A 57671-nucleotide genomic window follows, 5' to 3' on the forward strand; every position below is an offset into this window, starting at 1 on the left:
AATCTTCAATATCTTCCCAGCCCTCACAGCCTGCGATAACTGCACACAGCGTTAAAAACACCACGTCAAACAAGGGATAAACGACCTTAGATGCTTGCCTTGGGTCTTCTAATTCTGAAAAGTGCTCTGCAAAAATATCGATGTTCATAAACTGGCTCCGCGTAAAAGCCAGTATCTGATCACAACGGAAGATCGCGGTCAATCAGTTATGTTAAAGTGCGCGTTAAATGTTCGTGATCTTGCCCTGCCGTAAATACGGTGGTACAGGCTTAGGCTTGGCTATTTGCAAGCAACTCGTTGAACTCATGGGGGGCAATATTGGTGTCGAAAGTCAATTTGGTCATGGCAGCACCTTCTATTTCACTGTGAAGTTACAAATTTCCGAGGGCCAAAAATTAGTGCTTGAGCAAGAGCTTGAGGGCATGTCTGTGCTGGTGGTAGATGATAACGCGACCGCTAGGGACATAATGCGTACAACGCTCGAAAGTATGGGCTTTAGAGTCGATACGGTTCGTTCAGGTGAAGAAGCAATAAGCCGCTGCTTACTGCAGACCTATGAAGTGGCATTAATCGATTGGAAAATGCCCAATATGGACGGGTTAGAAACCGCCCGTCAGATCCAACTACAGGCTAAGTCTCAGCCTAAGATCTTGATGGTATCCGCCCATGCTAATCATGAATTTATCACTCAAATTGAGCAATTAGCACTGGCGGGGTACATCAGTAAACCCATCAGCGCCTCACGCATGCTCGATGGCATAATGAATGCGATTGGCCGTGAAGGCATATTACCAGTGAGACGCCGCACTGAAGAGCTGGCGCCGCAGTTATTATTGCCACTTCAAGGGAAACGTATCTTATTAGTGGAAGATAACGAGATGAACCTTGAAGTCGCCAGCGAGTTTTTAGAGCAAGTGGGGATTATTTTATCCATAGCGACCAATGGCCAAATCGCCTTAGATAAGCTATCCCAACAGCATTTCGATCTAGTGTTAATGGACTGCCAAATGCCGGTGATGGATGGTTATCAAGCCACTAAAGCGATAAGGAAAAGGCCTGAGTTGGCAAATTTACCTGTCGTTGCTATGACTGCGAATGCGATGGCCGGTGATAGAGATATGTGTCTTCGGGCTGGGATGAATGACCATATTGCCAAGCCCATAGAAGTGAATGTGCTTTATCAAACCCTATTGAAATACCTCGGATCTTCTTCTGGAATTTCTGCAGCGATAAGGGCAGAAGCCTCAACTCAGTTAACTTCGTCCAGCGCACAGGGTGAAGTCAGCAATGGTGCTGATAAAACGGTATTGCTCAAGTGGCCAGAACACCCTGAGTTGGATATCGATAGAGGTTTGCAACTGGTACAGCATTCGACGCGTCTTTATCAAAGAATCTTTGATCGTTTCGTGAGCAGTCAACGTAATGTCGTGGAGCAGGTTCGCAAAGCGATTGCGGCGAATCAAGTCGAAGATGCCGTGCGTATCGCCCACACCCTTAAAGGCTTAGCGGGTAATTTAAGTTCGGCAAAATTGGTGGAATTAGCGCGTTTGCTTGAGTTGCATTTAACAGAGAAAGCGCCCTATGAAGATGAGTTAGTTCAAATTCAACCGCTAGTGGCCTCTATCTGCGATGCGATTGAACAGGCTAAGCCTGTGATAGTGAATCAAGCCGAACCTCAAGCCGTTGATTTATTATCTGCTGAAGATTTAAGGGCGGCATTACAGGCCTTGCGGCAGAACTTAGATGATGCCGATGCCAGCGCAGTGGCAAAAATTGATGCGTTAAAGCCGCAGGTAAGTAGTGCAATGTGGCAAGCGTTAAGCCCTGCCTTGTCTATGATTAATCAGTATCAGTTTGATGAGGCAATCGACTTAATTGACGATGTAATTACACAGTTAGGATAGAAAGCGGTAGTACGAATTTATAATGCGTGACATTGAGTGGAGTTGTTAATGGAAAAAGCAACAATATTAGTCGTCGATGACACACCTGAGAATATTGATATTTTGATCGGTATTCTAGGTGATGATTACAAAGTCAAAGTGGCGATCGATGGGCCAAGGGCATTAGCGTTAGTGACAAAATCGCGGCCTGACTTGATTCTACTCGATGTCATGATGCCAGGTATGAATGGCTATGAAGTCTGCAAGCTGCTAAAGCAAGAGCCGCTGACCAGCCATATTCCGGTGATCTTCGTGACCGCCTTATCTGAAATTGCTGATGAAGCCCAAGGTTTTGCATTGGGTGCGGTGGATTACATTACTAAGCCTGTCAGTGCGCCTGTCGTTAAAGCGCGGGTTAAAACACATCTTGCGCTTTATGATCAAAAACGTCTACTCGAACAACAAGTTAAAGTTCGTACTCACGAATTAGAAGAAACCCGTTTCGAGATTATCCGTCGTCTTGGCCGTGCTGCTGAATACAAGGACAACGAGACGGGTCTACATGTTGTGCGTATGAGCCATTACGCCCGCATATTAGCGATAAAGCTCGGCTTACCGACGACCTTTTGTGACTTGATTTTTAATGCGGCGCCTATGCACGATATTGGTAAAATCGGTACGCCCGATGCAGTGCTGAAAAAGCCAGGGAAACTTGATGCGCAGGAATGGGAAATTATGCAGCAGCACGCCGCCATAGGTGCAGAAATTATTGGTGAACATAGCGATCCGTTATTGCAAATGGCCCGTCGTATCGCCTTAACTCACCATGAGAAGTGGGATGGTTCAGGTTACCCCAATGGCTTGGTAGGCGAAGAAATTCCCCTTGAAGGGCGTATCACCGCGATTGCGGATGTGTTCGATGCGCTGACTTCGCAACGGCCTTATAAGCAGGCTTGGACGATTGAAGCAACTATGGAGTTATTTGAAAATCAAGCGGGAAAACATTTCGATCCTAAGCTGGTGGAGGAGTTCAAGCAAATCCTGCCAGAAGCAATTGCCATTCGAGATACTTATTTAGAAAATTGATGCTCGAAGTGCATTGACTAAGATAAAGGCGCCATTGGCGCCTTTATTCTGCTTCAATATTTTATACTAATCATATTAAATCAAAGCATTACGCTTCATCTAATGAGTAGGGCAGGGCTTGGATCGTTAAATGTGATTGTTCATCGTCGGCAAAACGTAGTTGAGTATCATTAGCCGTGTCATTAGGAAGTACGGCGGTTAACAAGACTTGATTGCCACGCTGCACAAACTCAATGATTTGACCGCCACGGCGAAAACTGTCTTCCATCGCGATTTCAAGGCCTGATGCTAGGGTGATTTGAAGACTAGTGTGGCCGCGCAAAATATATAGGGCGCGTTTATTACCACCGCGATATTTCATTCGCGCTATGGTTTCTTGTCCCATGTAACAGCCCTTATTGAAGCTGATACCGTTAACCGCTTGTAGATTACACATCTGCGGTACGTACTGGCTGGCATGGCTGGCGGCAAGGTTGGAGTAACCTGCTGCAATCTCTAACGCTTGCCATGCACTGGCGTCAAATACACTCAGTTCCGATTGCGCAACTAAAGCTGCTGCGGCATCTGGTGTTAATACTAAAATAAAACGTTCAGCGTCTTTTAAAATCGCACCATTTTCAATGAGTGTGAGCTCTTGCTGAATGTCACCAAAATGTTTGTTCACGAATTGGCTTGCCTGTTCACCAGCAACGCCGAGCAGAGTCCACTCAGCGGATGCATTGCTTAAGGTGGCTTTACTAAACACGGCATATTTTTGTAACTGGGGTAAATCGACTTCGATGGCATCCTTTGGCATCAACATAAAGAGTGCATCTTGAATGGCAAAGGTTCTGAAACTGGCCAGCATTTTACCTTTAGGATCGCAATGGGCGCCCCAGCGCCATTGATCCGTGGCCAATGAGCTGATGTCTGTGGTCACTTGGCCATGGATAAAACTGCGGCCTTGTTCTCCAACGACTTTGATGAGGCCCAAATGAGATAAGTTGGCAAGCATAAGTGGAGGCAAGGTAGCGTCCAGATCCCAATGGGGCGTAGAAACTGAAATAGTCATAGCGAGATCCTGAAAATGAAGACGATGTGAGAGGCTAGATTGTAACGGAATTCCAGTTGGCTCAAAAGCATAAGGCGCACATATCTGTGAATGATCTGTGCGCCTTATTATGTGTGCTTTAGTCGATAGGCTTAAAGCGAGTGGAGTTTAAAGTTTAAAACAGCACGCGGGTACGTAATGTACCTTCAATGGCTTTGAGTTCAACTAAGGCTTCTTCCGCTTGAGTTGTGTCGACTTCCATCACGACATAACCAATTTCTGCAGTGGTCTGCAAATATTGGGCGGCAATGTTGATGCCTTTTTCCGAGAAGGCTTGGTTGATCTTGATCAACACGCCCGGACGGTTTTGGTGAATATGCAGCAAGCGCGAGGTGCCTTTATGTGTTGGTAATGACACTTCAGGGAAGTTAACCGCAGAAACGGTTGAGCCGTTGTCTGAGTATTTAGCGAGCTTACCCGCGACTTCAATACCAATGTTCTCTTGGGCTTCGGCCGTGCTACCGCCGACGTGCGGCGTGAGTAGAACATTGTCTAAACCGCGTAGAGGACTGATAAATTCATCGTCATTCGATTGTGGTTCAACGGGGAACACATCGATTGCGGCACCAGCGAGGTGACGTTCTTTTAACGCAACGGTTAAAGCTTCAATATCGACTACAGTACCGCGTGATGCGTTGATAAAGATGCTGCCCTTTTTCATCGCCGCAAACTCGGCAGCGCCTATCATGTCTTTTGTTTGTGGAGTTTCAGGGACATGTAAGCTAACTACATCAGCTTGTGCTAATAGGAGTTCTAACGAATGGACTTGTTGTGCGTTACCTAGTGGCAGTTTGTCTTCGATATCGAAGAACACGACACGCATACCTAAGGTTTCCGCCAGAATGCCAAGTTGAGTACCAATATGGCCGTAACCAATCACACCTAAGGTTTTACCACGCACTTCATAGCTGCCCGCTGCGGTTTTCATCCAGCCGCCACGGTGAGCGATAGCGTTGCGCTCAGGGATACCCCGCATCAACATAATGATTTCGCCAATTACGAGTTCTGCAACACTGCGAGTGTTTGAGAAGGGAGCGTTAAATACTGGGATACCAAGGGATTCGGCGGTGGCAAGGTCAACTTGGTTGGTTCCAATACAGAAACATCCTATCGCGATTAACTTCTCGGCACGTTTCAGCACCTCTGCAGTTAATTGGGTACGCGAACGAAGTCCCACAAAATGCGCATCTTTAATGGACTCAAGTAAGGCTTCATCGCTTAAGGAAGCTTTGTGGTATTCGATATTGGTGTATCCCGCACGTTCAAATACATCGACCGCAGATTGGTGGACGCCTTCCAACAGCAGGATCTTGATCTTATCCTTGTCCAGCGAATGTTTCGCCATGATATGGGTACCCTCTAATTAATAGAAATGTTTCTTATGATATGCTCACAACCTTCACCCACCAAAGTAGCACTTTTTTTGCTCAGTGTGGAGGGCTAGATGGCTAAAGTTAATATTCTAAATTTAGAACAATATCGCATAAGAGGAAGAAACATTGAATAACAAAATCGCATGGTGCGGTATTTACCTCTCAGTTTTGGTGTGGTCGGCGATAAAACCCGCAGATCCTTTCACGTGGTGGCTCGAAGCCTTGCCTGCATTGATTGCTGTACCGATTTTATTCTTTACTCGCAAACGTTTTCCACTGACACCTTTAGTGTATTTTCTCGTCTTAATACACTGCTGTGTGTTGTTTGTAGGCGCTCATTATACTTACGCTGAAGTGCCGTTATTCGACACGATTGCCGATTGGATGGGTTCAGAACGTAATAATTACGATAAAGTAGGTCATTTTGCGCAAGGTTTTATCCCAGCCATGCTCGCCCGTGAAATTATGTTGCGTAATCAAGCTGTCAAACCTGGGGCTTGGTGCGCGTTTCTTGCCACTTGTTTTGTGCTCGCTTTTTCGGCGTTTTATGAACTGATCGAATGGTGGGTTGCCGTGGCAACTGGCGAAGGGGCTGAAGCCTTTTTAGGTACTCAAGGCTATGTATGGGATACCCAATCTGACATGTTTCTTGCCCTCATTGGTGCAATTGTCGCGTTAGCTTTACTGTCTCGTTTTCAAGATAAACAAATCGCGAGACTCAAGCAGAGGATTTAGCGGCTAAAAGTGGGTGATGCTCTCTGTTCGAGTTGTAAGACTTTCTTCCCTGAAATGTATGGTGTGAGTGTGATGACATTGAGTTGTCATACTTTAGTGTTGTTATTGTGTTTTCTTTGTGTTGCAACTTTGGATTGATAACGTCATAGTTGGAAAGTATTAGGTGCTGGGCGTTGGCCAAGTAAAACGGTATTTTTGACTGTTATTCCATTTTATTGTGGTGAGTTAGTCGAACCTACTAGCATTAAACAGGGAATAGTACATTTGGGTGATGTTTTTCAATCGTTAACTAGTCAGAATTAACTAGGTTAATGGAATGTTGAGAAATCTAACTAAAAAGACGAGTCAAACATACCATTTTGCAATAGAGAATACTTTTCAGGGAGGAGAGTCATTGAGCACAATTAATGAATTGGTTTTTTTACACCAAATGGCCGCGCCATGTCATTTAGCGTTACTCGCTGAATCCATAGGTTTGAAAACGCGTATAGTAAAGCATGCGGCAGAACTGGATTTAGACAAGAGTCGCCGTAGTTTTTATCTGATCACCCAAAAAGGTTCTGCATTAGATAACAAAGGGATACCTCTGTTAGCTTCGCGATTAGTGTCACATTTTCCTGTGGCGCTGTATCAAGTTGAGCGAGACTCCTTAGACCAAGAATCTGCAATGTTACTCGGCATTCGAGGTATTTTATTTGCCGATCAACGTATGGATCTGATGTTAACGGGTTTACGTAAAATGGTGGCAGAGGAACTTTGGTACGATAGAACTTTGCTAAGCAAAATGTTTCGCCGTGTCGTACAAAAGTTAGAAGGTAATAATGAAATGCCCTCTGATACTGTGGCTATGCTGCAGATGCTGACATCCCGTGAACGCACTATCATTCAATTTGTATCGAGTGGTGCGAGAAATAAAGAAATCGCTCATAGGTTATGTATCAGCGAACATACAGTGAAGGCGCATATTTCCTCTATTTTCCGCAAGACCCAGTCTCGTAATCGGGTTGAGCTTTTACGTTGGGCGCAAACCTATCAAACTCACTTTGAGCTGTGCAGTTAGTCAGTTAAAGATATTGGTCGTTAGCTTTTCGTTTTGAGTGGTTAATGTTAATGATTACTAGCATATCAACATAGAAAAGCGGGAATGTTTATTTAAACATTCCCGCTTTTTGTTTAACACCCTTTTTATAAACCACCACCAAAGAGTTTAGCTGTGGTGGTTTAACAGTATTGACTAGTATTGCACTACAGTGGCAACGTTCATATTGCCTGATTGGTTCACGTTGATGCTGTTGTTAGTGCCTGCTTGAGAACCTAACACTAAGTTGTCATTACCCGTTTGAGTGATTGACAGGCTGTTATTGTCACCGCTAACGCCAAATGAATTTGAAGCAAATGAAGTGTCGTTATCGCCGCCTACCCAGTTACCGTTACCTGATTGAGTAATTTGCGCGGTGTTTTCATCACCTTCAATAATCAGGTCAATAACGTTAAGATCGCCACTTTGAAGTGCGCTGACATCGGCATTGTTGTTGCCAGCAACAGAAATCAATGTTTCGTTCTCAGCGCCATCTTGCTCAACATCAACTTCGTTATCGCTACCCACGGCATCTACATAAGCAAAGTTCTCTTCGCCTTCTTGGCTAACTTCAATACTGTTATCTTCACCATCAGCGAAGGCAATGATTTCGTTGTTATCGCCTTTAGAAGATAAATCGAAGTCATTATCTGTACCGTATGCACCAAAGGTTGCGAAGTTCGCATCGCCTTTTTGTTTCAAGTCAACGTCGTTGCTATCGCCCCATACTTGGAACTCTGCACCGTTGACATCGCCTTTTTGAGTGATAGTAATATCGTTATCATCACCTTGGATATCGGCCACTAAAGTATCACCGATAGTGTTGCCGCTGCCATTTTGGGTAATATCGACACTGTTGTCATCACCCGTAGTCATAGCAAGATAAGCCGTGTTGCCGGTACCTTTTTGATCCATTGAAATATCGTTTTTGCTGCCCGCCAGTGCGTAAACGAAGCCTACATGGTTATCACCCTTTTGGACCATGTCTACTTTGTTGTTGTCGCCTGCAATACCCTTAGCCGCGCCAAAGTTGTTGTTACCCGCTTGATTAACAGAAACGTCGTTGTTGTTACCCACGTTAGCGGTTAAATCAAGGGCAATTAAACCCGCTTGGTTGTTGTCACCGATTTGTGTGATTTTACCGTCGTTGTTGCTGCCTTCAACGCGAAAAACTGCAAAGTTTGCGTCGCCTTCTTGCTCAACAAACACGCTGTTTTCAGCGCCAGTGATTTCAACTTGGCTTTCGTTGACTTCGCCTAATTGGTTAACGAATACCGTGTTATCGTTGCCAGTAACATCGCTACTGCTTTGGTTAAAGAAACCGTCTTGCGACACATTTACATTGTTGTTGTCACCTACAACACTTGCACTTGCCACATGCCAGTCAACTTGTTGCGTTATTTGGACCTTGTTATCATCACCCGTTGAATTAATAGCCGCTTCATGCCACACACCGTCTTGGATGACAGTTGCGGTTTGATCTGTACCTGTTTGCACAACCGCAGCAGCGTTAAGGCCACCCGTTTGTGAGACTAAAGTGTCTTGGGCTTGGCCTGACTGTACTACGCTAATTTCGCTCACTGTACTGGCAGCAAAAGCTTGACCGCTTAAACCTGTTGCAATGGCCAAAGCAATAAGTGATTTTTTAGCTTGTGATTTCATGTGACGCTCCCTGTTTAATATTGAGTTATTGAGATTGCAGCACCGTCCGCAATCTGTTGAATCGAAAAGTTGCCGCTTCCTAGTTGGTTCAGTTGCACGAGATTGTCATTGCCAATTTGTGTCACTGAAGCCGTATTTTGACTGCCGACTTGCAGTAGTTGGACTTCATTTTTTGAACCAATCTGTGTGATTAGCGCATCGTTATCATTGCCCACTTGTGTTACATCGGCCTTGTTATCGCTGCCTGACTGGAACAGTAATCCTTGGTTGGCAGTGCCTTGTTGAACCAGCTCGATAAGGTTATCGCGACCGGAACGTTCCAGTAATGCCTGAAGGGTTACGGGTAACTCGTTGACATTCAGCTCTTGTGCTGAAGTCATACAACTACAGAGCAAGATCAGCGGCACCAAAAAGCGTATAGAGGTATTTGGCACGGGTGACTCCTTGCATCAAATATCTTGGGCTGCTTAAAGCAACTTGCATCCCAAATTCAGACCTGAAGATACGAGTCCCGTTAATATGTCGCAATTGGCCAAACGGGTATTTATTCTAGAAAGGATTAACGGAAGGTAAATGATGGCTGTATTTATATCGTATTGATTAAATAGATTTTATATGTTTATTGACGTGTTTTTATTTAAGGGGGCTAGTCTAGTTGTCCTAGTAGTTAAGTCGTATTTGTTGTGAAGAGAGTATTTGATTTTTAAACAATGCAATAACAAGTGAAGGGAAATACATCGACTATCGCGTTTGCATTTTCTTGATAAAAAAGCACGCGTTTGTGCCAGTGAGAAACTGCTGTGGAGTTTAATTAACTGTAGCAACCTATGTCATTTACCCTGTGTGCAACAACAGGCTTCTTGTCCTTGCAGTAATGAATTCTAGGTTAAACAAAGGGACATTACTGTGAGCGGAAGATTAACCATTATTATGATTAAATTCCTTAATGGGGTAGAGAGAAGATTAACACTACTGTTTTATGCGAGATCAGTGCTTTGCTGGTTCTTTTAACTCTTCATGGAATGCTTCGGAACTGATTTGGCTTTTACGGTCTTCTAGTTGCTGCATCGCACTGTTATTACTCACAGTTAACGCATTGAAGCGAGTATTGATATCGTCCATTTCGTTAATGTATTCAGGATCGGTTTTCTCTTTATTTTGCCAATAACGCTTACGTTCTAATTTCTGTAATTCACTGGCGCGCAGAATTTCAAAATAGCTATTTTCCTGCTTAAGACGATATATCTCGCCGTCGAGTAACTGCAATAATTTTTCTTTAGAAATGGTTCGGCTATTCAGTAGAGTGTGTAAGGGATCGACAGGAATATCCCTTTTATCAGAGTCTACTTCAGTCGTTATCCCTAACTGGTATTCGATTTTATGTTGGCTAAATTCCTGCGGGCAAGCGGTTTGGCTAAAGACAATTTTGTCATCTTTACGGCATTTATAAATGGTATTTGCCTGTATTGCAGTGGGCAAAATAACACAAATTAGGGTGAGTATCAGTCTTGCCATGAGGCCACAAATCCTTTGTACACTTGCATAGCTATTATGATTTAATTGTTTGATTAAGCATGATAAATAATGATTGTGACGTTTACATTATTATGCCTTTATAACCGTTTTTTATTAGGCTTAACCGGCTGTTAAGCCCAATAAATTCAAGGATTAGCCATGCATCATTATAAGGTCAAATTCACTCGTCAATGTCTGCCGCTAATCATTTACCTTAAATTAACATCTGCATCATACTATGGCGTAAATTTAGGGATAAAACCAGTTTTTTGACGCTTCAAATTTTTGGCGCTTGGATTGATTCTAAAGAAGAAAATAGCTTCTGGTCGATCATTGGGTAAATAAAAAGGAGCGACTGCTCCTTTTTATTTATTGATAACGCTTAAGAGATTAGCGATCGAACCTTAAGTTGTCGATAAGTCGCGCTTTACCTATATAGGCTGCGGCCAAAATGACTAAGGTTTGGTCTTGGCTCTGCGCTTTCTCAAGCGTGTGGGCATGACGAATTTCCAGATAATCCGGCGTAAAGCCCGCCGCCACTAAACTGATTTTCGCTTGCTCGGTGACAGCATTAACACTCTGACCTTGTTTGATCCCTGCAGCCATAGCATCTATCGCCTGTTTTAACGCTGGTGCTGCGGCTTTTTCTGCGGCGGTGAGGTAACCATTGCGCGAACTCATGGCTAAACCTGAGTCCTCACGTATGGTATCAACACCGATAATCTCAATCGGTAATGACAAGTCTTCAACCATAGTTTCAATGACTAATAGCTGTTGATAGTCTTTATTGCCAAAGAGTGCCACATCGGGCTGTACTATGTTGAATAGTTTACAGACGATTGTCGCAACGCCACGAAAATGCCCCGGACGGCTAGCGCCGCAGAGCAGATCTGAAATACCTGGCACTTCAACATAGGTTTGTTGCGCTAAGCCCTTGGGATACATCACGGTTGGCGTTGGGGTAAACAGCAACTCAGCGCCAGCAGCGGTGAGGGCTTCACTGTCGGCGGCGAGTGTGCGTGGGTAGGCATCGAGATCTTCGTTCTGGCCAAATTGCATTGGATTGACGAAAATCGATACCACCACATGATCACAACGTTTAGCCGCTTCTTTCACTAAGGTGATGTGTCCCCGATGGAGATTGCCCATGGTCGGCACAAAGGCGACAGTTTCGCCCTTGGCACGCCATGCACGCACTTGAGTGCGAATATCATCAATATGGGCGCTAGTGATCATTGAGCCTTACCTTGCATAAATCTGTTATTTGTTAAAAGTGTGTTCTTCGCCAGGAAAAGTTCCTTGGGCAACTTCGTCGATATAAGCACGTACCGCAGAACGAATTTCACCGGTTTGTTTTAGGTAGTTTTTCGAGAAACGTGGAATGTAACCACTTGAAATACCTAACACATCATGCATCACCAAGATTTGACCGTCGGTCGATGCGCCTGCGCCAATTCCAATGACAGGAATCGTTAAGGCTTGAGTGATAGCCGCAGCGAGAGGCGCAGGGATACATTCCACTACGAGTAGTTGAGCCCCCGCGGCTTCTAAAGCCTTAGCTTCGTCGAGGATGCGCTGGGCATTTTCGGCATCGCGGCCTTGCACTTTAAAACCACCAAAAACATGAACCGACTGAGGCGTTAAGCCTAAGTGGGCACATACAGGAATACCGCGTTCGGTGAGCTTAGTGACGGTTTCGAGTAACCAGTGGCCGCCTTCGACTTTGACCATGTTCGCGCCAGCTTGCATTAACTCAGTGGCGTTGACCATGGCTTGTTCTGGCGTGGCGTAACTCATAAAGGGCATGTCGGCGATCAGCAGGGCACGTTCGATACCGCGACGAACACAGCGAGTATGGTAAGCGATTTCTGCTGTAGTGACGGGCAGGGTATCGTCATGGCCTTGGAGAACCATTCCCAAAGAATCGCCGACCAGCAGCACATCGACACCTTCGCTATCGAACGCGCTGGCAAAACTGGCATCATAGGCTGTCAGTGCCGTGAATTTTCTACCTTCCTGTTTGTATTTCAACAGGGTTGAGCTAGTAATTTTAGACATATGGATGATCTTCAAACCAAATAGAAGTGGTGTTATAAGCTAACTGAGGACGGACTTCAATGATCAATGCCCAGTTGTTGTAACTCGGCCAGCATTTTTGTATCGATAAGACTGTCGATGGCAGTGTTGCACGGCAGAATCAGATCCGGTGCAATGGCGGCTAAAGGCACGAGCACAAAGCTGCGCGTTTTCATGCCATAGTGGGGCAATTTTAGTCTAGGAATGTCAATGTTCTCATTACCATACAAGAGTAAATCGAGATCTAAGGTTCTAGGCCCCCAGCGCTCTAGGCGGACTCGTCCTTGGGTGTTTTCAATATGTTGCAGTGCATCGAGTAAGGCTAATGGCATGAGATCAGTATCGAAACTCGCCACCGCGTTAATATAATCGGGTTGCACGACATCGCCCATGGGCGTCGAATGGTAATAGGGAGAAACGACGAGACTATTGCCTAAGGCTAAGGCGGACAATGCCATCACGGCATTGTCCAATTGCGCCTTGGGATCTTTAAGATTTGCGCCTAATGCGACGTAGACGCGGGGCATTATTCAGCCATTTTAACTTTAGGTGTACCACTCGCTTTAGGTGCGCTCGTCGGCGCTGAACCATCGGCATTCGGTGCACGAGGACGGCGACGACGTTGGGTGGCATTACGGTTGCGGTTTGGCGATTTACTGCCGCTACGCGCTATGGCTAAACGTTCTGTTTCATCGGCTTCGACAAATTGTTGCCACCAAGCGGCACTTTTAGCGACATTACCCGCTTCGACTTCGCCCCTGAGTAAGAGTAAATCGTATGCGGCTCTAAACTTAGGGTGTTCCATTAGTTTAAAGGCGCGGGTGCCTTGGCTACGATCGAAGCGTAACTGCAACTGCCAAATGTCTTTTGCCGGCGTACTAAAACGGCGCGGAATACTAATGGTTTGGCATTGCTGCTCCATCACATCGCCCATGGCGGCAAAGAAGGCATCGTATAACGTCAGGCCACTTTCAACGGCAATATCTTCGGCGCGTTGACGCAGTGGATACCAGAGAAGCGCAGCATAGAAGAATGAAGGTGTGACCGGCTTATCTTCGTTAACTCTTTGATCTGTGCTCTTCATGATGGCTTGCACCATTTTCATGGTCGTACCTTTAGGATCATCTTTTAGCAGAGCGGCCACTTGCGGAAACAGCGGCGCGAATAGCTTGTATTCTTGCATCAGTTCGAAGTTGGCTAAGGCTTTGCCTGCAAAGAAGAGTTTTAACACTTCTTCGTACATACGTGCTGCCGGAATATCTTTTAGCAGCGGCGCTAATTGTTTAATCGGCGCGGCTGTGACGGTTTCGATACCCATGTTGAGTTTAGTGGCGAAACGCACTGCCCTTAACATACGCACCGGATCTTCACGGTAACGGGTTTCTGGATCGCCAATTAATCTTAGGGTGCCCGCTTTGAGATCGGCCATACCGCCGCCATAGCTGCGAATCGAGTAATCGCTGATATCGTAATAGAGGGCATTGACGGTAAAGTCGCGGCGCTCGGCATCTTCATCGATTTCGCCATAGACGTTATCGCGCAGCAAACGCCCTTCGGCATTGGCTTTAGAGACTTTCTCATTACTTTCGCCATGGTGACCACGGAAGGTGGCGACTTCAATCACATCGCGACCGAAAACAATGTGCGCTAAGCGGAAACGGCGACCGACAACACGGCAATTACGGAATAATTTTTTGATTTCTTCCGGTGTTGCATTGGTCACTATGTCGAAATCTTTCGGTTCAATCCCTAAGAGTAAATCGCGTACACCGCCGCCGACTAAATAGGCTTTAAAGCCAGATTTATTCAGTCTGTATAATACCTTAAGGGCATTCTCGCTGATTTGTTTGCGCGAGATGGTATGGGCATCTCTTGGTACTAACTCTAAACTCAAAGCACCGGAACTTTGTTCAGGTGTTGTTGGTTCAATCTGAGCTGGAGTCGGAGCGGTCGTTTTAGGCGCGTCTTCAAATAGCTGTTTGCAGAATTGGCTGATACGGCGAAAAATGGGACACCTCGAAATATGATCTGTTATTTGATTAAAAATCTGGCGGCTATCATATACCAAATGCGGCCTAATGAGTATATCAGGGCTCGATCAGTATCTCAGATTGTTGCGGTATAGTGGATAATTGAAACTGATCCACGGCTTGAGCGAGCATTTGCGCCACAGAGCCATGGGTCTCAACGGGTTGTTGGCCTAAAAATGCCAGCGCCGCATTGAGGCTCGCCTGTGGATTAAGTGTATCAATTGCCTGTGCATGATTCTGTTTTGAGAGCTTAAAGCCTTTACTTATGCAGGCGAGTGGCAAGTGCAGCCATTGCGGTGCGGCTAAACCAAAGCTTTGATACAAACTCAGTTGGCGACAACTGGCCTCGATTAAGTCGCAGCCTCGAACCACTTCGGTGACCCCTTGATAAGCATCGTCGAGTACCACGGCCAGTTGATAGGCGTACAGACCATCACTGCGTTTGATGATGAAATCCTCTGCGGCAAAATGGCGATCAACGCAAATATGGCCCATTAGATTGTCATCAAATTCTTGCACTTGCGCCATGTTGACGATTCGCACCGCACCCGACCTAACAAGATTTGCAGACTGGGTTTGTGGCAATCGGTGGCAGCGGCCATCGTAGACGCCGCCCATGGCTTGAATTTGCTTGCGACTACATTGGCAGAAATAGGCTTTATCTTGGGCGAGCAGCGAGTCAATTTGCGCTTGATAAGCTGCTGTGCGCTGGCTTTGATACAGAGGCACATCATCCCACTCAAATCCATAGGCTTCTAAGGTGCGTAAGATATCATCGGCGGCACCTTTGACTTCTCGTGGTGGGTCTATATCTTCGATGCGGATTAGCCATTTACCCTGTAGCGAGCGGGCGCGGAGATAGCTGCCAAGGGCGGCGATAAGCGAGCCAAAGTGCAAGGCACCCGAAGGCGAAGGCGCAAAGCGGCCGACATAGGGCTGGCTGGATAAATCGGAATGTAATGGCTTTGACATAACAACTAGATGGTGTTTTAAAGTCGCGACGGTAAAAGTGGATGTATTTTAGAGGGATGCTAAGAGAAAAGCGAATCGGGGTAAATTGGAGTGAGCTTGGCTTAAGCTCGTCGAGATTACGAGTTGCTAGAAACAAATAGGCGGGGAAATCCCCGCCCAGTATGCTTGATTAACCAGCCATTTGTTTCTCTTTGATCTCTGCAAGCGTTTTACAGTCGATGCATTGATCGGCTGTTGGACGCGCTTCGAGACGGCGGATGCCGATTTCGATACCGCAAGAATCACAGAAGCCGAAATCGTCTTCTTCAATTTTTTGCAGTGTTTTTTCGATTTTTTTGATCAGCTTACGTTCTCTATCGCGAGCACGAAGTTCGAGGCTGAACTCTTCTTCTTGTGCTGCACGGTCAACAGGATCGGGAAAGTTTGCGGCTTCGTCCTGCATGTGGCTAAGAGTACGGTCGACCTCTTCACGCAACTGATTGCGCCAAGCTTCAAGAATTGTCTTGAAGTGACCCAGTTGCTTAGCGTTCATATACTCCTCACCCGGCTTTTCCTGGTAAGGATTTACACCTGCGATAGCGAGTACGCCAAGTTTTTTGGTGCCTTCAGGCATAACGCATCTCCTGTAATCATTTGCGTTTGTAGGGCGTCCTTAAGAACGGCCGCTATCTATAGCAGAATCTTCACATCGAGGCAAACTTTTCATTCTGCTTTGATTGAATTTTTTGACTATGTTCGCTAATTCAAATGAAATCAAATTTAACTCAGCCTTAACATCATACTCGTACATCGCAGGCTTGGGCTAGGTGAATCTCAGTCGGGGACATTTCACAGCGATAGGCTAGCACTTCAACGCCGGCTAACACAGCCATTTTCAGTAACTTAGCATATTCAGGGTCGATATGTGCTGCGGGGGCAACACTGAATATTTCACTGTGCTGCACCACAAATAGCAATACGGCTCTGTGGCCTTGACTCACCATGTGCATCAATTCACGTAAATGTTTTTGACCGCGTAGGCTCACAGCATCAGGAAAATAACCTTGGCCATCCTCGAGCAAAGTACAACTTTTGACTTCTATATAACAGGCGGGTTTTTGAGCACCCTGTAGCAGGATATCGATGCGACTATTTTCATCACCGTATTTGATTTCACGGCTTAGGCTGTCATAACCCGTGAGTTCCTTGATGATACCTTTATTGATGGCTTCTTCGGCTAAGGTGTTCGCCTGACCCGAGTGGATACCGATTAAGCCTGCATCTGGCGTGGTCATCAGTTCCCACGTATGGGCATATTTACGTTTAGGGTTATCAGAGGTAGAAAACCACACGGTTTCACCGGGATACAGGCAATTACGCATAGAACCCGTATTGGGGCAATGTAGTGTGATCTCACTGCCATCGCTTAGCTGCACATCGGCCAGAAAACGCTTATAGCGGCGCAATAAAATGCCCTGTTGTAGTGGCGGTGTAAATTCCATCGGTAGACCTATCTCGGCTGTTCTAGGTCCAAAGCCTAGCAAATTTCGCAAATGTTTACAGATTTTACCTGAGTAACTTCAGCCAATCGCTTTGCGTCATCGCCTGCTAGCAGTAAACTGCCGCCATAAAGTTTGTTCTGATTGCTGATTGATTGTTCTGATTGATTATTCTAAAACGAATCGAAAAATAAGGATCCCTAATGAGTGAACTAAAAGTAACTGAATTGATGAAAGTACAATTAACCAAAGAAGCACCCGCCGCGTACTGGGGCAAGGCTGATGTGACTTATACTGCCGATGGTGCGCAAATTCATTTAGCGGGTGGCGATGAGCTGCGTCAAATTCAAATGGCGGCCCGTAAACTGCGCAGTCAAGGCATTAGCAGTGTGGAATTAGCTGGGCAGTTTTGGGATCTCAATAGCCAATGGGTGTTTGCTCAAGGTTTCGCGACGGCAAAACCGGGCTATCAAATCCATTGGTGTGGTGATGAGTCTGTGCAAGCAGAATTGCAACGTCGACTCGATGTGGCAACCTTTGCCCGTCAACTGATCAACGATACGCCTGAAAACCTGTCGCCAGTGAAGCTTGCCCAACAAGCGGCAAAATGGTTGGCTGACGTTGGTGGCGACAAGGTGAGTTATCGGATTATCGAAGGCGAAGCGCTGCTTGAAGAGCAGTGGATTGGTATCCATGCCGTCGGTCGCGGCAGTGAGCGTCCACCGGCAATGTTAGAGTTAGACTTCAACCCATTAGCCGCTGATGCACCTGTGTCTGTGGCGCTTGTGGGTAAAGGGATTACCTTTGATTCTGGCGGCTACAGCATCAAAGCTTCTGAAGGCATGTTAGGCATGAAATGCGATATGGGCGGCGCGGCGACTGTGACTGCAGCACTTGGTTTAGCGATCAAGTCTGGCCTCAACAAACGCGTTAAACTCTTCTTATGTTGTGCTGAAAACTTGATCAGCGGTCGCGCCTATAAGTTAGGTGACATTCTGACCTACAAAAATGGTGTAACAGTTGAAGTGGTGAACACAGATGCGGAAGGGCGCTTAGTGTTGGCCGATGGCCTACAAGCTGCTTCTGCTACAGGCGCACCTTTTATTATCGATGCAGCGACCCTTACAGGCGCCGCTGTGATGGCGGTGGGTTCTAACTACAACGCGATTTTCTCGCCACAGACGGATGTGTTGCAACTGGCCCAGCAAAAAGCCACGAGTGTTGCCGAGCGCGTATGGCCGCTGCCGCTGGATCCTTGGCACAAAGAAATGTGTCCATCTGCCTATGCTGACACCGCAAACAGCCGCGCAATGAAAGGCGGCGGTGCAGGTGGTGCTTCTAATGCCGCTGGTTTCTTATGGCGTTTCGTGTCACCCGAAGCTAAATGGTTACACGTTGATTTAGCGGGCGCTTTTGAAGATTCAGCTTCTGCCATGTGGGGCGCGGGTGCAACGACCCATGGCGTATTGACTATTAGTGAATTGATTAAAGGCTAAGTCTAGCGCTAAGACTAAATCAGATATGTTAGCTAAGATCCATTAAGGTTCTGTAGCTTTGATTAAAACCGCCTACGGGCGGTTTTTTATTGGTTGAAAGATTAGAACACTCGTTTACTTGGCGTTTTAGCGGCTTCATGGCATGTTATGGCTGAGCATTTTTAATCGGGAAACATGATGATAACTATACGAAAAGCGACGAAAGCGGATGCTCAGGCCTGCTGGGATATCCGCAATGCGGCTATCAATAAGGGCTGCGCTGGATTTTATGATGCGGGCGATCTGGTGATTTGGACCGAGGGCGAACTGACCGAGCAATTTAGCCGTATCGTCGATGCACATTTTTATGTGGCAGAGTTGTCCTATGACGAGTCGCAGCTTAAGACTGTGGTCGGCACTGCCATGTTGGATGAACCCTATGCCCAGTTAGAAGCCTTGTTTGTTTCCCCCAATGCTATGGGGCTAGGTGTCGGTAAAGTGCTGCTACAATTTATTGAAACTATGGCTTTTAATCAGGGGATAGCCCAACTCAGATTGGAGTCAACTTTAAATGCGGTGGATTTCTATCGCCACTGTGGTTTTGGTGGTGAGGGGTTAGAGGAGGAATCTATCTACTGTTCGCCCAGAGGCATAGCCTTAGAGTGTATGGTGATGTATAAAAATCTAGGGCGGTCTTTGGCCTGCTAGGGCGCAGCAAAAAACGCTGCTGCTAGAATCTAGGGCGTTGCTTTGCAGCTGCTAGAACGCCGCGTTGCGGCTACGGATAACGGCACGCAGCAAACTGCTACAGAACGTCACTTTTTGACTTACGATTTATGCAACGGACTTTGCTCTTACGGTGAGCGCAGCGTTCTGTGAGTTTACGAACGTTCTGTTTTCCTAGAATCTAAAGCCTAGAACCTATTTTCTGAGAGGTTGTTGACATACTCAAGGAAATCGACAGAGCAAGTATGAATGTGGAATTAACTCTGAGATTTAGAGTTTAAGCTAAGGTTGCTGACATATTCGAGGGAATCAACAGATCAAGCATAGATGTGGAATTCATTCTTCATAAAAGGTTGCTGACATACTCAAGGGAATCAAGAGATCAAGCATGGATGCGGAATTAACTTATATAGTTTCGTTAAAAAGGTTGCTGACATACTCAAGGAAATCAACAGATCAAGATGGGGGAATTAACTCCCAAGAGTATGCCAACTATCGTTCTTTCGCCTGAAATCCCGATGCCGACAAGATTAGCGCTAGTGGCTTAAATAAAACTTAATCCATTGCAAAAAAAGACTTTATTTCCTTAGCCTTTAGTCAAACTTACCCGTAAATCCTCAAGGTTTCAGTTCGCCTCTGGGGTATTAAGTTGTTGACGTTTTTCCATCAAATCTTTAATCAAAGGCGTGAGGATCAGCTCCATCGCCAGCGACATTTTGCCGCCGGGGACGACGAGTGTGTTGACCCGTGACATAAATGAACCTTGGATCATATTGAGGTAATAGGGGAAGTCGACATTATTGATACCGCGGAAGCGGATCACCACAAAGCTCTCATCTAAGCTCGGAATATCTTTGGCACTAAATGGGTTAGAGGTATCGACCGTCGGTACTCGCTGAAAGTTAATGTGAGTGCGGGAGAACTGTGGCGTCATGTGCTTAATATAGTCGTCCATACTGCGCACAATCGAGCCCATGACTTTTTCACGGCTGTGGCCACGCTCTGAAGTATCGCGGATAATTTTTTGGATCCACTCTAAGTTGACTATGGGCACCATGCCGATCAGCAAGTCCACATGCTGGGCGACATTGGCATCACCAGTAACTACGCCGCCATGTAAGCCTTCGTAGTAGAGCATATCGGTATTTTCAGGTAGTGGTCGCCATTGGGTAAAAGTGCCAGGCATCTGGTTAAAAGGCACTGCCTCATCGAAGGTGTGTAAATAGCTGCGGGTTTCACCTTGGCCTGTGGTGCTGTAATCGCGAAAGCATTGTTCTAAACGAGCAAAGTTATTAGCCTCTGGGCCAAAATAGCTAAGATTGCGGTTTTCAGCTTGGGATTTGCGGATCATGACTTCCATTTCGGCGCGGGTAAAATGATGAAAACTGTCGCCTTCGACAAAGGCGGCGTTGATCCCGAGTTGGCGAAAAATATGGCTAAAGGCGGTGGTCGTCGTGGTGGTTCCCGCGCCTGATGAGCCTGTAACTGCAATAATGGGATGTTTTGCTGACATTTTTTCTACCTAGCTAGGAACCAAAAGAGCCGCTTATGGGGAAGCGATAAAAACGCGAGTACTATTTATACGGTACAGAGATAGGACTGGTCAATCTTGCTGCTGTGCTATTTGTTCCGCTGAACGTATGGCGAAGGATTCATCGTCTTCACTGTACTCTAATTTTAGCTTACCTTGTTTAAGTGCTTGTTGACATTGGACTATAGCCTGAGCAAGCTCCTGTTCATCGAGACTGGCAAAGCTGCCATCCTCCACTTGACCGAAGAGATATTCGCGGATCACATTGGCGAGCGTTTCCTTGGGGAGTTGTAACAGGGTTTCATAGGGAATGAGCATCGGTGTTTCCTTGAGTGATATTGTCGCCGTTGATTGGGTCTACGCTAAGTGGGTCAACACTTTGATCGCCGAGTAAAAAATGTAAAATCCGTCGCTCAAGGTAGAAGCGCGGTTTCCAAGGTGTACCGCCTTCAATAAAGCCGACATGGCCGCCATAGGGATGCAGTTCGTATTCCACATAGCCCGACAATTGACTTGATTGGGGGATCACTTCATCGGTCATAAAGGGATCGTCCTTAGCATGTATGATGAGCGTCGGTTTAGTTATGCGGCTGACAAAGGGTAAGCCACTGGCACGCGTATAGTAATCGTCGACGCCGTCAAAGCCGTGTAATGGCGCTGTGACTTTATCGTCAAAATCATAGAAGGTATTTAAACGGTCGACCTGTGACTGGCTCAACGGCATAGAGATGGCTAAGTCGGGATCATTCAGTTTATGGCTTATCTTCTGTTGCAACTGTTTGATTAAATAGCTTTGATACACCTTTGAAAAGCCATTTTCCAAGCGTTTAGCGCAAGCTGACAATTGCAGCGGCGCCGAGACAACCACAGCGCGGGCTAATAAACTATCATCCTGATATTCGCCTTGATACTTAGTCAGTACATTGCCGCCTAAACTGTAACCTACGGCTAATAAGGGCGATTGTGGATACGCGCTTTTCAGTGTCGATAGACTAAACTGTAAATCGTCCGTGTCACCACTGTGATAACTGCGGGCGAGGCGATTGGCCTCACCCGAACAACTTCTGTGATGGTGCACGACGGCTGCGAGTTGCTGTTCTTTACAGGCTTGCAGTATCCGCCGCGCATAATGGGACTGCGCACTTCCTTCTAAGCCGTGGATGATCACCACGATCGGTTTGCCAGATTGTGGAACATCCTGCCAATCTAAATCGATAAAATCGCCATCGGGTAACTCTAAGCGCTGCCGCTGTAATGCTGGTTTGGCCACTTTAGTGAATACGGGTAAAATCGTTTGTATATGGGGACTCTTGGCCCACCAAGGTGGCATAAAGGAATTTGGCATAGATGTTTATCTTGATATCGGCTATTGCTGAAAATTAAAACGTGTGTTTAATTTATACCCAAACCAACTCAAAATGCTGAAATTCGTATTTTGAGGTCGCTTGGGTATAAACTCGCGGCCATTGTAGCACAATTGTTTTTTATGCTGATATTTAGGCCGACATTTAGGTTGATAATTAGGAGATAGAGATGAAGCGACGAACCTTTATAATGGGCGCGTTTGCCGGTACGGCGGCGTTAGCCTTAGGGGTTAATCTCTATTCTCCTGAGTTTAGTTTGCCCGAGGATAGCGAAGGCAAAGATTATCGTTTGTTGTTTAGCGTGCTTTTGCCTGTGATGCTCGACGGCGCCTTGCCTGATGTGGCCATCCATAAGTTGGCGGCGCAAAACCGCACTTTAGATGCCATCAAACAGTCGATTGCTGTGTTACCCGATGAGCAGCAAACCGAGTTATTTGAACTGCTCGATATGCTCGAAAATCGTCTTGGTTTACTGGTACTCACCTCGAGCATGACGCCGCTATTGATGCGCTCTCCCGCCGAGTTAACTGATATGTTAGAAACCTGGCGCCACAGTTATTTTGCTTTGTTACAAACGGCTTATCTTGGATTGCGGGAATTAGTGATGGCAAGTTACTACGCTTGTCCTGAGCACTGGAGCCGCCTGCATTATGCCAAGCCTGAACTGTTCAAATAGCGAGTCCATTTTTAACCTAATCAAACGCCGAATAATAAGCATCTTACCCGCGACAGTGGAGCACTCAAGTTGGCAATCATAGATCCTATAGTGAATGGTTTAAACTCTGGTTGGTTGCACACTGATGCGAGCCAATTGCAAGAAAACCAGCAGTTTGAAGCCGATGTGATTATTGTCGGCACGGGTGCTGGCGGCGGTGTGGCGGCCGAAATCCTCACCCAAGCAGGGCTAAGCGTGATCATGATTGAGGCGGGGCCGCTAAAATCCTCCAGCGATTTTAATATGGAAGAGCGGGTCGCTTATCCCAACTTGTATCAACAAGCCGCGGCGATGAAAACCGCCGATAAGGCGATTGGCATTTTTCAAGGCCGCGCAGTCGGTGGCTCAACCACAGTTAACTGGACCACTTCTATTCGCACGCCGACCGAGGCGTTAGCTTTTTGGGCGCAACATAAATCGGTTGCTGGGCTTAATCGCGAGAGCTTAGACCCTTGGTTTGAGCAAATGGAACAACGGCTCAACATTCATGAATGGAATTATGAGCCTAATCGCAATAATGCCGCCCTGAAGCAAGGTTGTATCAATCTTGGCTGGGAATACACTGTGATTAAACGCAATGTGGCGGGTTGCTGGAATACCGGCTATTGCGGCATGGGTTGTCCGGTCAATGCGAAGCAATCTATGCTAGTCACCACGATTCCCGCGGCACTTGAGAAAGGCGCGAAGCTGATCAGTCGCGCTAAAGTGACTAAGATTGAGCACCATAATGGTCAAGTGTTTGCGTTAAAGGCGCAGGCGTTGGATGTGAATTTACGACCCACTGACGTTGAGCTGTTATTTAAGGCTAAACATTATATTTTGAGTGCAGGTGCTATCCATACACCGACGATTTTGATGCGTTCGCAAGTGCCCGATCCCCACCAACTTTTGGGTAAACGCACCTTTTTACATCCTACTTTGTTATCCGGCGGCGTATTTGCCGATTCGATCAATGGCCATAGCGGTGCGCCGCAATCTATCTATTCCGATGAATTTGTGTGGAACAATGGCGCCGATGGTGAGCTGGGTTATAAACTCGAAGTGCCGCCAGTGCACCCGATTTTAATTGCCTCTAAAACCTTAGGTTATGGTACGAGTCATGCTGAGTTAATGTCACAGTTCAACCAGTTACAAGTGACTATCGCTTTGATCCGCGATGGCTATCATCCCGACAGTCAAGGCGGTGAAGTACACTTAACGGATAAGGGTTTTGCTTTAGATTATCCGCTGACCGATGCCTTTTGGCGGGCCGCGAGACGCGCTTTTGCCAGTATGGCGGAGTTACAATTCTCGGCTGGCGCCTTAAAAGTGTTGCCGATCAGCGATGGTATGCCTTACTTGTCCTCGTGGAAAGACGCCAAAGAGAGCATTGCGCAGATGTCACTCGCGCCGCTGCGCACTATCGTTGCATCGGCCCATGTGATGGGCGGTTGTCCCTTCGGCGAAGATGAAAAGCTTTCTATGGTCAACAGTTATGGTCAGTCGCACTATTTAGAAAATTTATCTGTAATGGATGGCTCTATCTTCCCGACCAGCCTTGGCGCTAACCCGCAGCTATCGATTTATGGCATCACGGCACGTAATGCCACCGCACTCGCACAGAAGCTCACTGACGGTAAAGCCTGATGTTATCTTATCAAAATGCAGCTTAGCTTGATAAAGCTTGATGGGGTGTGAATGTCTGAAAACATATTACGGGAAGGTGGTTGCTTATGCGGCGCGATTCGTTATCAGATTGAAGGTGAACCCTTTGATGCGGATTATTGCCACTGCCGTTCGTGCCAAAAAAGCACGGGATCTGCATTTGGGGCTTGGATGGATTTTAAACTCAGCCAAGTGATTTGGCTTAAAGGTCAGGTGACAGAGTTTGCATCGTCTGAGTTTATTCGCCGTGGATTTTGTGACAAGTGCGGTACATCGTTAACTTACCGGCATACTCAATATCCTGATTATTCGACCTTGAGCATAGCGAGTCTGGACGATGCTAACCAAGTTCAGCCTAAGTACCATATTTATACTGAGAGTCAGCTGAACTGGTTGGTGATCAAGGATGACTGTGAACGCTATCCGCAAGGCCGCAGCCGTTAGCGGCTCTGATGATCATAGCGTTAATTTGATTTAGCTTATTATTGCTTTTATGTGATTGATTTAAAATGATTTGTTTAGATTGAATCAGGGCGCAATGAGGCCGATTTCGTTGGCGTCAATGTCACTGAGTCCAAACAGGCTTAAGTAGCTCACTAGATTTGTCGCTTGGCCGTTTGGGCTGAGTTCATTGAGTTTATTCAAGATGGTTCGCTGCGCTTTACGTTCCATCATCAGCTCAACAGCGAGCATCTGCTGATACTCTTGCTCATTCAGGCTGGATTTAGCGAGTTTACGTAATTTGCGATAGGGCGTGAGAAACCTTTCATCCCATTCACCTACAGCATTCATCAGCGTTTGCCATTGGTCTGTGCTGTATTGCTGCGGCCCAGACACATCCATAGTGATATCTAAATATTGTGCCAGTAGCAGTAGATTGACGTTCACCTGACAGCTATTTTGCAATTCGAGACAGAGCGCTTTGTTTTGCGCATAGCTCATATCACACCATTGCCAGAGTTGACTGTCGAACTGGGTTAAAACCGCCATACTATTTCCTTGTATTGCCGCTGCTACTGACTTTTATGTAAAAGAACGCTGGAGTTATTGTTGCTCCATGACCTCTTGCTCCATTGCATCTATCTCTTCTTGCAACTCGAGCCATTGCATTTCACTGTCTTCTAAGGTTTGCGTCAAGCTCGTTCGCTCGGTTAATACCGAGGTTAGCTTGGCTTTGTTATCTTGATCATACAATTCGCTATCGGCCAGCAAGTGTTCTAGCTCGGCGAGGCGTTCGCTCAGCTTTTGTTGCTCGGTTTCTAACTTAGTTTGTTTGCGCTTGAGCGGCGATACCTTTTGGCGGATCTCGGCCTCGAGGCGTTTCTGTATCTTCTTATCGGCCGCAGGTTTGATCTCGTCGCTGGTGCTGTTTTGATTCGAGTTGGCTTTCGCCGCATCGAGCAACCATTGGTGATAATCGTCTAAGTCGCCGTCGAAGGCGCGTACTTCACCTTGATCCACCAGATAGTAATCGCTACAGGTTAATCGCAGTAAATGCCTATCATGCGAGACGACAACCATAGCGCCTTCAAAGGTTTGCAATGCCATTGTCAGGGCGTGGCGCATCTCTAAGTCTAAATGGTTGGTGGGTTCATCGAGCAGCAATAGGTTAGGGCGTTGCCAAACTAATAGCGCCAACACTAAACGGGCTTTCTCGCCGCCAGAAAAGGGGCGCACAGGTGAAAGCGCCATATCGCCGTTAAAACCAAAACCGCCTAAGAAGTTGCGTAGCTCTTGCTCTCTGGCATTAGGAGCCAGACGCACTAAATGCTGCATCGGCGTATCGTCGAGGCGCAAAAATTCAATTTGATGCTGGGCAAAGTAACCGATATTGACGCCAGGATTAGGTTCATACAAACCTGTCATTGGCGATAATTGACCCGATAACAGCTTGATTAATGTCGATTTACCTGCGCCGTTACGGCCGAGTAAACCAATGCGGGCACCCGGCACTAAGTTTAAATGCACCTTGCTCAGGATTGGCTTATCGCTATAACCGATAGCGACTTGCTCCATCTTAATCAGTGGATTGGGCAGGGCTTCTGGGGCGCGAAACTCCATATAAAATGGGCTATCGGCTTGAGACGGCAACAACTCAGTCATGCGCTCTAGCGCCTTTAAGCGGCTCTGCGCTTGTTTGGCTTTACTCGCCTTATAACGGAAACGGTCAACGAAGGACTGCATGTGCGCACGTTCTTTTTGTTGGCGTTCGAAGGCGACCTGTTGTTGCGACATACGTTCGGCACGAATGCGCTCAAAGGCACTGTAATTGCCTTTGTAGAAATTGAGTTTTTGATTTTCAACGTGGACGATTTCATCAACGATTTCATCGATAAAGTCCCTATCATGGCTGATTAAAATCAGCGTGCCTTGATAGGACTTAATCCAACCTTCGAGCCAGTACATGGTATCTAAGTCCAAGTGGTTGGTTGGTTCGTCGAGGAGCAATAAGTCAGAGCGGCACAGCAGCGCTTGGGCTAAGTTGAGGCGCATACGCCAACCACCCGAAAAGCTTTTTACTGGATTGCTTTGCTCGGCTTCACTAAAGCCCAGACCCGCTAACAATGAACCCGCGCGCGAATGAATCGCATAACCACCGATAGCGTCGATTTTGCCGTGTAAGAGTGCGATGGCATTGCCGTCGTTATCTTCTTGGGCCTTGTGTAATAGGGCTTCTAATTGACGATATTCGCTATCGCCATCGATCACATATTCCAGTGCCGAGACGTCGAGCGCAGGGGTTTCTTGGGCCACAGTGGCAATTTGCCAGCCAGAAGGCAGACTAAATTCACCTTTATCTAGGCTTAAGTGACCTAAAATTAATGCGAGCAGTGAAGATTTGCCTGTGCCGTTAGCACCGACTAAACCGACCTTATGGCCGGGATAAATCGTAAGAGAGGTCTCATCTAGCAGGGTTTTGCTGCCACGGATTAATTGCGCTTGGTTGATGCTGATCATTAACTACAACTTGGTTAGAACGTAAATTCGTCAGGGCACAGATAATAGCGTACAACCCCGTATCAAACCACAGCCTGACCCGATAACTCGGACAATTATTCGACTTTTCAGGATGATCTTTAGCGAATCGCATCACATCGACCTAAGGCCTCATACTTTCAGGTAACACTGGCATTCAATCATCAGTGTGGCAAAATAGCGCCAATTTCTTCGGCCGAGTCCCTTGGCCCTGCTATCTGGTCCTTTATCTATTATGACAAACACTAAAATCAAAAAGCGTTTCGTAGCCGGTGCTAAGTGCCCAAAATGCAGCGCCAAAGACAGCATTTTACTCTACAAAGAAAACGGCATCGAAACCGTTGAATGCACAGAGTGTGATTACCGTGAACAGCAAACCGATGAAAAGGTGGCAGAAAAAGCCACAGGTGCTGTGATAGGGGTGTTTAAGCCGGATTAGGTTGAAGATTTAATTCAATTGGGTTGCTTCGGCTGAGGACGCCTGTCCTATCTCTTATTTTTCCGTTTGTAGCTTTGCGAGTAAAAGGTGCGCAAATCATTAACCACTCGCAATTAGCTCAAGTTCATTGAAACGGTCTGAGTTAGATAATTGAAACGGTCTGAGTTAGATATTAGAAATGGTAGCCTAAGCATTGGGTACGTTTATGACCGCTGACCTTAAACATCACAACACTTTTACCATAAAGAATTTACTGCCGGTTTCAGGGTAGGCTTGTTGTATCCATTGTACGCGATAGCCGTGGCGCTCATAGAAGGGCTTAGCTTGGAAATCTAAGGTATCGAGTAGGGCAAATTGGCAGCCGCGCGCTTTTGCTTGGCTTTCTGCTTTTAATAGCAAGTGCGTGCCGATACTTTGGTGTCTTAAAGAATCATCGACCCACAGATAATCGATTAACAACCAATTGCCGAAGGTTTTACCGCTGATCCCTGCTAACAGTTTACCTTCGGAGTCCTGTAGTTTGAGTCCGAGATTTTTACGGCTAAGCCCCTGCCATTGAACTTGGTTGAACTCGACAATTTTTTGTTTTACAGCGTCGGTGAACTCGGTTGATTCATCGTTAATTAAGCTTAAATTCATCGTCACTTCTCGTTTGATTTTTTATGATGTTAGCTCTGAATATCTAGGCTGATAGGCATTGGTATGCCGTCAAGGATTAGGGTAAACTAGCGCCTTTGTCACTGGCCATAAGTATCGTAATGGAAACTTTTTACAGTCTATATCCTGCGGTTAAACATCTGCATTTTACCTTTATCGCGTTGAGCGTGTTACTGCTTACCGTTCGCTTTGTCCTGCATCTGCGCCAATCGGCTCTGATGGAGAAGAAGCTGCTCAAGATAGCGCCCCATGTTATCGACACTTTCCTGCTGCTGTCGGGCTTAACTTTGTGTTTTATGATCCAGCAATTTCCTTTTGTGGATCCTTGGATGACCGAAAAAATCGGTGCTGTAGTTGCTTACATTGTCCTAGGCGCCATTGCCATAAAAGCAAACAGAAACAAATTGTTCAAAGTGTTTGCTTACTTAGGCGCGATAGGTTGGTTGGTTTATGCTGCTAAATTGGCTCATTTTAAACAAGCGGTATTATTGGGTTAATGGGTAACTACACTCTGCAAGATGGCATTTCATTGCCCGAGTCGGCATTGGATGTAGGTGCGCACCTTGGATTTTCTAAACTTGAAGCCGCTAAATGGGCTTGGTTTGAAATGGCGGGAGCCGTATTAAGTCATTACTTGGTTGATCAACAACAGCGTTTTAATGCGCTGTTGCATTGGTTTTACGAGGATTTAGGTTTTTGTGTTCGTGAGAACTACTTCAGTACAGAGGCGGCAGATTTAGGTACTTGCTTAATTAGTCGCCAAGGTAATAGTACAACGCTGGCGACGGTATTGATGTTGCTGGCAAAGCAGTTAGATCTTGAACTCGAACCCATATTGCTACCTGGCAATACGGTGCTGCGTTGTAAGATTGGCGGTGAAGTGAGTTATTTGGATCCTTTAACGGGCAAGGAACTCACCCGTCACCAGTTGCACGTGTTAGTGCGCGGCGAGTTAGGTAATGCTGCTGAACTTAAGGCAAGTTACTTAAAGCCTGCAACGGTGAAAAAACTGCTGACGCGTATGCTGCATGAGCTTAAGGCGGGTTGCATAGTGTCGCATCAATTTGAGGCAGCGATGGAGTGTTGCAGCCTGCTGTTGCAATGGCATGTTGACGATGTGCATTTGAATCGTGAGCGGGCGTTTATTGCACAGCAGTTGGGTTGTATTAATGTGGCCGCCGCCGATCTGCAGCATTTTGTTGATAATAGTCCTCACGATCCCGTGATCGAGATAGTGAAGATGCAGCTCAAAGAATTAAACGAACACGCCGAGGTTTATCACTAAAGCAGAGCCTTTCGGGGCTCTTCTTATTTATTCAACTTTTATTAACGAATTCAATCCGCAAAAATAATAACACTGGGCAGATGGAAGTTTGACCCAGGGACTTAAAAGTTAAGTCTCTAATAAAAATAATAACTGTATCAATAGGGAGAAATTAGCATGACAAGCACGGCTTTAGTGACGAACGATGCCACGGCGTTAGGAATACTCGCGACAATTCTAGGTTTTGTATTTTATACCAGTAGCAGTAGTCATCCTTTTTGGCAGAAGTTTTATCGTTTTATTCCCGCCCTTTTATTGTGCTATTTCTTGCCATCGTTATTGAATACCTTTGGGGTAATCGATGGTAATACCTCACAACTGTATTTTGTGGCATCCCGTTATTTGCTGCCAGCTTGTTTAGTCTTATTGATTTTAAGCGTAGATTTAAAAGCTATTTTAAGTTTAGGGCCGAAAGCTTTGATCATGTTTTTAACCGGCACTGTCGGTATCGTTATCGGCGGCCCTATCGCCTTGTTGCTGGTGTCGGTTATTGAACCTTCTTTAATTGGGGTCGATGGCCCCGATGCGGTATGGCGTGGTATGACGACCTTAGCGGGGAGCTGGATTGGTGGGGGCGCAAACCAAGCTGCAATGAAAGAAATTTATGACGTGGGCGGTAATATTTTCTCTGTGATGGTGACAGTCGATGTGATAGTCGCCAATATTTGGATGGCAGTACTGCTGTTTCTGGCCTCAAAAGCGAAAGAGATCGATGCTAAAACCGGTGCGGATACTTCTGCTATTGAAGCGTTAAAAGATAAAGTTGAAAAGTATCACGCTGAAAATGCACGCATTCCTAATCTGCGCGATCTTATGCTGATTGTCGCTGTAGGCTTTGGTATCACAGGTATTGCTCATATCGCCGCTGATTTTCTGGGGCCATTTTTTGAAGTGAACTATCCTTGGACTGCAGATTACAGTTTAACCTCTAAATTTTTCTGGCTAGTGGTGATAGTCACAACGATTGGTTTGGCGATGTCATTCAGTCCAGTGCGTCATTTAGAGGCGGCGGGGGCATCAAAAGTGGCTTCAGCCTTCCTTTACATCTTAGTTGCGACCATTGGTCTACATATGGATGTGAGTAAGGTGCTCGATACGCCATTGTACTTTTTAATTGGTATTGTGTGGATGATAGTTCACGCAAGCTTTATGTTATTGGTGGCTAAGCTGATTAAAGCCCCGTTATTTTATATGGCCGTAGGCAGCCAAGCGAATGTGGGTGGCGCTGCGTCAGCCCCTGTAGTTGCGGCGGCATTTCACCCCGCTTTAGCACCCGTGGGCGTACTGTTAGCCGTATTAGGTTATGCGTTAGGAACCTATATGGCATGGATTTGTGGTCAAATTTTACAGTTAGTTGCGGTATAACCGCCTTAGCTCCTATTCACCGCTGGGAAAGGTTCCAGCATTTTAGAGAGAAGTTGCGATGAGTAATAAAATCATAAACCTAGGTTCAATCGAGATTGCCAACGATAAACCTTTCGTGTTGTTTGGTGGCATGAACGTGCTTGAGTCTCGCGATCTCGCTATGTCGATTGCTGAAACCTATGCCGAAGTGACTCAAAAGCTGGGGATCCCTTATATATTTAAGGCGTCTTTTGATAAGGCGAATCGTTCTTCGATTAACTCTTACCGCGGTCCAGGTATGGAGGAAGGCTTAAAGATTTTTGAAGAGATTAAAAAGACCTTTAATTTACCTTTGATCACCGACGTGCATGAAGTGCATCAGTGTGCGCCAGTGGCAGAAGTAGTTGATATTATTCAGTTACCTGCATTTCTAGCACGCCAGACTGATTTAGTTGTCGCGATGGCAAAAACTGGCGCTATCATCAATGTGAAAAAGCCACAGTTTTTAGCACCACATGAAATGCGCCATATCATCACTAAGTTTAACGAAGCGGGTAATGACGAGATCATCCTGTGTGAACGTGGTTCAAGCTTTGGATATAACAACTTAGTCGTTGATATGTTGGGTATGGACGAGATGAAGCAATCTGGCTATCCGGTGATTTTCGATGCGACCCATGCGCTGCAACGCCCTGGTGGTCGTGCAGATTCAGCGGGTGGACGTCGCGCACAGGCGACCGAGTTAGCGCGCAGTGGTATGGCGCTGGGTTTAGCGGGTCTATTCATTGAGGCGCACCCTGATCCTGATAACGCTAAGTGTGATGGCCCATGTGCGCTGCCTTTGCATCAGTTAGAAAATTATCTGAAGCAAATGAAAGCGATCGACGATTTGGTTAAATCCTTCGAGCCAATCGATACCAGTAAGTAATCGCAAGCTAAGACTTAATGAATTAGTGACTTAATCCTAAAGCCTCGACTCGTTCGGGGCTTTTGTTTTTCAGTCGAGGAATGTGATTGGTATAGCCCCGTAGCTATCTGAAACATTAATGTTTTATGATGGGCTTTGCCTAACAATCTTGTTTTTATAGCCGACCAGATTCTTTACGGAATACCTTTATGTGGATCTTACTCACTTTGCTGGCGGCATTTATGCAGGCTTGGCGTAATGCGTTTCAAAGCCAGCTGAGTGAAGAAGTGAGTGTTGCGGGCGTGACCTTAGCGCGTTTTATTTGGGCTGGGCCGATTGCCGCCGTGTATTTGGCGAGCTTATATCTTTGGCAGGATGTCGGAATCCCCGATTTTAGCGACCGTTTTATCGGTTTTATTCTCGGAGCATCGGCGATGCAAATTCTCGCGACGGGCTTGATGGTGAAATTGTTCAAGCAACAGAACTTTGCCGTTGGTGCTGGGCTAGCCAAGAGTGAAGCTGTGGTCGCGGCGATCTTAGGCACAGTGTTTTTTGGGACGCATTTATCCCTTTTAGGTTGGTCGGGAGTGTTGTTGGGTGGTGTGGCAATTTTTCTCATGAGTGCCAAACAAGGCCTGCGAAGTCTGTCGCTCAATACGGTATTGATTGGTTTAGCCTGTGGTACTTCGTTTGCGCTGACATCGCTTTGGGTACGAGAAGCGAGTTTATGTTTGAATATTGGTTTCCCCCATAGCGCAGCTTGGGTGTTGCTATTTGTGATAGGCCTACAAACTTTGCTGTTAGTCAGTTATTTGTTGCTTAAGGATAAATTTACGCTGATAGCATTATGGCAACGACCTAAGTTGACTTTACTGACAAGCATCGCCAGTTGTTTAGGTTCTATCGGTTGGTTTAGTGCTATGTCGTTGCAGGCTGTGCCCTATGTTAAAACCTTAGGTCAAGTTGAAGTTTTCTTTATGATCTTGATTGCCACCTTTTGGCTGAAGGAAAAAGTAAAGATAAAAGATATGCTAGGGTTAGTCTTGATCGCTATTGCCGCCATTTTGGTGATGTGGGAATAGACTAAATTAATAGAAGGTATGCTGGTTTTTTAGACTAAAATAGAACTCGATTCAGTGTGTTTATATCAAGCAAACATTCGCTGAGATACAAATATACACACGTCTTACTCCATCGATTTTGATACTATTTTTAACCGAGCGCTGTGTGAGTTAAGGATATATGCGAAAAAAGTTAGCAAAATTAAATCTGCCATTATGGCAATGGCTGGCAGTCATATTGTTTCCAATTGGAATTGCTGCTGTTGCAAGTTATCTCTCTGCACAGTATTTTGTTGAAGATAAAGTCAAAGGTGTGGGGGCTATTTATGTAGATCACGTAGATACTTTGATCTCTCATGCCGATGAAATCAGCCATTATGCATTGGCATTGAAGGATTCTGAGTGTCAAGAGTTATACAACTATATGTTGTTCCAACCTTACTTTCGTTCGGCTTTAATATTTGACTCACAACGCGTTTATTGCTCATCTAAAACCGGTGATATTGATATTCCCCTGAGCATTGTTAGTGTTACCGAAAATCTTGAAATATCTAATCAGTTTATTATTGCGGGCACGCCTTTTATGCCTGAGGTGCCCGCGATAGTGTCATCTAAATGGGACCCTAAATCTAAACACGGCGCCGCTGTGATTATTGAAGGGAAATATTTAGTAGATTCCTTTGTACAGCCCGATGTGTTTCCCAGCGCAGTTATCAATGTCGCTTTATCCATCAATGGAAAAACGATTCCTGAATCACTCGGATTTATCAAAAATGAGGTAATGACTTTAGATTCTGATGAGCATCGTTTTTCGGTGTTACTAGAAATGTCACCTGCTTTTTTTAGGCATTTTTTTTGGATATTTTTTGCCATCTCACTACCCTTTAGCATTATTTTGATTACGGGTTCTATCTTGTTTGTGCTCTATTCACGGTTATCTCGTCACTCCCTTGCTGATGATATTCGTAGCGGGATAGAGAACGAAGAGTTCTTTTTGGTTTATCAACCTGTGATCTGTGCTGAGGACGGCAAGGCCAAAGGAGTCGAGGCATTAGTGCGTTGGCAGCACCCACAAATGGGCTTAGTACGGCCTGATTTGTTTATTCCTATCGCCGAAGAGAGCAAGCTGATTGTTCCATTGACCAATTATATCTTCGAAAAGGCATTAAAAGATTTTGCTAATATGAAGGTTGAATTGGGCTTTAGAGTCGCGTTCAACGTGGCGCCAGAGCATTTCACCCAAGATGATATCGAGTCGAAATTTATTCATCTGCGGGATTCTTTGGATCGTATTGGCGTTAAGCCTTTAATCGAAATCACCGAACGGCAATTATTAACGCCGGATATTTGCCAGCGCATTGAAAGCTTACGCCAGTTGGGGATTTTAGTGGCTATCGATGACTTTGGTACTGGGCAAACAACCTTATCTTTGTTACAAACCATGCCATTGGATTACTTGAAAATCGATAAATGCTTCATCGATACCATAGGGCAGGACTCCGTGACTTCCCACGTGCTCGATACCATTATTGAGCTCTCCCATAAGATGAATTATGTGGTGGTGGCTGAAGGGGTTGAAACGCAGGAGCAGGCAGATTATTTGACCAGTCGCCAAGTCCATTTTTTACAAGGTTATCTCTTTGCTAAGCCGATGAAGCTGGCGGATTTAAAGTTATGGTTAGTCGAACATTTCAAAAAGTAGCATCATGATGTAAGTCTGCCATAAGGGCGTCTTGGTGCCCTTATGGCTATTCAACTGTCTTAACTAAAGGTTCTGGCTCGAGGTTCTGATTAAAGGCTATAACCCGTTTCTTCGTGTTCCGATAAATCTAAGCCGTTAACTTCTTGTTCTGTGCTGACGCGAAGGCCGCCAAGTAGCTTACGGATGATCACAAACAGCAACCAAGTGACCACCGCAGTATAAGTAAATGTCGCCGCAACCCCGATAATCTGTACCCCAAGTTGGTCTATCATAGTGTTGTTCATAGTCGCAAAACCGTAGCCGCTAAATATGCCTAATTGGGTCGAGCTAAAGACTCCTGCCAAAAGGGTACCAAGAATACCGCCGACACCGTGCACGGGGAAAACGTCTAAGGAGTCATCGATTTTAAGTTTCTGTTTGATATAAACCGTTGAGTAAAAACACACGATTCCACCGAGTAAACCTATAACTAAGGCGCCTGCTGGGCCAACATAACCTGAGGCGGGAGTGATAGTGCCTAAGCCCGCTACCATGCCTGTGACTATGCCAAGGGCGCTGGGTTTACCAAACTTAATCCACTCAATTGCCGCCCATGTCATCGCGCCCATAGAAGCGGCGAGATGAGTAGCTAGAATCGCCATGGCTGCGGTGCCGTTAGCGCCTAGCGCACTGCCGCCGTTAAAACCGAACCAACCCACCCACAGCATGCCCGCACCTGTGACTGTCATCGTCAGGTTGTGCGGCATAATCGCCGAGTTTAAAAATCCTTTGCGTGGACCTAGCACTTTAGCGGCCACGAGCGCAGCAACCCCTGCGGTGATATGCACCACGGTTCCGCCCGCGAAATCATACAGTCCTAGCTGTGCTAACCAGCCACCGCCCCAAACCCAGTGGGTGATCGGCGCATAAACCAGTAATAACCAAGCACCTGAAAAGATAAGCACAGCTGAAAACTTCATTCGCTCGGCAAAACCACCGATGATTAAAGCTGGCGTTATGATGGCAAAGGTCATTTGAAATAGAATAAACAGCGGCTCGGGAATATCCCCGCTAAGACTATCGCGACCAATACCTGGCAGTAGTGCTTTGTCTAAGCCACCGATGAAACTGTTACCTGTGTCGAATGCGAGTGAATAACCTAGCCCGAACCATAAAACTGACACTAGGGCGGCAATAGAGAAGCATTGCATCAATATTGAAAGCACGTTTTTACTGCGAACTAAACCGCCGTAAAATAAGGCTAATCCTGGCAGGGTCATCAACAACACTAATGCGGATGAGCTTAAGATCCACGCTGTATTTGCAGCACTAAATTGACCATCATCGGCGACGGCATTCGTCGCCAATACACTGAATAATATCAATAGGTATTTAATACTGAGTCTGAAGCTCACTAGCATCATAGGGCATCAACTCCTTCTTCCGAAGTGCGAATGCGCACCACTTGTTCTAACGAAGTCACAAAGATTTTGCCATCACCCACTTTGCCCGTATGGGCTGCAGCAATAATGGCATCAATAACGGCATCTTCTTGATCGGAATGAATGGCAACTTCGAGTTTAATCTTAGGTAAAAAGTCCACTGCATATTCAGCACCACGATACAATTCCGTATGGCCCTTTTGGCGGCCAAAACCGCGTACTTCAGTGACTGTCATGCCATGGACGCTGAGCTGAGTTAAGGCTTCACGTACATCGTCTAATTTGAACGGTTTAATGATTGCGGTGACCAGTTTCAATTTTCTCTCCAACAAGCTGCGGACTCAATTTATTGGAATAAAGCAGGAATTAGGCCATATAGACAAAGCATTTATTATCATTGCGTTAACATTAAAATGCACCGAAATAGTTTAAAATTTTGATGCAAAACGGTGCAATGCAAAGTTAATCTGCCCTGATTTGGTGCGTATTTTGGTGCAAGGTAAATTTGCTTGACTAGCATGAGTGCAGCAAAAGTCGAGTGAGTATGGCGCTAGGGTAATTCGCGTTTTAATGCGGTAAATAAAAAGTGGGGATTTAGCAAAAAATTAAAAATTATATCAATTAAACATAATGTTATATTAGTTTTGTTATGTGAGTTTTCTTGCTTAAGCTTCTAGCTGTTTGACGCGCGCCCAGAGGTCAGCATTAACTGGTGCACTTAAACCGTGCGCTTGTGCACGCTCACAGATATAACCATTAATTTGGTCTATTTCAGTTCGTCTTTGGTGTGCAATATCTTGGTGCATCGATGAGAAATTCCCCGCAGTGAGGCGGATCACCTGATAGACCCTGTCGTGTAACAATTGTTTATCGAGATGCACGCCCTCGAGTGTGGCAACCGTGACTAACTCGTCGAGAATGCCTTTAATCATGTCACTAAAATCTGGCTCGGCGAGTGTGCCATTAGGACATTGATATAGTGCTGTAAGCGGATTAATCGCTGCATTAACGGCGAGTTTCTGCCATAGACAAGGCACAATGGCATCCACCCATTCACTGTTGGGGATAGCCGTCAGTAAAGCATTGCGATAATGCTCAGTGAGCTCTGTACCTGCAAAATGCCCAAATTGAGTTAGCCCTTGTCCCGTTTGCCTAATTTGCCAACTGGCTTGACGTAACACCCCTTGGGAAGTTGTCCCTAGGCTTAGCCCTCTGCCATCAGCTTGCGCATCAATTAGCGGCGCTAGGGCTAAATGAGGTCCCATGCCATTGTGTAATAACAAAATATGGCATTGTCTGGGCAGTTGGTTAAGTAAGGGTAAAAGTGCATCGAGCACTTGATAGGCTTTGACGCAGACAATCACGAGGCGGATATTATCGAGCGCATTGGCCGTCAAGATAGGCACAGAATACTGGAGTGCGTGTGTTTTCTGTTGATTATCATTGGCCAGCGCTAATGGAGTGACGCTAAGTGTCTGCTGTATAGATGCAATTGAATCGCGGCCGATAAGACCAACACTCATGCCCGCTGTAGTCAGTTGGTGGCAAATAAGCTGCCCAACGGCACCAGCACCTAAAATCGCAATATCCACCACGCGATTTATGTTCACAGCATGAGTCATATGTGTAGCCTTAAGGTATCGGTCATCAGTACCAGCTTGAAGCGCCTGAGTTAATCTTCTCGCAATTGCGCTGCGCGGAAGTATTTGCCATAGGCCCAATTGCAAAAGTAAAACAGTGCAATACCCGAAAAGTCGGCAATAACATCACCCACAGAAGCGCTACGGTAGGGCAAACGTGATTGCACTAACTCAATTAAAATGGCGTAGCTTGCCAGTGTGAGAGATAACCAATACCACTTAGGTTTGAAAGCAAGATAGGTGAGATAGGAGAGGCAAAAAAAGCTCCCAAGATGGCCTACCTTGTCGATATTCGGAATACTTTGCGAATAGGTTGGTCTGGAAAATACCAGATAACTGATCACGACAAAGGCTACGGCTAAAGCCAGCTTAAATAGGGTATTTTTAGTTATCACAAATATGTTTGTATTAGCTTAGAGTGGGGCAATGATAGGAAAATGTGTGGCTAAAGTCACCCATGATTACGCTTTTATTCTAGGCTTTACCTTCAACTTAGGCCTGTGTGTGGGTAAACTAGCTGCATATTAATTTGATATGGGACATAAAAACTATGCCTTCAATGGATATTGTGTCAGAAGTGAATGAAGTTGAACTGCGTAATGCGGTTGATAATACTAAGCGTGAGCTGGCGACACGTTTCGATTTTCGCGGTAAAACGGCTGACGTGGAATATAAGGACCATGTGGTCACGTTAACCGCTGAAGATGACTTCCAATGCCAACAATTAGTGGACATTTTACGTATGCAACTGAGCAAACGTAATGTGGATCCGTCTTCGATGGAAGTCGATGAGAAAGCTATCCACAGCGGTAAAACCTTCTCCCTAAAAGTGAAGTTTAAAGAAGGTATAGAAACCTTAATTGCTAAAAAACTGGTCAAGCTAATTAAAGACAGCAAACTTAAAGTGCAAGCGTCTATTCAGGGCGAGAAAGTACGAGTTACAGGTAAAAAACGTGACGATTTACAAGCTGTCATGGCGTTGGCACGTGAGTCTGAGTTAGGCCAGCCTTTCCAATTTGATAACTTTAAAGATTAATCGAGCAGAATTGGTTTAACGTGATGCAGTATCGCGTTTGCCATTTCGTCTTTAAATGTAAAAGCCCTCACACTAAGGTGTGAGGGCTTTTTTATATTGATGACATAAGTGCTATGAGACCTTAATCCGATTTTGCTGGTGCACTTTTTGACGAATCATCCATTAGTGATGTTCTGGGGTGCGGCGCATACTTGTTGACTAAGATAACCAAAAACAACACAGGAAAACCAATCACACTGGCGGCGACAAAGAAGTTCACATAGCCAAATGCGTCGACATAAGCCCCCGAGAAGCCCGCGATAAATTTAGGGAAAAGCAACATAATCGAAGACAGTAAGGCATATTGCGTTGCACTGTAGCCGTTGCTGGTGAGACTCGATAGATAGGCAATAAATGCCGCCGTGGCTATCCCAGCGCTGAAGTTATCCACGGAAATAGCAAAGGTTAAAAAGGGCACGTTGTAGCCAATCACTGCCTGCCACGCAAATAGCAGATTGGTTACGGCAACCAGTAAGGCACCGAGGAAAAGGATTTTCATAGTTCCGAAGCGGGCTAACAAAACACCGCCGAAGGCTGCGCCGACTAAGGTCATGATCAGGCCATAGATTTTACTCAAATAGGCAATTTCTTCCTTAGTGAATCCCATGTCCACATAAAAGACGTTCGCCATAATCCCCATCACAATATCCGAGATCCGGTAGCAAGAAATCAGTAATAAGATGAGGATAGCGCTGCGGCCATAGCGTTTGAAAAAGTCGATAAAGGGTAAAATACTGGCCGTATATACCCAAGATATGCCCGCTGCGATAATTCTTGGATAACGGGCACTTAAGCGTTGTTTTAGCGCTAATTCAGTGGCATCGGCGGCGCGGGTATCGACTTCGGGTTCGCGGCTAAAAAGTGTGGTCAGAATCCCAACAGACATCAATCCTGCCATAATCAGGTAAGAAGTTTGCCATGCCACTAAGTTGTATGCCGTGTTACCGGGTTCAACCCAAGCCGCTATGGTGAGTGCGCCTGCGGTGGCGATAATCATGGCGCTGCGATAACCCACTTGATAGGCCGCTGCTAGTGCGGCTTGCATCTTTTCTGGGGCTGATTCAATCCGAAAGGCATCAATAACAATATCTTGAGTGGCTGAGGCAAAGGCGACCATTAATGCGAACAGTGCCAAGCGCTCGAGATCTTTGAGAGGGTCACTAAAAGACATGCCTAAGATGGCACCAACCAATAACAACTGAGCGAACAGCATCCAGCTACGGCGGCGGCCTAGAAATCGAGTTAGCAGTGGCAGTGAAAGTCGATCGACTAAGGGTGACCAAGCCCATTTAAACGCATAGGCTAAGGCTATCCAGCTGAAATAACCGATTGAAGTGCGATCAACACCAGCTTCACGCAACCAAAAGGATAACGTTGAAAATACCAGCATTAATGGTAGACCAGCAGAAAAACCCAGTAATAACAGGATCAAAACCCGCTTGTGATAATAGACACTGAGGGCATCGAGTGTACGTTGAATAAAACCTTTTGCGGACATAGGCATGAGTCTAAGTGTTTAATCCGCTTAGCTTACGGGTAAGGTGCCATAGGGTTCAAGGGCTAATGGTATTCCTTTTACTTTGGAGTCCCGTTTAGCACTATAAGATGGTTGAATATGGCTCGAGAGTTAACTGCTTGTAGCTAAAAGTTTACCGCTTATCTTTATCGCTAGCATAGATCTTGATAGTAAGGAGAGCGTAATAATGTACACACGAGGAATTGGTTTACGAAATAAAAAAGGCCCTATTACAGGGCCATTTTTTATCGATAGGAATGCTGAACTTAAGGTCTTATCCCGATGCATCCCTGCGGCACTCGGCCGCCTAAACTCAGGTAGTCACAGCAATCATTTATTTGCTTACGCAGATATTGATTACCGCGGATCACACAGTCAGGCCACCTGTTAAAGCTGTGGAGCAAGTGCCAAAACACTTTTTCAGTTTCCGTTTGCGCTTCGCCAGTCGAATTCAGTTGCTGCCATTCTTCTAACGTGTCCCATAAGTAAAGTTGCACTTCATGGAAGTCGAGTTCTTCACTCAAAAACGCTTTTCCATAGAAGGCGAGTTGGGGCGCTTTATTATCGATGAACTCAGTTGCCGTCATCGTTTGCCTCCTTTCTGTTTACTATCACAGTATAGATGCAAAATTAGCGCTTTTGCTCGAAATTATATTTTGATTACTGTTTTGGTAATAATTTGGCTTTTTTCAATATGATAGGGGTAACAGGAACATCGGGCCAATTGAGCTTAGTGTTAGTTCCTGTCTCAACGACAGCCATAGCTTCGAGGACAGTTTTACCTTCAATCACTTCACCAAATACGGCATAACCCCAACGACGTTTAGAGGGATCGAGCTTAGTGTTGTCGGCTACGTTAAAGTAGAACTGACGAGTGGCTGAGTGCGGCTCGTTTTCACGTGCCATGGCGATCGTGCCCATGCTATTTGTTAGGCCATTTCCTGATTCGTTGACTATCGGCTTACCCTCGGGGAGCTCTTCATACTTGGGGGTGAGTCCGCCGCCTTGCACCACAAAGTCACTGATCACGCGGTGAAATATTGTGTTGTCGTATTCGCCTTTAACGACATGAGTTAAAAAGTTATCGACAGTGATTGGTGCACGAGTTCTATCTAGCTCGACCACGATTTTGCCTAAGCTAGTATCAAATTCGACTCTGGGATACAAGGTATCGGCCTGAATGTCGAGTGCGAGGCTATGATGACTCATAAAGATGAGTAAGAGGGCTGATATCCAACGGAGCATATTGATTTCCTTATAATAAACTGACGCTGTTATTTTTGTAGAAACTGATTAAGCTCAGGATCGTTTAGAATCTCGCCGGTAAGTTGGCCGAGCAATTTGTTCATATCCAGTTCTAAGGTTGCAAAATCGGGCGTTAAAGGACCTTTTAAAGTGCCTTTGGCTTTATAGCGTTTAACCAGCTCTTGGGTGGAGTTTTTGGCTTGAACTGCGATTAACACACTGTGTTTTGCCTCATAGCCAAAGGTCTTTTTAGTGATATCCATTTGCAATTCTTCTAATTGAATTTGCACTGAATTACTTGCGCTTGGGTCGATTTGGTAGCCCGCTTGAGCAAAACCTGCGCGGAATACTTCATCGAGTAACAGTTTAGGCGGTTCGCTCGGGCCAACTAAACGTGTTTTTGTCCCTTCTTCAATAAAACGAGCAACATAATCGACTGTGCGTGTATCTACCGTTTCAAGAGCGATAGGTACAAGTTGCGCCGTTTGTTGGCTGATATTGGGCACTTGAGGGCTGAAAGCCATATGAGTCGGATTTTGGCTGGCACAGCCCGCGAACAGCAGGGGGAAAGTCAAGGTCAGTAATAGCCGTTTCATGGGATCTCTCGTACAAGTAAAAGTGGCTACAGCATACCAGAAATCACTTTTGATGCCACAGAACACCGTGATTCAGTTGAGGTACAGCTTTTATTGCTAATATCTTGTGCTCATTATTCACATCCGTGTTTTCTGTGCATTCACATCATTTATTCGCATAGTTACAAGGCATGGAAGGCAGGTTAAATATGGAAAAAATATCATTCACTTCGTTATTTGTTGGCCTGATGCTGGCGTCAGGCCTGATGAGCTCCAATGCGCTCGCGGGCGATTCTGCCCATATACTGGGTGGTAGTTTAGGTTACGGTACCCAAGAATTTGAAACTAAGAACGGTAAATATGATGCGGGTGACACCTTAACCAGCGACTTATATTACCGCTATATGCTCAACGAGCATTTTGGGTTTGAGGCGGGTTATTTAGCGGGTTCAGGTGGGGTGGCGAGTGCGCTTGTTAGCGTCATCAGTGAGATAAAAGATTTACGTTACCAAGGTGTTAGAACCGCGGCTTACGGTGAGTATGCTTTGTCTCGTGGTAACAGCTTGTATGCCAAATTAGGCGCTGCTTACACTCAAGTCAGCTATGAGATAGATAAACAAGATATGGACTCGGATGATGTCGGTTTTTATGGCGCTGCAGGCTGGCAATATCGATTTAAGTCAGGATTCGGTTTGAATTTGGAATACCAATATATCCCGATGAAAGAGCTTGAATTACAGGGGATCAACTTTGGTATTAGCTACCGATTCTAATCTTTCCTTATCCAACGATTAAAGCGCCTTTAGGCGCTTTAATCGTTTTACAAACAAGGAATTTAAAACATTAAACCGAATACTGACTGGCAACAAAATGACAACATTTTGTCCTTGCACTCTTTTAATGCAATGGGGGACAGGTTAGAGTAAAAATTCGATGTTTAGAATGAGAGAGCATAGATGCTCCCGCGTCTTTTTTGTAAGGCTTAGTCATGTTAACGATAGCAACGCAAATCGCCCCAGATAACCTGATCAATCCGAAGGGGTTACCCCATTTTGGTCATTTCGATGGCATAGTCAAAACCTTAGGTTTAGCGGACTTTGCCTATTTCGATACCATGGATAAACCTGCTTCAGCGTGGGCTAAGCATTTCGATTATAAACAATTTCAGTTTGTCTCTTTGGTCACGCCGCGTTATGTCCTAGGCATCGCGCTTGCCGATATTGCCTACGTCGGCAGTGCTTTTTGTTATTTATACGATATAAAAACCAACACACTCACCCAGCTTGATTGGTTAAAACCTTTGAGGTTTGGCTATCAAATTACGCCATCGCCAGCCGAGGGCCGAAGTAGTATTGGCCGTAAAGGGGCGCAGTTAAGCTTTGAGATTGTAGAGGGCGGTTGGCGGTTAATCATTGATACTAAGAACATTCAAGCCGATGTTACTTTACACTCAGCCCCCTTAAGTTTGCCTATGGCCATGTGTAGTCCTACTGGATACAACGGCTGGACTTACACACAAAAGCATAATGGTTTGACCGTTAAAGGTAGTTTGACTGTGGGTCATGAGCCGCAGCCGCTGAATCAAGCTTTAGCAGGCTATGATTTTTCAGCGGGTTACATGCGCCGTGATACCAGTTGGCGCTGGGCGTCAATTAACGCGCGGATCCATGAGGGCATTATGGGGCTTAATTTAGCGGCGGGTGTTAATGAAACTGGGGCTACTGAAAATGTCTTTTGGATTAATGGCGAGCGTCATTTACTCGGGCCAGTGCAATTTGAGTTTGATCGCCATGCCACGCTCGGCGCCGAGGTTTGGCGAGTCTACAGTCAAAATGGCCAAGTGGATTTGCAGTTTGCGGCGCGCAATTGTCGCAGTGAAAAGCGTAATTTGCTCTTGCTTAAGAGTAATTTCCGCCAATTCATCGGTCATTTCAGTGGCACTATTACCGATAATCAAGGACACAGTTACCAGATAAATAATGTTCTGGGGCTCGCCGAAGATCACTATACCCGCTGGTAGCTAACGGCGACTAACGGATCGCAGCTGCCTGCGTTGTGGCGTTGAATGCGGTTTATAGAATGCAGTTAGAGTTTTTATAAAAGTAACAATAAAAATAACCATAAAATAAAAATAGAACAGGATGATCTTATATGGATATCGCCTCGCTGATCCAGCACCCAGAATTGTTACTGCTGGTGCTTGCACCTTTGTTTTTCGTGTGTATTTTGCTGGAATGGTACTTTGGCGATAAAAGACAAAAGCTACCGTTAAGTGCACGTTATCGCGGCCAAGAAGTGCTGTGTAATTTCAGCCTCGCGGCCATGCACCAAGGTGCCGATCTGCTCACTGGTTTGCTGATCGCTAAGCTGTATTTGGCGATTTTTGGTTGGAAGTTATTCGATATTGAAATGGGCCCATTGAGCTTTATTGCCTTGATGGTTGCGCAGGACTTTTGTTATTACTGGTTCCACAGGGCGAGCCATAGAGTCCGCTGGATGTGGGCGGCTCACGTGGTGCACCATAGCTCTGAGAATATGAATTTTAGCACTGCGTTTCGTCAGAGTTTAATGTATCCCTTTGCAGGCATGTGGGTATTTTGGTTACCGCTGGTGGTCATAGGTTTCGATCCAAACTGGGTGGTGTTTGTGGTATTACTCAATCTGGGATTGCAATTTTTTGTGCATACCCAAGCGATTAAATCACTCGGACCGCTGGAATGGGTTTTCAATACACCGTCACATCACAGGGTGCACCACGGTCGTAATCCCCAATATATAGATAAGAACTATGCGGGCGTGCTGATTATTTGGGACAAGCTGTTTGGTACCTTTGAGCCCGAAGTGGAGACTGTGATTTACGGCATCACTAAGCCAGTGAATAGTTTTAATCCCTTTAAAGTGACTTTTAGTGAATGGCGAGACATGTTTGCAGAGGTCACAGCGACAGGTTTGAGTGTTAAACAACGACTACGTATCTTGTTTGCTCCGCCTTCCAGCAGTTTAAAAAGCGAGGAATAACAATCCACTGCATTTTCCAAGTTAAATAGCGCAAATGGCTAATAGTGTCTTGAATTTAGCCTTGCTAGCCTATATTCCGTTTTTTGCCACTGTTTTGGTGTAAAAATGTACAATCCCATACTTTGGTGGTACTTTTTGGGGTAAGGAATTTAACTCGGGAGGACTTATCATGATGGATGAACCTCGATTATCCGCGGAGGAGCTTGCTTGTTTTAGCGAACTTTTTTCGCCGACTCGTGTGGGCACAACCTTGACTAACGATCCCCTAGTCAATCACGTGCTCACAGTCACAACTGAAGTGCCGCAAGTTATCGCCTCGATTCTCGGTAAGGCAAAACTCACTCTATTGGCCGAAGTCGGGCCCTATAAACTCTGGTTTCCACTACTGATGAAAGTGGATGACTTTGGACAGTTTCAACCCACTTTAGGTGTGCCTGAAGTGCTAGATGCCTCGGGAGTGGAGCGCAGTTGGCGGTTAACTCAAGCCGATGATGTGTGGATATTCGACCACGATCAAGGTGAGCAATGGTCTGTTGCCTCGCTATCTAGTTCTGGCATGGCCATCCGTGCTAAATCACAGCAGCAATTTAAGCAATTGTTAGGCAGTAAAGATCTGCAATTACAATTGCCCAATGGCGAGACTATGCGCGTCGATATCGAGCCTATTCGTAGCGAGAAAGGTCTGGCCTTCGTTAAGTTTCAGGCCGAAACCGAAGAGCGTGAAGCGTTACGTCAATTCTTATTTAGTCGCCACCGTAGCCAGCACGCTCAGCTCTACCGTGACTTACGTTAGTACCTGCATTGCGACAGTTTTCGGCCTTGTGTTAGTTGACCTGTTATCTAAAAATCTCAGTTCTGCAGCTCAAATGTGAAATCTACTGATTTTGAAACTGTCATTTGTGATTGCTGTGCTTTTCACCGATTGTTACCTGCCAATCTGTCGCCCGATGGATTAGAATGGCGGTGAATTCAACACATCAGAGCGAGCGGTATGCACGTACATATTTTAGGAATTTGTGGAACCTTCATGGGTGGTCTAGCGTTATTGGCTAGGGCCAAAGGGCACAGAGTGACGGGCTCGGATGCCAATGTCTATCCTCCAATGAGCACGCAACTAGAGGACCAAGGCATTGAGCTTATTCAAGGTTTTGATCCTAGCCAGCTGGGTGAAGCAGGGCACTATCCTGACTTAGTTGTCATTGGTAATGCCATGAGCCGGGGTAATCCTTGCGTGGAAGCCGTGTTGAACATTGGCATCCCTTATACCTCTGGCCCGCAGTTTTTAGCCGATCATATTTTGCCTGAGCGTTGGGTGCTGGCAGTGTCTGGCACTCACGGTAAAACCTCGACATCTAGCATGTTAGCCTGGATTTTAGATGATTGCGGTTATGAGCCTGGGTTCTTAATCGGTGGCGTACCGCAAAACTTTGGTGTGTCGGCACGTTTAGGCAAGACCGCTTTCTTTGTCGTTGAGGCCGACGAATACGACAGTGCCTTCTTCGATAAACGTTCGAAATTCGTGCATTATCATCCGCGTACCTTAGTGATCAACAATCTTGAGTTCGATCATGCCGATATTTTTACCGATCTGGCTGCGATTCAAAAACAGTTTAACCACTTAGTTCGCACCGTTCCTGGTGAAGGCAAGATCATTTGGCCCGCCGATTCCCATGCCGTTAAGCAAACGATTGATATGGGTTGTTGGAGTGAGCAAGAAACCTATCATTTAGCCGAATCGACCAGCGGTTGGTATGGCAAAGCGTTAAGTGATGATTGCCATCGCTTTGAAGTATTTTTTGATGGCGAGTCCCAAGGTATTCTCGAATGGGATTTGATTGGTCAACACAATATTGAAAATGCCATGATGGCCATTGCTGCCGCACGTCACGTGGGCGTTAAGCCGAGTGCTGCAATTGAAGCTTTAGCTAAGTTTATGCCACCTAAGCGTCGACTCGAATTACTCGGAACCGTTAATGGTGTGAGCGTATACGACGACTTTGCACACCATCCAACGGCGATTGCGACCACGTTAAAAGGTATGCGGGCTAAGGTTGGGCAGAGCAAAATTACTGTGGTACTTGAGCCGCGTTCAAATACCATGAAGAGTGGTGTCCATAAAGACACTTTAGCTTTTTCTATGATGCAAGCCGACGAAGCCTTTTTATATCAAGCCGATACCATCGACTGGAATATGAAAGAAGCTATGGAAGCGGCGGTGATCCCTGTGACTGTGTTACATCAAATTGATGATGTGGTCTCCAAAGTCGCAGCAACCGCCAAAGTAGGCGACACCATAGTGGTGATGAGTAACGGTGGTTTTGGTGGGTTACATAAGAAGCTGCTGGCCGCATTAGAACAGGCTTCAACTGTAGAGCAGGTTAGCTAACATGGCCTACGCAAAGTCGACTAAGGCGATTAGCTTAGCTTGGACGGGCGCCTCTGGTGCTCCCTATGGGCTTAAGTTACTCGAGTGTCTGTTGGTATCGGGATATCAAGTGTTTTTGATGATCTCCAGTGCAGCTCGAGTGGTATTGGCGACGGAACACGGCATACAGTTAAGCGCCAACAGTGACAAAGCCCATGCCCAGCTGTTGGCTTTGCTGCACGAAAAAGGCGTGATTATTGCTGGCGAGTTAGTGGTATTAGGCAAAGATGAGTGGTTTTCACCGCCTGCATCGGGTAGCGCAGCACCTAAACAAATGGTGATTTGTCCTTGCTCAACGGGGACGTTAGCGGCAGTTGCTACCGGAATGAGTAATAATTTACTCGAACGCGCCGCCGATGTGGTGATTAAAGAGCGCGGCCAACTTATCCTAGTACCGAGGGAAACTCCTTTTAGTGCCATACACTTAGAGCATATGTTAAGCCTTTCTCGCCTCGGCGCGACCATTATGCCCGCTGCACCCGGTTTTTATCACAATCCCAAATCGGTAGAAGATCTGGTAGACTTCATGGTCGCTCGAATTCTCGATCATTTGGGCGTTGACCATGCATTAACGAGTCGCTGGGGTTATGACAAACAGTCTAACCGCGACCTCGACAATTGAGACTTATATGAAACACACCACCGAAGTGATGATCTCTGCTGAAGAGATAAGCCAGAAATTGGATCAAATGGCCGAGCTAATCAATGCCCATTATGCCCACAGTGAACGTCTGCTGATGGTAGGCTTGTTAAAAGGCTCAGTGGTCTTTATGGCTGACCTATGTCGCCGCATTAAAGGTCATGTTGAAATCGATTTTATGTCGGTTTCCAGTTATGGCAATACTATGACCAGCTCACGGGATGTGAAAGTGCTGAAAGATGTGCAATCAGATATCGCCGGTCGCGATGTATTGATTGTGGAAGACTTGATTGACTCAGGTAACACCTTAAGCAAAGTGCGCGAGATGTTGTTACTGCGGGAGCCTAAGAGCCTTGCACTGTGCACCCTGCTGGATAAACCTGAACGTCGTGAAGTGGATGTGAAGGTCGATTTTATCGGTTTTACTATCCCTGATGAGTTTATCGTAGGTTATGGTATTGATTATGCCGAGCAGTATCGCAATCTACCTTATATCGCCAAAGTCGTACCACTCGATTAAGTGTCCGATACAGTTTAAAACTCCCGCAACAGGCGGGAGTTTTGCTTTTTGCTGCAATATAAAAAGCATTAATGATTGAATCATTAAATTTTTTCTTTTCAATCAATTAGCTAATTTTTTGCTTTAGTTCTGCAACCCATCATTGTAATTGTGTTTTTTAGCACCATCTTATTACTTTCTAATGTGTAAGGATCGGTACAAATATGGCGAATATTACCCATGCTCTGGTACTCGAAGGGCTTAAAAAAACCTATAAAGGCGGCGTAGAAGCGGTCAAAGGCATCAGCCTTACCGTCAATCAAGGGGATTTCTTTGCCTTGCTCGGCCCCAATGGTGCGGGTAAATCCACCACGATTGGTATTATTAGCTCCTTAGTGCAGAAGAGTTCTGGTACGGTCAAAGTCTTTGATTATGATATCGATAAGCAGCTAGAACACGCCAAGCTCTGCATTGGTTTAGTGCCACAAGAGTTTAACTTCAACCAGTTTGAAACCGTGCTGCAAATTGTGGTGAATCAAGCGGGTTACTATGGTGTGCCAAAACCTATCGCCCTTGAGCGTGCCAAAAAATACTTAAGCCAACTGGATCTGTGGGAAAAGCGCAATAGCCCTTCGCGGGAATTATCCGGCGGGATGAAGCGACGGTTAATGATTGCGCGCGCTCTGATGCACGAACCTAAATTATTGATTTTAGATGAACCTACCGCAGGTGTGGATATTGAACTGCGCCGCTCTATGTGGGAGTTTCTTAAACAAATAAACCAGCAGGGCGTGACGATCATCCTGACCACTCATTACCTTGAAGAAGCGGAAATGCTTTGCCGTAATATCGGCATTATCGATAAAGGTATTTTAGTGGAATGCACTAGCATGAAGGCGCTACTGAGTAAGCTGAATATGGAGACTTTTATTCTCGATCTTCGTCGCGATACTGGAACGGCCCCCGTGCTCGATGGCATGGCTTGTCGCTTAACCGACTCTCATACCTTAGAGGTGGATGTAGCGAAAGAGCATAATCTTAACGATGTCTTTAGCCAATTGAGCGCAGCCAATATTGAAGTGCTATCGATGCGTAACAAGTCTAATCGGTTAGAAGAACTCTTCGTCGAACTCGTGAAGAAAACTCAGGGAGCCTCAGCATGAATCAGCTCTACTTTATTGCCTTTAAAAGTATTTTAAGTAAAGAGATTAATCGTTTTACGCGAATTTGGATCCAGACCTTAGTCCCGCCAGCGATTACCATGACCTTGTATTTTTTGATTTTTGGTAACTTAGTCGGCAGCCGGATTGGAGAAATGGGCGGCGTATCTTATATGGAGTTTATCGCCCCTGGTTTGATCATGATGTCGGTGATCACTAACTCTTACTCGAATGTCGCTAGCTCATTTTACAGTGCCAAGTTTCAACGTAATTTAGAAGAGTTGATGGTGGCACCTGTGCCCCATTATGTGCTGATTGCTGGCTACGTAGGTGGCGGCGTGGCGCGCGGTTTGTGTGTCGGCCTAATAGTGACGTTAGTGGCCATGTTCTTTGTCGACATTAGCTTACATCATGCAGGTTTAGTGGTGATGACAGTGTTTTTAACTTCAGTGTTATTTTCATTGGGTGGCTTAATTAACGCTGTTTTTGCTAAAAGCTTCGACGACATTAGTATCATCCCCACCTTTGTGCTTACCCCATTAACTTACCTTGGCGGCGTATTTTACTCCCTGTCACTCTTGCCCCCATTTTGGCAAGGCGTGTCGGCACTTAACCCTGTGGTCTATATGATCAACGTGTTCCGCTACGGCTTTTTAGGCTTTGCCGATATCAGCGTGCCATTATCCATCGCCATTATGATCGGTTTCTGTGTCGCCCTGTGGACCTTAGCGTATTACTTAGTCTCGCGCGGAATCGGCCTGCGTTCGTAAACATATTTATTGAGAGCATATTAAAAAAGGGAGCCATTAAGGCTCCCTTTTTACTGTTTAACTTCTCGTTACTTCATACGACGACGCATTGCCGCTAGAGGTAACAACAAGGCGGTTAGCCAACCTAGAGCACCGCCACCTGAACTATCAGGTTTACTTTTAACTGTTAGTACTAGTTCTCCTGGATTACTTTGGAGCTTTCCGTCATTCGCTATTACGGTAAACGTGTAAGTTCCTGCTTCAGATGGAGTAACAGTTATGTTTTCGTTTGTTGGAGTAAATTCTAAGGTCTTTCCTCCTGTTTGAGCCCAAACATAACTTAAAACATCTCCATCAACGTCTAACGGATTGGGTTTTAGTGTGATTGCATTTCCTGCAACACCGCTTTGAGGCTGTGGTGCAACAACTGGAGCATCATTCACATTTTTTACGTCGATCGTTACGGTGGTAGCTTCGCCAGTATTGCCATCTTCGTCTGCAGATGTATAGCTAAGCATATCTGAACCGAAATAATCTTTCGCTGGAGTGTAATCAATTCCACCAGCGGAATTGATTGAAGCAGTGCCGTGTGAAGGTGCTTGTACAATAGCTAAGCTGCCTAATGCACCTTTTGGCATGATATCAATAATGCGTTGGGCGTTTGCCGTAATGCCATCACCTGTAATTGATACTCGAGCAACTTTCATATCTGGTTTGGTATCATTTTGTAAGACATCAATTGAGACTAAAGCTTCTTCGTTGGTTTCAATTACATCGGCTTGTCCAACATTGAGAGTTGTTGCTTTAACATCATAGTTAATAGTGACATTTCCTGCTGTTGTATTTTTTAAGGTTAGTGCATCACCAGTTGCAATGCTGCCACCTGTACCATTAAAGTTATAAGTCGTCCCAATAGTACCGCCTACGTTCTCTGCACCAATAGTGACGTTTGCAGGTATATTTGGAATATTGATATAGTTAAAGACAACCTCTTCAGTATCACCTGTCCTAATCCAAATACTAAATGTATAAGCGTTACCTGATGTATCGCCATAGAGTTTGCCCTTATTCCACTCTAAAGCTAACCATTTCACCCCAGCGCCATCAGTGAATACACCAACGGCTAAATCACCACCACCAGTATCGCCGACAGACTTATCTGATAAGTCGAAATCAGACCAGAATGGAGCAAGGATATTATTTGGGTTACTACCATCTGGTAATTGTTTATTTGCAAAAGTACCACTTGCACTTCCGCCGCCAACAATCGCTAACCCATTGTCTGAGATTGTTATTTTGCTGTAGCTCACACCGTTGTATTTAAAGCTTGGAACTGTAAAAGTAAAGGCTTGTTCATCACAGCCTTCAGGGCAAGTAACGGGGACAACACCTAAGCCAACGATACTTGGAAATCTTTGAGCACCTTTGGTTGTTGCCATTTTAGGTAAATCTAGTTGGCCTACCCATGTGACAACCCCTAAATCTTCATTTACCTGCAATCCATTTTGTGTTGCACCTGCTAAAGTGACTTTTACATCATCTTTTGAGGTTAGTTTAGTACCTTTAGGCGCTTGCGCTGTTACTGTGACTGTATTTGCAAATACATTATTGTTCACAGTTGCAACCAATGGGATCACATCACTCGCAGTAATATCTGTTTTGGTTGTTAGTGTAGAAATTAAGGATGCATTACTTGATTCTTTAGCTAAAACAGCTAGAGGTAAATGAGCATTTTGTAACCCTTCCGTGCTGTTGATTAATATGTTTCCGAAGATCCACTCGCCATATTCAGCGAAAGTTGAGTCAACGGTTACAGTAAACGTGGCAGAGGCTCCTGCGGCAAGTTCTAAGGTAGAGGGGGATACTGTGATGCCTGTGCTATCTGATGAAGTTGATAAGCTCCAAGATGTCGTTGCATCGCTTTTGTTATAGACAGTACGAGTGAAGGTGCATGGACCAACGCAAGAGTCTGAAGCAATTGAAGGTTTGTCAAAGGTTAATACTGCCTTGGCTGCAGCATCTAAATCCATGCGACCTGCACCCATGTCAAATGGAGTTGCTGGGGTTGTTGCATCATCATCGAGAATGTCTTCATATTTAGCCGTAGAAGTGAGAGCCGTTTTTATATCATTTGCGCTCCACTCTGGGTGCAGTTGGCTCATAAGAGCTGCCGCACCTGCAACATGAGGGCTTGCCATACTGGTGCCAGAGATCATATTGAAGTCTTCACCACCATCATCAGGAGAAAAGGCTGATAGAATGTTGGTACCAGGTGCTGCTATATCCGGTTTAAGAATATTTTGGTTGCCATTAGGACCGCGTGAACTGGTGCTATTTAGGTTATCAGCAAGTTCAGAAACCATGATACGTTTAGTTTTAGCAATTATTGTACCTGTTGTTGCAGCATCTCCCATGGCTTCAATTACGGCTAAACCTGCATCTTTCGTAATCATGACAGCAGGGAATGGTTCACCAGGCATAGACATAGTCGTTGGTGCACCTGCCGCATTGTTATAAACTACAAGGGCTTTAGCGCCTGCAGCTTTTGCGTTTGTGGCTTTTAATGAGAAGTTACATGTTCCGCGAGAAATCAATGCAATGCCATCTTTGAACGAATCCGCAGCAAAGGCATCACAACCATTGGCATTTTCAGCATCTAAATTAACGGCCGCAATAACTGGAGCGGTAATATCTTCTGAAAGCACAGCATCAGAACTTGGGACAGCAAGTAAATCACCACCACCGATATTAAAGCTATTAGCGAAAAAACGCCCTGTTGTAGTGTTAGCAACAGTTATTCCTGATTCAATACAAGCAGGGCAGCCGATAGTTTGAGGACCATTACCATCGTTACCGGCAGCACTAACTACAACAACACCCGCAGCTTCTGCAGCTTCAAACATGGTTTTGTATGGGCTGCTAGCTGGATCACTACCAGCACTCCCCCCCCATGAGTTGTTGATTACATCTGCGCCATCATTAACAGCATGTTCTAAGGCTTCCATTAACATGATGTTTGAACCACTACCACCAGTACAGTCAGCTTTACTATAAAGAGCTTTATAAACCATTAAGTATGCAGCTGGAGCAACGCCTGATAACTCAACAGGGATTTCTTTGAAGGTTGTTGATACTTTATTGCCAACGGCGGTTCCTGCTACGTGAGTACCATGGCCACCAAAACCGAGTGGACTCATGTATTCATCAGCGCAAACAGGGAATGTAGGTTGTGACCAACGCGCAACGATTAGTTTGTTATTACAGAAAGATGCATCAACAGTCGAGCAATAGTCATCCGATGGTAAATTTCCACTTGGTGCAGTAAAGCCAGCGTCAGTAAACATGGGGTTTTCAGGACGAATGCCACCATCAATGATTGCGACTTTAATTCCTTTACCTGCATTTTCCATCCCAGAAACGGCTTCCCACATTGCTTGGGAATTAATAACTTGGTGAGAAGCATCCATGTTTATTTCATACATGGTTTCTGGATAGACTGATTTAACACCTGGCATTTGAGCCAGTTTTTCAGCGGTTAATCCTTGGCCAACAACAGTGACACCATTAAATAATGTTTGAAAATGGCGTTCTATTTTTGCATTAGGTACTGTTTTAGCTAGAGCAGAAGAAAAATTGTTCTGCTCTTTTGTAAGATGATTGGCGTAGCTTTTTACTTCAGCTGACTGTACGTTAATTTTTTGACCTTCTTTTGCTGAAGCTGTTGCAGCAAACGAGCCAATACCACCTTGGTATTTAGCGAGTGCAGGAGATTCCATTTCAACAATAAAACGTTGTGGTGCACCTAAATTTGTTGTTGCCACTTTAGGTTTGCTAAATTTATCGTGAGATGTGATCTCGGGTGAGTAAGGTTTAAATGTAAATTCACTGTTAGCAATAGCTGCGCTTGAGAGTAGTGCAGCGGAGATAGCGATCGATAGTTTTGTCTTCACAACTTCTTCCTTGTCAATTAATGCTTTCAGCACTTTATTAAACGTGCCCGTAGCTGAATTGTTATAGTTTTTGCTGTACTCTTTGGTGTCAGCAATGAAGTTGTAACACAAATATATCGTATGGTTAACACTTTTGCGGTAAAAAAGATGTTAATCACACTTTGCGGTTTGTTATGTTGTTTGCAGGTAGTTTGCTGTTTTTCCTGTTTAAGGCTTAACCGCTCTGACGATTGGGTTTTGTAGGCTGATCAAGGTTTCTGTTGATTGGATTTCATCGATAGATTGAATGCGATTGATGAGCACGTGTTGTAAGCCGTCGATGGATTGGCACATGACCTTTACGAAAATGCTGTAGTTGCCTGTGGTGTAATAGGCTTCGACGACTTCTTCGAGAGCGTTGAGTTTGGCGATAGCGGCGGGGTAATCGCCAGCGCTTTTAAGGTTGATACCGATAAAACAGCAAACGTCATAGCCTAGGGCTTTAGGGTTTACCGTGATTTGCGCACCTGTAATGATCCCCGCTTGCTTCATTTTTTCTACCCGAACATGGATAGTGCCGGCGCTAACGCTAAAGCGTTTAGCGAGTTCGGCAAAGGGTGTGCGGGCATCCTGCATTAGGGCTTCGAGGATATGATTATCGAGTTGATCGCGCTGAAATGCGGTATCCATAAATAAACTCTCTATAACGTAGTGAATTGTCATAAAGTTACGTTTTTTTATGGGGAATTGCTACCGATTTTGCCCGTATTATTTGATTTTAGTGATCATTGTTCGCCCAAAGGCTCACAAAAAGGGACTTTTGCGCTAAAAGTTATACTGACGCCCGAGTAGGGATGTTTGATGGTGAGCTCTGCTGCATGTAGTAATAGTCGAGGCGCTAAGGATTTTGCCAGTGAGTCGGCATAAAAACCATCGCCTAAGATCGGATGTCCTAGCGCCATCATATGCACCCGTAATTGGTGTGAGCGGCCTGTGATTGGCGTCAGTTTAACCAGCGTTGAGCGTTTGGCGCGGCTCATTACTTGATAGTGAGTCAAAGACGGTTTGCCAACAAGATGATCGACTTTCTGTTTAGGGCGATTTGGCCAGTCGCAGATCAGTGGATAATCAACGCTGCCAGTGTCATTTTTGACATGGCCTGCAACCCTTGCATAATAGGTTTTGCTGGTTTCTCTATCGTGGAACTGACGTTTTAATTCCCGCTCGGCGCTACGAATAAGGGCGACAACTATCACACCTGAGGTTGCCATATCGAGGCGATGGACGATTTGACAATGGGGATGCTCTGCTTTTACCCGGGCATAGACACTGTCATAATGGGCGGGGTCGCGACCGGGCACAGACAACAATCCTGAAGGTTTGTTGATGATGATAATGTCTTTATCTTGATAAAGAATATCGAGCCAAGGAGTGGTCGGTGGTTGGTAAATAAAATCAGTCATAAATAGTGCCTATTCGTCAATGCGGGGCAAAGATACTCTGCTAGGCTTGAGGGCGCAAGTGTGAGGCCAAAAGATCGGCTGTGCCATTATCCTTGCTGACAAAAGTAAAGCGGATTAGTTGATGATTTGCTGATAGAGCTGTATTTGAGTTTTTGTTATACTCCCGTCCTTTTCGTTAATGATCATTTTGAGTCTGTGAAGCCATGAGCCAGCCAGAGATATACACTCCCGAGAATCTTTCTCACGTCCATAACCGTCTTGAGTTATTGGCGCCTGCAAAAAATGCTGACTACGGTATCGAAGCCATACGCCATGGTGCCGATGCGGTATACATAGGTGGTCCTGCATTTGGTGCGCGGGCAACGGCGGGTAACAGTGTTGAAGATATCGCGCGCCTGTGCACTTATGCTCATCAATACCATGCTCAGGTATTTGTCGCCCTCAATACCATTTTGATGGATAACGAACTGGCCGACGCCGAAAAACTCATTTGGGAATTGTACGAAGCGGGAGCTGACGCGCTGATTGTGCAGGACATGGGCGTATTACAACTCAATTTGCCGCCGATTGCCCTGCATGCCAGTACCCAAATGGATAACCGCAGTCCAGAAAAAGTGGCGTTTTTAGAGCAAGTTGGTTTTTCTCAGGTGGTGCTTGCCCGTGAATTGGGCTTAAGCCAAATCCGTGATGTCGCCGCGCATACCAATATGCAACTCGAATTCTTTATCCACGGTGCTTTGTGTGTGGCTTACAGTGGTTTGTGTAACTTGAGTCATTCCTTTAGTAACCGCAGTGCTAACCGCGGTGAATGCTCGCAAATGTGCCGCCTGCCGGGGAATCTTAAAACACGTCAAGGGGATGTATTAGCGCAGAATGAACACTTATTGTCTTTAAAAGACAATAACCAAACTGAAAACCTCGAAGCGCTCATTGATGCGGGCATTCGCTCGTTTAAGATTGAAGGTCGCTTAAAGGATTTAAGTTACGTTAAAAACGTCACCGCGCATTATCGCCAAAAGCTGGATGCGATTATGGCGCGTCGCCCTGAGTTTAAGGCTTCATCCCACGGCCGCTGCGAACATAGTTTTACCCCTGATCCTGAAAAGACCTTTAACCGTGGCAGTACAGATTACTTTGTTAACGAACGTAGCCAAGGAATTAAAGATTTTCGCTCGCCCAAATACATAGGCGAAGAAGTCGGTAAAGTGGTCAGCATAGGTAAAGACTTTATCCAAGTGAGTTCGACCCATGAGTTTAATAACGGCGATGGCTTAGCGTTTTTCCCCGCGAATTTTGCTATGGCAAAACAATCCGATGACAAGCTGCAAGGCCTGCGGGTTAACCGCGCCGAAGGGTTAAAACTGCATATATTGCAGGTGCCAAAGGATTTAAAGGTCGGCATGACTTTGTACCGTAACCATAACCAAGCCTTCGAAGCCCTGTTATCGAAAGAATCTTCTAAGCGGATTATCG

General features: G+C 45.6%; 56 protein-coding genes and 1 pseudogene (1 of these 57 running past the window's edge). 27 read left to right on the plus strand and 30 right to left on the minus strand.

The annotated features are described in order from the left end of the window. Nucleotides 1-148 (minus strand): transposase family protein (locus tag L5M28_RS14000; RefSeq protein WP_263198011.1); only part of this gene is annotated, 148 nt, incomplete at its 3' end. 100 nt (nt 149-248) lie between these two features. On the opposite strand from L5M28_RS14000, the pseudogene L5M28_RS14005 reads away from it, so the two are divergent. Beyond that, nucleotides 249-1904: pseudogene (locus tag L5M28_RS14005) on the plus strand (response regulator); the annotation flags it as partial. 48 nt (nt 1905-1952) lie between these two features. After that, entirely contained in the window at nt 1953-2969 is a 1017-nt protein-coding gene (locus L5M28_RS14010; protein ID WP_028759378.1) for a two-component system response regulator, read from the plus strand. Between the two features lie 88 nt (nt 2970-3057). On the opposite strand, the gene ygfZ is transcribed toward L5M28_RS14010, so the two are convergent. Then, nucleotides 3058-4020: a tRNA-modifying protein YgfZ gene (gene ygfZ / locus L5M28_RS14015; RefSeq protein ID WP_263203652.1), complete on the minus strand. Its 963-nt coding sequence runs from the start codon at nt 4018-4020 to the stop codon at nt 3058-3060. Between the two features lie 154 nt (nt 4021-4174). Beyond that, nucleotides 4175-5404 carry a phosphoglycerate dehydrogenase gene (serA, locus tag L5M28_RS14020; protein ID WP_105251515.1) on the minus strand — a complete coding sequence of 410 codons (1230 nt, stop codon included), beginning with the start codon at nt 5402-5404 and terminating at the stop codon, nt 4175-4177. 154 nt (nt 5405-5558) lie between these two features. Here serA and L5M28_RS14025 point away from each other — a divergent pair, with 154 nt between their 5' ends. Both L5M28_RS14025 and L5M28_RS14030 read left to right on the plus strand, forming a co-directional pair. Next, nucleotides 5559-6167, plus strand: coding sequence for a DUF2238 domain-containing protein (locus tag L5M28_RS14025; protein WP_105251516.1), 609 nt, complete (start codon nt 5559-5561; stop codon nt 6165-6167). A gap of 394 nt (nt 6168-6561) precedes the next feature. Continuing rightward, a complete protein-coding gene (locus L5M28_RS14030; protein WP_014611267.1) occupies nt 6562-7227 on the plus strand; it encodes a helix-turn-helix transcriptional regulator in 666 nt (221 codons plus the stop codon). Nucleotides 7228-7401: 174 nt separating this feature from the next. Here the strand turns inward: L5M28_RS14030 and L5M28_RS14035 are convergent, their stop codons facing one another. From L5M28_RS14035 to sfsA, 10 genes are all read right to left on the minus strand, one after another. Next, nucleotides 7402-8907, minus strand: coding sequence for a curlin (locus L5M28_RS14035; protein WP_263203653.1), 1506 nt, complete (start codon nt 8905-8907; stop codon nt 7402-7404). Nucleotides 8908-8921: 14 nt separating this feature from the next. Next, the gene (locus L5M28_RS14040) at nt 8922-9341 is read right to left on the minus strand and encodes a curlin (RefSeq protein ID WP_263203655.1); all 420 of its coding nucleotides are present in this window, start codon (nt 9339-9341) and stop codon (nt 8922-8924) included. Nucleotides 9342-9894: 553 nt separating this feature from the next. Continuing rightward, nucleotides 9895-10422 carry a DUF4124 domain-containing protein gene (locus L5M28_RS14045; RefSeq protein WP_263203656.1) on the minus strand — a complete coding sequence of 176 codons (528 nt, stop codon included), beginning with the start codon at nt 10420-10422 and terminating at the stop codon, nt 9895-9897. 390 nt (nt 10423-10812) lie between these two features. Then, nucleotides 10813-11658, minus strand: coding sequence for a pantoate--beta-alanine ligase (gene panC, locus L5M28_RS14050; protein WP_263203658.1), 846 nt, complete (start codon nt 11656-11658; stop codon nt 10813-10815). 24 nt (nt 11659-11682) lie between these two features. Further along, nucleotides 11683-12480, minus strand: coding sequence for a 3-methyl-2-oxobutanoate hydroxymethyltransferase (gene panB / locus L5M28_RS14055; protein WP_028761774.1), 798 nt, complete (start codon nt 12478-12480; stop codon nt 11683-11685). A gap of 56 nt (nt 12481-12536) precedes the next feature. Next, on the minus strand, nt 12537-13025 hold the full coding sequence (folK, locus tag L5M28_RS14060; RefSeq protein ID WP_263203659.1) for a 2-amino-4-hydroxy-6-hydroxymethyldihydropteridine diphosphokinase: 489 nt from the start codon (nt 13023-13025) through the stop codon (nt 12537-12539). After that, nucleotides 13025-14566, minus strand: coding sequence for a polynucleotide adenylyltransferase PcnB (locus L5M28_RS14065; RefSeq protein ID WP_263203660.1), 1542 nt, complete (start codon nt 14564-14566; stop codon nt 13025-13027). The genes folK and L5M28_RS14065 overlap by 1 nt, the downstream gene beginning before the upstream one ends. Nucleotides 14567-14585: 19 nt before the next feature. Further along, on the minus strand, nt 14586-15500 hold the full coding sequence (gene gluQRS / locus L5M28_RS14070) for a tRNA glutamyl-Q(34) synthetase GluQRS (RefSeq protein WP_263145351.1): 915 nt from the start codon (nt 15498-15500) through the stop codon (nt 14586-14588). 169 nt (nt 15501-15669) lie between these two features. Next, nucleotides 15670-16113, minus strand: coding sequence for an RNA polymerase-binding protein DksA (gene dksA, locus L5M28_RS14075; RefSeq protein WP_006082967.1), 444 nt, complete (start codon nt 16111-16113; stop codon nt 15670-15672). A 163-nt stretch (nt 16114-16276) separates the two neighbouring features. Next, the gene (sfsA, locus tag L5M28_RS14080; RefSeq protein WP_263203661.1) at nt 16277-16981 is read right to left on the minus strand and encodes a DNA/RNA nuclease SfsA; all 705 of its coding nucleotides are present in this window, start codon (nt 16979-16981) and stop codon (nt 16277-16279) included. A gap of 200 nt (nt 16982-17181) precedes the next feature. Between sfsA and pepB the strand changes: the two genes are divergently transcribed. Both pepB and L5M28_RS14090 read left to right on the plus strand, forming a co-directional pair. Further along, nucleotides 17182-18474 carry an aminopeptidase PepB gene (gene pepB / locus L5M28_RS14085; protein WP_263203662.1) on the plus strand — a complete coding sequence of 431 codons (1293 nt, stop codon included), beginning with the start codon at nt 17182-17184 and terminating at the stop codon, nt 18472-18474. 177 nt (nt 18475-18651) lie between these two features. Further along, complete coding sequence (locus L5M28_RS14090; protein ID WP_263203664.1) at nt 18652-19161, plus strand: GNAT family N-acetyltransferase; 510 nt, start codon at nt 18652-18654, stop codon at nt 19159-19161. A 643-nt stretch (nt 19162-19804) separates the two neighbouring features. Here the strand turns inward: L5M28_RS14090 and L5M28_RS14095 are convergent. The 3 genes from L5M28_RS14095 to L5M28_RS14105 all read right to left on the minus strand — a co-directional run bounded on the left by L5M28_RS14095 (nt 19805) and on the right by L5M28_RS14105 (nt 22055). After that, nucleotides 19805-20692: a phosphoribulokinase gene (locus tag L5M28_RS14095; RefSeq protein ID WP_011847692.1), complete on the minus strand. Its 888-nt coding sequence runs from the start codon at nt 20690-20692 to the stop codon at nt 19805-19807. Between the two features lie 90 nt (nt 20693-20782). Then, nucleotides 20783-21028 carry a YheU family protein gene (locus L5M28_RS14100; protein ID WP_173246707.1) on the minus strand — a complete coding sequence of 82 codons (246 nt, stop codon included), beginning with the start codon at nt 21026-21028 and terminating at the stop codon, nt 20783-20785. Then, complete coding sequence (locus L5M28_RS14105) at nt 21012-22055, minus strand: hydrolase (protein ID WP_263203666.1); 1044 nt, start codon at nt 22053-22055, stop codon at nt 21012-21014. Before L5M28_RS14105 ends, L5M28_RS14100 begins: the two co-directional genes overlap by 17 nt. Nucleotides 22056-22243: 188 nt before the next feature. Between L5M28_RS14105 and L5M28_RS14110 the strand changes: the two genes are divergently transcribed. From L5M28_RS14110 to L5M28_RS14120, 3 genes are all read left to right on the plus strand, one after another. Further along, nucleotides 22244-22750 (plus strand): TAT leader-containing periplasmic protein, encoded by a 507-nt coding sequence (locus L5M28_RS14110; protein ID WP_105251529.1) that lies wholly within the window; start codon nt 22244-22246, stop codon nt 22748-22750. A 69-nt stretch (nt 22751-22819) separates the two neighbouring features. After that, nucleotides 22820-24415, plus strand: a complete 1596-nt coding sequence (locus L5M28_RS14115) for a GMC family oxidoreductase (protein WP_263203668.1) — start codon at nt 22820-22822, stop codon at nt 24413-24415. A 51-nt stretch (nt 24416-24466) separates the two neighbouring features. Then, the gene (locus L5M28_RS14120) at nt 24467-24877 is read left to right on the plus strand and encodes a GFA family protein (RefSeq protein ID WP_263203669.1); all 411 of its coding nucleotides are present in this window, start codon (nt 24467-24469) and stop codon (nt 24875-24877) included. An 84-nt stretch (nt 24878-24961) separates the two neighbouring features. Here the strand turns inward: L5M28_RS14120 and L5M28_RS14125 are convergent, their stop codons facing one another. Both L5M28_RS14125 and L5M28_RS14130 read right to left on the minus strand, forming a co-directional pair. Further along, the gene (locus L5M28_RS14125) at nt 24962-25423 is read right to left on the minus strand and encodes a TIGR02444 family protein (RefSeq protein WP_263203671.1); all 462 of its coding nucleotides are present in this window, start codon (nt 25421-25423) and stop codon (nt 24962-24964) included. Nucleotides 25424-25477: 54 nt separating this feature from the next. After that, nucleotides 25478-27391, minus strand: a complete 1914-nt coding sequence (locus tag L5M28_RS14130) for an ABC transporter ATP-binding protein (protein WP_263145330.1) — start codon at nt 27389-27391, stop codon at nt 25478-25480. Between the two features lie 253 nt (nt 27392-27644). On the opposite strand from L5M28_RS14130, the gene L5M28_RS14135 reads away from it, so the two are divergent. After that, nucleotides 27645-27848 (plus strand): YheV family putative zinc ribbon protein, encoded by a 204-nt coding sequence (locus L5M28_RS14135; protein WP_011788205.1) that lies wholly within the window; start codon nt 27645-27647, stop codon nt 27846-27848. 225 nt (nt 27849-28073) lie between these two features. Here L5M28_RS14135 and L5M28_RS14140 read toward each other — a convergent pair whose 3' ends face one another. Beyond that, nucleotides 28074-28487: a GNAT family N-acetyltransferase gene (locus tag L5M28_RS14140; RefSeq protein WP_263198109.1), complete on the minus strand. Its 414-nt coding sequence runs from the start codon at nt 28485-28487 to the stop codon at nt 28074-28076. 119 nt (nt 28488-28606) lie between these two features. Here L5M28_RS14140 and L5M28_RS14145 point away from each other — a divergent pair, with 119 nt between their 5' ends. The 6 genes from L5M28_RS14145 to L5M28_RS14170 all read left to right on the plus strand — a co-directional run bounded on the left by L5M28_RS14145 (nt 28607) and on the right by L5M28_RS14170 (nt 34843). Next, on the plus strand, nt 28607-29002 hold the full coding sequence (locus tag L5M28_RS14145) for a SirB2 family protein (RefSeq protein ID WP_006080263.1): 396 nt from the start codon (nt 28607-28609) through the stop codon (nt 29000-29002). Further along, nucleotides 29002-29790 (plus strand): SirB1 family protein, encoded by a 789-nt coding sequence (locus L5M28_RS14150; protein WP_105250146.1) that lies wholly within the window; start codon nt 29002-29004, stop codon nt 29788-29790. Before L5M28_RS14145 ends, L5M28_RS14150 begins: the two co-directional genes overlap by 1 nt. Nucleotides 29791-29946: 156 nt before the next feature. Next, nucleotides 29947-31194 (plus strand): DUF819 domain-containing protein, encoded by a 1248-nt coding sequence (locus L5M28_RS14155; RefSeq protein WP_105250145.1) that lies wholly within the window; start codon nt 29947-29949, stop codon nt 31192-31194. Between the two features lie 58 nt (nt 31195-31252). Further along, a complete protein-coding gene (gene kdsA / locus L5M28_RS14160) occupies nt 31253-32101 on the plus strand; it encodes a 3-deoxy-8-phosphooctulonate synthase (protein WP_105250144.1) in 849 nt (282 codons plus the stop codon). A 188-nt stretch (nt 32102-32289) separates the two neighbouring features. After that, the gene (locus L5M28_RS14165) at nt 32290-33162 is read left to right on the plus strand and encodes a DMT family transporter (protein WP_263198107.1); all 873 of its coding nucleotides are present in this window, start codon (nt 32290-32292) and stop codon (nt 33160-33162) included. 160 nt (nt 33163-33322) lie between these two features. After that, entirely contained in the window at nt 33323-34843 is a 1521-nt protein-coding gene (locus tag L5M28_RS14170) for an EAL domain-containing protein (RefSeq protein ID WP_263198105.1), read from the plus strand. An 89-nt stretch (nt 34844-34932) separates the two neighbouring features. Here L5M28_RS14170 and L5M28_RS14175 read toward each other — a convergent pair whose 3' ends face one another. The 4 genes from L5M28_RS14175 to L5M28_RS14190 all read right to left on the minus strand — a co-directional run bounded on the left by L5M28_RS14175 (nt 34933) and on the right by L5M28_RS14190 (nt 38299). Beyond that, nucleotides 34933-36246 carry an ammonium transporter gene (locus L5M28_RS14175; RefSeq protein WP_263203672.1) on the minus strand — a complete coding sequence of 438 codons (1314 nt, stop codon included), beginning with the start codon at nt 36244-36246 and terminating at the stop codon, nt 34933-34935. Continuing rightward, nucleotides 36243-36581, minus strand: coding sequence for a P-II family nitrogen regulator (locus tag L5M28_RS14180; RefSeq protein WP_105250140.1), 339 nt, complete (start codon nt 36579-36581; stop codon nt 36243-36245). Before L5M28_RS14180 ends, L5M28_RS14175 begins: the two co-directional genes overlap by 4 nt. A 348-nt stretch (nt 36582-36929) precedes the next feature. Then, complete coding sequence (locus L5M28_RS14185) at nt 36930-37886, minus strand: ketopantoate reductase family protein (RefSeq protein ID WP_263198102.1); 957 nt, start codon at nt 37884-37886, stop codon at nt 36930-36932. Between the two features lie 50 nt (nt 37887-37936). Next, entirely contained in the window at nt 37937-38299 is a 363-nt protein-coding gene (locus tag L5M28_RS14190) for a VanZ family protein (RefSeq protein ID WP_105250138.1), read from the minus strand. Nucleotides 38300-38454: 155 nt separating this feature from the next. Between L5M28_RS14190 and L5M28_RS14195 the strand changes: the two genes are divergently transcribed. Then, entirely contained in the window at nt 38455-38940 is a 486-nt protein-coding gene (locus L5M28_RS14195) for a YajQ family cyclic di-GMP-binding protein (protein ID WP_006080274.1), read from the plus strand. Between the two features lie 121 nt (nt 38941-39061). Here the strand turns inward: L5M28_RS14195 and L5M28_RS14200 are convergent, their stop codons facing one another. The 4 genes from L5M28_RS14200 to L5M28_RS14215 form a co-directional block, all read right to left on the minus strand. Then, the gene (locus L5M28_RS14200) at nt 39062-40477 is read right to left on the minus strand and encodes an AmpG family muropeptide MFS transporter (RefSeq protein ID WP_263198100.1); all 1416 of its coding nucleotides are present in this window, start codon (nt 40475-40477) and stop codon (nt 39062-39064) included. Between the two features lie 284 nt (nt 40478-40761). Beyond that, the gene (locus L5M28_RS14205) at nt 40762-41082 is read right to left on the minus strand and encodes a hypothetical protein (RefSeq protein ID WP_263198099.1); all 321 of its coding nucleotides are present in this window, start codon (nt 41080-41082) and stop codon (nt 40762-40764) included. 73 nt (nt 41083-41155) lie between these two features. Next, nucleotides 41156-41740 (minus strand): peptidylprolyl isomerase, encoded by a 585-nt coding sequence (locus tag L5M28_RS14210; protein ID WP_028761870.1) that lies wholly within the window; start codon nt 41738-41740, stop codon nt 41156-41158. A gap of 29 nt (nt 41741-41769) precedes the next feature. Then, nucleotides 41770-42336, minus strand: a complete 567-nt coding sequence (locus L5M28_RS14215; protein ID WP_263203674.1) for a YajG family lipoprotein — start codon at nt 42334-42336, stop codon at nt 41770-41772. A gap of 227 nt (nt 42337-42563) precedes the next feature. On the opposite strand from L5M28_RS14215, the gene L5M28_RS14220 reads away from it, so the two are divergent. The 9 genes from L5M28_RS14220 (at nt 42564) to L5M28_RS14260 (ending at nt 50827) form a co-directional block, all read left to right on the plus strand. Next, on the plus strand, nt 42564-43088 hold the full coding sequence (locus L5M28_RS14220) for a porin family protein (protein WP_409437975.1): 525 nt from the start codon (nt 42564-42566) through the stop codon (nt 43086-43088). Between the two features lie 215 nt (nt 43089-43303). Further along, nucleotides 43304-44335 carry a DUF2804 domain-containing protein gene (locus tag L5M28_RS14225; RefSeq protein ID WP_263203676.1) on the plus strand — a complete coding sequence of 344 codons (1032 nt, stop codon included), beginning with the start codon at nt 43304-43306 and terminating at the stop codon, nt 44333-44335. A gap of 131 nt (nt 44336-44466) precedes the next feature. Next, nucleotides 44467-45333 carry a sterol desaturase family protein gene (locus L5M28_RS14230; protein WP_131523721.1) on the plus strand — a complete coding sequence of 289 codons (867 nt, stop codon included), beginning with the start codon at nt 44467-44469 and terminating at the stop codon, nt 45331-45333. 169 nt (nt 45334-45502) lie between these two features. Beyond that, nucleotides 45503-46126, plus strand: coding sequence for a hypothetical protein (locus L5M28_RS14235; protein WP_263203678.1), 624 nt, complete (start codon nt 45503-45505; stop codon nt 46124-46126). 198 nt (nt 46127-46324) lie between these two features. Beyond that, a complete protein-coding gene (gene mpl / locus L5M28_RS14240) occupies nt 46325-47719 on the plus strand; it encodes a UDP-N-acetylmuramate:L-alanyl-gamma-D-glutamyl-meso-diaminopimelate ligase (RefSeq protein WP_113939772.1) in 1395 nt (464 codons plus the stop codon). Between the two features lies 1 nt (nt 47720). Continuing rightward, the gene (locus tag L5M28_RS14245) at nt 47721-48380 is read left to right on the plus strand and encodes a flavin prenyltransferase UbiX (protein WP_113939774.1); all 660 of its coding nucleotides are present in this window, start codon (nt 47721-47723) and stop codon (nt 48378-48380) included. Between the two features lie 7 nt (nt 48381-48387). Then, nucleotides 48388-48918: a hypoxanthine phosphoribosyltransferase gene (gene hpt / locus L5M28_RS14250; RefSeq protein WP_028761726.1), complete on the plus strand. Its 531-nt coding sequence runs from the start codon at nt 48388-48390 to the stop codon at nt 48916-48918. Between the two features lie 203 nt (nt 48919-49121). Then, nucleotides 49122-50060, plus strand: a complete 939-nt coding sequence (locus L5M28_RS14255) for an ABC transporter ATP-binding protein (RefSeq protein WP_263181964.1) — start codon at nt 49122-49124, stop codon at nt 50058-50060. Further along, nucleotides 50057-50827: an ABC transporter permease gene (locus L5M28_RS14260; protein WP_006080287.1), complete on the plus strand. Its 771-nt coding sequence runs from the start codon at nt 50057-50059 to the stop codon at nt 50825-50827. The genes L5M28_RS14255 and L5M28_RS14260 overlap by 4 nt, the downstream gene beginning before the upstream one ends. A gap of 68 nt (nt 50828-50895) precedes the next feature. On the opposite strand, the gene L5M28_RS14265 is transcribed toward L5M28_RS14260, so the two are convergent. The 3 genes from L5M28_RS14265 to rluA form a co-directional block, all read right to left on the minus strand. After that, the gene (locus L5M28_RS14265) at nt 50896-54756 is read right to left on the minus strand and encodes a S8 family serine peptidase (RefSeq protein WP_198572892.1); all 3861 of its coding nucleotides are present in this window, start codon (nt 54754-54756) and stop codon (nt 50896-50898) included. 207 nt (nt 54757-54963) lie between these two features. Further along, a complete protein-coding gene (gene asnC / locus L5M28_RS14270) occupies nt 54964-55425 on the minus strand; it encodes a transcriptional regulator AsnC (protein ID WP_006080290.1) in 462 nt (153 codons plus the stop codon). A 95-nt stretch (nt 55426-55520) separates the two neighbouring features. Beyond that, complete coding sequence (gene rluA / locus L5M28_RS14275; RefSeq protein ID WP_263198096.1) at nt 55521-56198, minus strand: bifunctional tRNA pseudouridine(32) synthase/23S rRNA pseudouridine(746) synthase RluA; 678 nt, start codon at nt 56196-56198, stop codon at nt 55521-55523. A 203-nt stretch (nt 56199-56401) separates the two neighbouring features. On the opposite strand from rluA, the gene L5M28_RS14280 reads away from it, so the two are divergent. Further along, nucleotides 56402-57671, plus strand: the 5' portion of a protein-coding gene (locus L5M28_RS14280) for a peptidase U32 family protein (protein ID WP_263203680.1). 647 nt of this gene lie beyond the right edge of the window; the window shows 1270 of its 1917 coding nt (coding positions 1-1270); the start codon lies at nt 56402-56404; the stop codon falls past the right edge of the window.

The sequence above is a fragment of the Shewanella sp. SW32 genome (assembly GCF_025653365.1).
Classification (GTDB): domain Bacteria; phylum Pseudomonadota; class Gammaproteobacteria; order Enterobacterales; family Shewanellaceae; genus Shewanella; species Shewanella oncorhynchi.

What these genes read in the sequence shown, in the direction of transcription:
- L5M28_RS14010 (WP_028759378.1), top strand. Translation starts at nt 1,953, where the DNA reads ATGGAAAAAGCAACAATATTAGTCGTCGATGACACACCTGAGAATATT.
- ygfZ (WP_263203652.1), bottom strand. Translation starts at nt 4,020, where the DNA reads ATGACTATTTCAGTTTCTACGCCCCATTGGGATCTGGACGCTACCTTG.
- serA (WP_105251515.1), bottom strand. Translation starts at nt 5,404, where the DNA reads ATGGCGAAACATTCGCTGGACAAGGATAAGATCAAGATCCTGCTGTTG.
- L5M28_RS14035 (WP_263203653.1), bottom strand. Translation starts at nt 8,907, where the DNA reads ATGAAATCACAAGCTAAAAAATCACTTATTGCTTTGGCCATTGCAACA.
- L5M28_RS14045 (WP_263203656.1), bottom strand. Translation starts at nt 10,422, where the DNA reads ATGGCAAGACTGATACTCACCCTAATTTGTGTTATTTTGCCCACTGCA.
- panC (WP_263203658.1), bottom strand. Translation starts at nt 11,658, where the DNA reads ATGATCACTAGCGCCCATATTGATGATATTCGCACTCAAGTGCGTGCA.
- panB (WP_028761774.1), bottom strand. Translation starts at nt 12,480, where the DNA reads ATGTCTAAAATTACTAGCTCAACCCTGTTGAAATACAAACAGGAAGGT.
- folK (WP_263203659.1), bottom strand. Translation starts at nt 13,025, where the DNA reads ATGCCCCGCGTCTACGTCGCATTAGGCGCAAATCTTAAAGATCCCAAG.
- gluQRS (WP_263145351.1), bottom strand. Translation starts at nt 15,500, where the DNA reads ATGTCAAAGCCATTACATTCCGATTTATCCAGCCAGCCCTATGTCGGC.
- dksA (WP_006082967.1), bottom strand. Translation starts at nt 16,113, where the DNA reads ATGCCTGAAGGCACCAAAAAACTTGGCGTACTCGCTATCGCAGGTGTA.
- sfsA (WP_263203661.1), bottom strand. Translation starts at nt 16,981, where the DNA reads ATGGAATTTACACCGCCACTACAACAGGGCATTTTATTGCGCCGCTAT.
- pepB (WP_263203662.1), top strand. Translation starts at nt 17,182, where the DNA reads ATGAGTGAACTAAAAGTAACTGAATTGATGAAAGTACAATTAACCAAA.
- L5M28_RS14090 (WP_263203664.1), top strand. Translation starts at nt 18,652, where the DNA reads ATGATAACTATACGAAAAGCGACGAAAGCGGATGCTCAGGCCTGCTGG.
- L5M28_RS14095 (WP_011847692.1), bottom strand. Translation starts at nt 20,692, where the DNA reads ATGTCAGCAAAACATCCCATTATTGCAGTTACAGGCTCATCAGGCGCG.
- L5M28_RS14100 (WP_173246707.1), bottom strand. Translation starts at nt 21,028, where the DNA reads ATGCTCATTCCCTATGAAACCCTGTTACAACTCCCCAAGGAAACGCTC.
- L5M28_RS14105 (WP_263203666.1), bottom strand. Translation starts at nt 22,055, where the DNA reads ATGCCAAATTCCTTTATGCCACCTTGGTGGGCCAAGAGTCCCCATATA.
- L5M28_RS14110 (WP_105251529.1), top strand. Translation starts at nt 22,244, where the DNA reads ATGAAGCGACGAACCTTTATAATGGGCGCGTTTGCCGGTACGGCGGCG.
- L5M28_RS14120 (WP_263203669.1), top strand. Translation starts at nt 24,467, where the DNA reads ATGTCTGAAAACATATTACGGGAAGGTGGTTGCTTATGCGGCGCGATT.
- L5M28_RS14125 (WP_263203671.1), bottom strand. Translation starts at nt 25,423, where the DNA reads ATGGCGGTTTTAACCCAGTTCGACAGTCAACTCTGGCAATGGTGTGAT.
- L5M28_RS14130 (WP_263145330.1), bottom strand. Translation starts at nt 27,391, where the DNA reads ATGATCAGCATCAACCAAGCGCAATTAATCCGTGGCAGCAAAACCCTG.
- L5M28_RS14135 (WP_011788205.1), top strand. Translation starts at nt 27,645, where the DNA reads ATGACAAACACTAAAATCAAAAAGCGTTTCGTAGCCGGTGCTAAGTGC.
- L5M28_RS14140 (WP_263198109.1), bottom strand. Translation starts at nt 28,487, where the DNA reads ATGAATTTAAGCTTAATTAACGATGAATCAACCGAGTTCACCGACGCT.
- L5M28_RS14145 (WP_006080263.1), top strand. Translation starts at nt 28,607, where the DNA reads ATGGAAACTTTTTACAGTCTATATCCTGCGGTTAAACATCTGCATTTT.
- L5M28_RS14150 (WP_105250146.1), top strand. Translation starts at nt 29,002, where the DNA reads ATGGGTAACTACACTCTGCAAGATGGCATTTCATTGCCCGAGTCGGCA.
- L5M28_RS14155 (WP_105250145.1), top strand. Translation starts at nt 29,947, where the DNA reads ATGACAAGCACGGCTTTAGTGACGAACGATGCCACGGCGTTAGGAATA.
- kdsA (WP_105250144.1), top strand. Translation starts at nt 31,253, where the DNA reads ATGAGTAATAAAATCATAAACCTAGGTTCAATCGAGATTGCCAACGAT.
- L5M28_RS14165 (WP_263198107.1), top strand. Translation starts at nt 32,290, where the DNA reads ATGTGGATCTTACTCACTTTGCTGGCGGCATTTATGCAGGCTTGGCGT.
- L5M28_RS14170 (WP_263198105.1), top strand. Translation starts at nt 33,323, where the DNA reads ATGCGAAAAAAGTTAGCAAAATTAAATCTGCCATTATGGCAATGGCTG.
- L5M28_RS14175 (WP_263203672.1), bottom strand. Translation starts at nt 36,246, where the DNA reads ATGATGCTAGTGAGCTTCAGACTCAGTATTAAATACCTATTGATATTA.
- L5M28_RS14185 (WP_263198102.1), bottom strand. Translation starts at nt 37,886, where the DNA reads ATGACTCATGCTGTGAACATAAATCGCGTGGTGGATATTGCGATTTTA.
- L5M28_RS14195 (WP_006080274.1), top strand. Translation starts at nt 38,455, where the DNA reads ATGCCTTCAATGGATATTGTGTCAGAAGTGAATGAAGTTGAACTGCGT.
- L5M28_RS14200 (WP_263198100.1), bottom strand. Translation starts at nt 40,477, where the DNA reads ATGTCCGCAAAAGGTTTTATTCAACGTACACTCGATGCCCTCAGTGTC.
- L5M28_RS14205 (WP_263198099.1), bottom strand. Translation starts at nt 41,082, where the DNA reads ATGACGGCAACTGAGTTCATCGATAATAAAGCGCCCCAACTCGCCTTC.
- L5M28_RS14210 (WP_028761870.1), bottom strand. Translation starts at nt 41,740, where the DNA reads ATGCTCCGTTGGATATCAGCCCTCTTACTCATCTTTATGAGTCATCAT.
- L5M28_RS14215 (WP_263203674.1), bottom strand. Translation starts at nt 42,336, where the DNA reads ATGAAACGGCTATTACTGACCTTGACTTTCCCCCTGCTGTTCGCGGGC.
- L5M28_RS14220 (WP_409437975.1), top strand. Translation starts at nt 42,564, where the DNA reads ATGCTGGCGTCAGGCCTGATGAGCTCCAATGCGCTCGCGGGCGATTCT.
- L5M28_RS14225 (WP_263203676.1), top strand. Translation starts at nt 43,304, where the DNA reads ATGTTAACGATAGCAACGCAAATCGCCCCAGATAACCTGATCAATCCG.
- L5M28_RS14230 (WP_131523721.1), top strand. Translation starts at nt 44,467, where the DNA reads ATGGATATCGCCTCGCTGATCCAGCACCCAGAATTGTTACTGCTGGTG.
- L5M28_RS14235 (WP_263203678.1), top strand. Translation starts at nt 45,503, where the DNA reads ATGATGGATGAACCTCGATTATCCGCGGAGGAGCTTGCTTGTTTTAGC.
- mpl (WP_113939772.1), top strand. Translation starts at nt 46,325, where the DNA reads ATGCACGTACATATTTTAGGAATTTGTGGAACCTTCATGGGTGGTCTA.
- L5M28_RS14245 (WP_113939774.1), top strand. Translation starts at nt 47,721, where the DNA reads ATGGCCTACGCAAAGTCGACTAAGGCGATTAGCTTAGCTTGGACGGGC.
- hpt (WP_028761726.1), top strand. Translation starts at nt 48,388, where the DNA reads ATGAAACACACCACCGAAGTGATGATCTCTGCTGAAGAGATAAGCCAG.
- L5M28_RS14255 (WP_263181964.1), top strand. Translation starts at nt 49,122, where the DNA reads ATGGCGAATATTACCCATGCTCTGGTACTCGAAGGGCTTAAAAAAACC.
- L5M28_RS14260 (WP_006080287.1), top strand. Translation starts at nt 50,057, where the DNA reads ATGAATCAGCTCTACTTTATTGCCTTTAAAAGTATTTTAAGTAAAGAG.
- asnC (WP_006080290.1), bottom strand. Translation starts at nt 55,425, where the DNA reads ATGGATACCGCATTTCAGCGCGATCAACTCGATAATCATATCCTCGAA.
- rluA (WP_263198096.1), bottom strand. Translation starts at nt 56,198, where the DNA reads ATGACTGATTTTATTTACCAACCACCGACCACTCCTTGGCTCGATATT.